This window comes from Streptomyces sp. NPDC055287, assembly GCF_053646035.1.
The window spans coordinates 56,031-98,389 of sequence record NZ_JBSHNE010000021.1; the positions used below are offsets into that span (position 1 = coordinate 56,031).

The 42,359-nt window shown below is 70.8% G+C and carries 42 protein-coding genes and 2 pseudogenes (1 of these 44 only partly in view); 13 read left to right on the top strand and 31 right to left on the bottom strand.

Annotation, left to right across the window (positions count from 1 at the left end; genetic code table 11):
• Positions 1-499, top strand: the 3' portion of a protein-coding gene (locus ACWIHY_RS27110; RefSeq protein ID WP_454378286.1) for an SDR family oxidoreductase. The gene continues 362 nt to the left of window position 1, outside the view; only the last 499 of its 861 coding nucleotides appear in the window; its start codon lies beyond the left edge, outside the window; the stop codon is at positions 497-499.
• 175 nt (positions 500-674) lie between these two features.
• A complete protein-coding gene (locus tag ACWIHY_RS27115; RefSeq protein ID WP_454378287.1) occupies positions 675-2,756 on the top strand; it encodes a SpoIIE family protein phosphatase in 2,082 nt (693 codons plus the stop codon).
• A gap of 358 nt (positions 2,757-3,114) precedes the next feature.
• Here ACWIHY_RS27115 and ACWIHY_RS27120 read toward each other — a convergent pair whose 3' ends face one another.
• Both ACWIHY_RS27120 and ACWIHY_RS27125 read right to left on the bottom strand, forming a co-directional pair.
• Complete coding sequence (locus tag ACWIHY_RS27120) at positions 3,115-4,287, bottom strand: PP2C family protein-serine/threonine phosphatase (protein WP_454378288.1); 1,173 nt, start codon at positions 4,285-4,287, stop codon at positions 3,115-3,117.
• A 99-nt stretch (positions 4,288-4,386) separates the two neighbouring features.
• Entirely contained in the window at positions 4,387-5,145 is a 759-nt protein-coding gene (locus tag ACWIHY_RS27125) for an IclR family transcriptional regulator (RefSeq protein ID WP_454378289.1), read from the bottom strand.
• Positions 5,146-5,451: 306 nt separating this feature from the next.
• On the opposite strand from ACWIHY_RS27125, the gene ppk2 reads away from it, so the two are divergent.
• A complete protein-coding gene (gene ppk2, locus ACWIHY_RS27130) occupies positions 5,452-6,462 on the top strand; it encodes a polyphosphate kinase 2 (RefSeq protein ID WP_454378290.1) in 1,011 nt (336 codons plus the stop codon).
• Positions 6,463-6,523: 61 nt separating this feature from the next.
• On the opposite strand, the gene ACWIHY_RS27135 is transcribed toward ppk2, so the two are convergent.
• Together ACWIHY_RS27135 and ACWIHY_RS27140 are read right to left on the bottom strand one after the other, a co-directional pair.
• Positions 6,524-6,961 (bottom strand): hypothetical protein, encoded by a 438-nt coding sequence (locus ACWIHY_RS27135; RefSeq protein WP_454378291.1) that lies wholly within the window; start codon positions 6,959-6,961, stop codon positions 6,524-6,526.
• A gap of 174 nt (positions 6,962-7,135) precedes the next feature.
• The gene (locus tag ACWIHY_RS27140) at positions 7,136-7,831 is read right to left on the bottom strand and encodes an ergot alkaloid biosynthesis protein (protein WP_454378292.1); all 696 of its coding nucleotides are present in this window, start codon (positions 7,829-7,831) and stop codon (positions 7,136-7,138) included.
• Here ACWIHY_RS27140 and ACWIHY_RS27145 point away from each other — a divergent pair.
• Both ACWIHY_RS27145 and ACWIHY_RS27150 read left to right on the top strand, forming a co-directional pair.
• Positions 7,830-8,429 (top strand): TetR/AcrR family transcriptional regulator, encoded by a 600-nt coding sequence (locus ACWIHY_RS27145; protein ID WP_454378293.1) that lies wholly within the window; start codon positions 7,830-7,832, stop codon positions 8,427-8,429. The genes ACWIHY_RS27140 and ACWIHY_RS27145 overlap by 2 nt on opposite strands.
• 252 nt (positions 8,430-8,681) lie before the next feature.
• Entirely contained in the window at positions 8,682-9,881 is a 1,200-nt protein-coding gene (locus ACWIHY_RS27150) for a serine hydrolase domain-containing protein (protein ID WP_454378294.1), read from the top strand.
• A gap of 73 nt (positions 9,882-9,954) precedes the next feature.
• Here ACWIHY_RS27150 and ACWIHY_RS27155 read toward each other — a convergent pair whose 3' ends face one another.
• The 7 genes from ACWIHY_RS27155 to ACWIHY_RS27185 form a co-directional block, all read right to left on the bottom strand.
• Positions 9,955-10,605, bottom strand: a complete 651-nt coding sequence (locus ACWIHY_RS27155) for a DUF7691 family protein (protein ID WP_454378295.1) — start codon at positions 10,603-10,605, stop codon at positions 9,955-9,957.
• A 235-nt stretch (positions 10,606-10,840) separates the two neighbouring features.
• Positions 10,841-11,662 (bottom strand): SDR family NAD(P)-dependent oxidoreductase, encoded by an 822-nt coding sequence (locus ACWIHY_RS27160; RefSeq protein WP_454378296.1) that lies wholly within the window; start codon positions 11,660-11,662, stop codon positions 10,841-10,843.
• Positions 11,659-12,666, bottom strand: a complete 1,008-nt coding sequence (locus tag ACWIHY_RS27165) for an NADP-dependent oxidoreductase (protein ID WP_454378297.1) — start codon at positions 12,664-12,666, stop codon at positions 11,659-11,661. Before ACWIHY_RS27165 ends, ACWIHY_RS27160 begins: the two co-directional genes overlap by 4 nt.
• A 289-nt stretch (positions 12,667-12,955) precedes the next feature.
• Positions 12,956-14,386 carry a chondroitinase-B domain-containing protein gene (locus tag ACWIHY_RS27170; protein ID WP_454378298.1) on the bottom strand — a complete coding sequence of 477 codons (1,431 nt, stop codon included), beginning with the start codon at positions 14,384-14,386 and terminating at the stop codon, positions 12,956-12,958.
• Positions 14,387-14,504: 118 nt separating this feature from the next.
• Positions 14,505-15,209: a DUF4232 domain-containing protein gene (locus ACWIHY_RS27175; protein WP_454378299.1), complete on the bottom strand. Its 705-nt coding sequence runs from the start codon at positions 15,207-15,209 to the stop codon at positions 14,505-14,507.
• 273 nt (positions 15,210-15,482) lie between these two features.
• A complete protein-coding gene (locus ACWIHY_RS27180) occupies positions 15,483-16,556 on the bottom strand; it encodes a CU044_5270 family protein (protein ID WP_454378300.1) in 1,074 nt (357 codons plus the stop codon).
• A complete protein-coding gene (locus ACWIHY_RS27185; RefSeq protein ID WP_454378301.1) occupies positions 16,553-17,215 on the bottom strand; it encodes an RNA polymerase sigma factor in 663 nt (220 codons plus the stop codon). Before ACWIHY_RS27185 ends, ACWIHY_RS27180 begins: the two co-directional genes overlap by 4 nt.
• Before the next feature lie 306 nt (positions 17,216-17,521).
• Between ACWIHY_RS27185 and ACWIHY_RS27190 the strand changes: the two genes are divergently transcribed.
• A complete protein-coding gene (locus tag ACWIHY_RS27190) occupies positions 17,522-18,901 on the top strand; it encodes a S1 family peptidase (RefSeq protein ID WP_454378302.1) in 1,380 nt (459 codons plus the stop codon).
• Positions 18,902-19,071: 170 nt separating this feature from the next.
• On the opposite strand, the gene ACWIHY_RS27195 is transcribed toward ACWIHY_RS27190, so the two are convergent.
• A complete protein-coding gene (locus ACWIHY_RS27195; protein ID WP_454378303.1) occupies positions 19,072-19,569 on the bottom strand; it encodes a MarR family winged helix-turn-helix transcriptional regulator in 498 nt (165 codons plus the stop codon).
• Between the two features lie 97 nt (positions 19,570-19,666).
• Between ACWIHY_RS27195 and ACWIHY_RS27200 the strand changes: the two genes are divergently transcribed.
• Entirely contained in the window at positions 19,667-20,080 is a 414-nt protein-coding gene (locus tag ACWIHY_RS27200; protein ID WP_454378304.1) for an organic hydroperoxide resistance protein, read from the top strand.
• An 81-nt stretch (positions 20,081-20,161) separates the two neighbouring features.
• Here ACWIHY_RS27200 and ACWIHY_RS27205 read toward each other — a convergent pair whose 3' ends face one another.
• Positions 20,162-20,503, bottom strand: coding sequence for a hypothetical protein (locus ACWIHY_RS27205; protein ID WP_454378305.1), 342 nt, complete (start codon positions 20,501-20,503; stop codon positions 20,162-20,164).
• Between the two features lie 592 nt (positions 20,504-21,095).
• Positions 21,096-21,650 (bottom strand): HPP family protein, encoded by a 555-nt coding sequence (locus ACWIHY_RS27210; protein ID WP_454378306.1) that lies wholly within the window; start codon positions 21,648-21,650, stop codon positions 21,096-21,098.
• A gap of 280 nt (positions 21,651-21,930) precedes the next feature.
• On the opposite strand from ACWIHY_RS27210, the gene ACWIHY_RS27215 reads away from it, so the two are divergent.
• The 3 genes from ACWIHY_RS27215 (at position 21,931) to ACWIHY_RS27225 (ending at position 23,829) form a co-directional block, all read left to right on the top strand.
• Complete coding sequence (locus ACWIHY_RS27215; RefSeq protein ID WP_454378307.1) at positions 21,931-22,422, top strand: hypothetical protein; 492 nt, start codon at positions 21,931-21,933, stop codon at positions 22,420-22,422.
• 131 nt (positions 22,423-22,553) lie between these two features.
• Entirely contained in the window at positions 22,554-22,685 is a 132-nt protein-coding gene (locus ACWIHY_RS27220; protein WP_454378308.1) for a hypothetical protein, read from the top strand.
• 757 nt (positions 22,686-23,442) lie between these two features.
• Positions 23,443-23,829, top strand: a complete 387-nt coding sequence (locus ACWIHY_RS27225; RefSeq protein WP_454378309.1) for a hypothetical protein — start codon at positions 23,443-23,445, stop codon at positions 23,827-23,829.
• A gap of 90 nt (positions 23,830-23,919) precedes the next feature.
• Here ACWIHY_RS27225 and hypE read toward each other — a convergent pair whose 3' ends face one another.
• From hypE to ACWIHY_RS27310, 17 genes are all read right to left on the bottom strand, one after another.
• The gene (hypE, locus tag ACWIHY_RS27230) at positions 23,920-24,999 is read right to left on the bottom strand and encodes a hydrogenase expression/formation protein HypE (protein WP_454378310.1); all 1,080 of its coding nucleotides are present in this window, start codon (positions 24,997-24,999) and stop codon (positions 23,920-23,922) included.
• Positions 24,992-26,206, bottom strand: coding sequence for a hydrogenase formation protein HypD (gene hypD, locus ACWIHY_RS27235; RefSeq protein ID WP_454378311.1), 1,215 nt, complete (start codon positions 26,204-26,206; stop codon positions 24,992-24,994). The genes hypE and hypD overlap by 8 nt, the downstream gene beginning before the upstream one ends.
• Positions 26,203-26,523 carry a HypC/HybG/HupF family hydrogenase formation chaperone gene (locus tag ACWIHY_RS27240; RefSeq protein WP_454378312.1) on the bottom strand — a complete coding sequence of 107 codons (321 nt, stop codon included), beginning with the start codon at positions 26,521-26,523 and terminating at the stop codon, positions 26,203-26,205. Before ACWIHY_RS27240 ends, hypD begins: the two co-directional genes overlap by 4 nt.
• A gap of 54 nt (positions 26,524-26,577) precedes the next feature.
• Positions 26,578-28,989, bottom strand: coding sequence for a carbamoyltransferase HypF (hypF, locus tag ACWIHY_RS27245; RefSeq protein ID WP_454378313.1), 2,412 nt, complete (start codon positions 28,987-28,989; stop codon positions 26,578-26,580).
• Positions 28,986-29,780: a hydrogenase nickel incorporation protein HypB gene (gene hypB, locus ACWIHY_RS27250; protein ID WP_454378314.1), complete on the bottom strand. Its 795-nt coding sequence runs from the start codon at positions 29,778-29,780 to the stop codon at positions 28,986-28,988. The genes hypF and hypB overlap by 4 nt, the downstream gene beginning before the upstream one ends.
• Positions 29,781-29,783: 3 nt before the next feature.
• Entirely contained in the window at positions 29,784-30,179 is a 396-nt protein-coding gene (locus ACWIHY_RS27255) for a hydrogenase maturation nickel metallochaperone HypA/HybF (protein ID WP_454378315.1), read from the bottom strand.
• Between the two features lie 204 nt (positions 30,180-30,383).
• Positions 30,384-30,491, bottom strand: a complete 108-nt coding sequence (locus ACWIHY_RS27260; protein WP_454378316.1) for a DUF6893 family small protein — start codon at positions 30,489-30,491, stop codon at positions 30,384-30,386.
• A 10-nt stretch (positions 30,492-30,501) separates the two neighbouring features.
• Positions 30,502-31,050, bottom strand: a complete 549-nt coding sequence (locus tag ACWIHY_RS27265; RefSeq protein WP_454378317.1) for a hydrogenase maturation protease — start codon at positions 31,048-31,050, stop codon at positions 30,502-30,504.
• Positions 31,047-32,495, bottom strand: coding sequence for a hypothetical protein (locus ACWIHY_RS27270; RefSeq protein WP_454378318.1), 1,449 nt, complete (start codon positions 32,493-32,495; stop codon positions 31,047-31,049). The genes ACWIHY_RS27265 and ACWIHY_RS27270 overlap by 4 nt, the downstream gene beginning before the upstream one ends.
• Positions 32,492-33,193: a DUF6084 family protein gene (locus ACWIHY_RS27275; protein WP_454378319.1), complete on the bottom strand. Its 702-nt coding sequence runs from the start codon at positions 33,191-33,193 to the stop codon at positions 32,492-32,494. The genes ACWIHY_RS27270 and ACWIHY_RS27275 overlap by 4 nt, the downstream gene beginning before the upstream one ends.
• Entirely contained in the window at positions 33,190-33,858 is a 669-nt protein-coding gene (locus tag ACWIHY_RS27280; RefSeq protein ID WP_454378320.1) for a DUF5947 family protein, read from the bottom strand. Before ACWIHY_RS27280 ends, ACWIHY_RS27275 begins: the two co-directional genes overlap by 4 nt.
• Entirely contained in the window at positions 33,855-34,505 is a 651-nt protein-coding gene (locus tag ACWIHY_RS27285) for a hypothetical protein (RefSeq protein WP_454378321.1), read from the bottom strand. The genes ACWIHY_RS27280 and ACWIHY_RS27285 overlap by 4 nt, the downstream gene beginning before the upstream one ends.
• The gene (locus ACWIHY_RS27290; protein ID WP_454378338.1) at positions 34,502-36,286 is read right to left on the bottom strand and encodes a nickel-dependent hydrogenase large subunit; all 1,785 of its coding nucleotides are present in this window, start codon (positions 36,284-36,286) and stop codon (positions 34,502-34,504) included. Before ACWIHY_RS27290 ends, ACWIHY_RS27285 begins: the two co-directional genes overlap by 4 nt.
• A gap of 141 nt (positions 36,287-36,427) precedes the next feature.
• A complete protein-coding gene (locus ACWIHY_RS27295; RefSeq protein ID WP_454378322.1) occupies positions 36,428-37,516 on the bottom strand; it encodes an NADH-quinone oxidoreductase subunit B family protein in 1,089 nt (362 codons plus the stop codon).
• Between the two features lie 49 nt (positions 37,517-37,565).
• Positions 37,566-39,368 (bottom strand): hydrogenase maturation protein, encoded by a 1,803-nt coding sequence (locus ACWIHY_RS27300; protein ID WP_454378323.1) that lies wholly within the window; start codon positions 39,366-39,368, stop codon positions 37,566-37,568.
• Positions 39,369-39,661: 293 nt separating this feature from the next.
• Positions 39,662-40,024 (bottom strand): DUF952 domain-containing protein, encoded by a 363-nt coding sequence (locus ACWIHY_RS27305; protein ID WP_454378324.1) that lies wholly within the window; start codon positions 40,022-40,024, stop codon positions 39,662-39,664.
• Between the two features lie 70 nt (positions 40,025-40,094).
• Positions 40,095-40,589, bottom strand: coding sequence for a cupin domain-containing protein (locus ACWIHY_RS27310; RefSeq protein WP_454378325.1), 495 nt, complete (start codon positions 40,587-40,589; stop codon positions 40,095-40,097).
• 292 nt (positions 40,590-40,881) lie between these two features.
• Here ACWIHY_RS27310 and ACWIHY_RS27315 point away from each other — a divergent pair.
• The 3 genes and pseudogenes from ACWIHY_RS27315 to ACWIHY_RS27325 form a co-directional block, all read left to right on the top strand.
• Positions 40,882-41,088, top strand: a pseudogene (locus ACWIHY_RS27315) (sigma factor); the annotation flags it as partial.
• Positions 41,086-41,701: pseudogene (locus tag ACWIHY_RS27320) on the top strand (pectate lyase); the annotation flags it as partial. The pseudogenes ACWIHY_RS27315 and ACWIHY_RS27320, both read left to right, overlap by 3 nt.
• Before the next feature lie 127 nt (positions 41,702-41,828).
• Positions 41,829-42,188, top strand: a complete 360-nt coding sequence (locus ACWIHY_RS27325; protein WP_454378326.1) for a phage holin family protein — start codon at positions 41,829-41,831, stop codon at positions 42,186-42,188.
• Positions 42,189-42,359 lie beyond the last annotated feature (171 nt).

Below are 42,359 nucleotides of genomic sequence, written 5' to 3' on the forward strand. Positions count from 1 at the left end.
GGTGACCGAGCAGGCGATCCTCGGCTCCGGGCTGCCGTCCGTGCTCCTGCGCAACGGCTGGTACCACGAGAACTACACGGAGCACCTTGCTCCCGTCCTGGAGCACGGGTCCGTTGTCGCCTCGGCGGGTGAGGGCCGCGTCGCCTCCGCCTCGCGCGCCGACTACGCGGCGGCCGCCGTCACCGTCCTGACCGGCGAGGGCCATGAGGGCATGGCATACGAGCTGAGCGGCGACACGGCATGGTCCTTCGCCGACTACGCCGCCGAACTCACCAGGCAGTCCGGCCGGGACATCGCGTACGCGAACGTCCCCGCCGCACAGCATCTCGCGATCCTGACCGGTGCGGGCGTGCCCGCGCCCCTGGCCGCGATTCTCGTCGACGTGAACACGGCGGTGGAGCGCGGAATGCTGGCCAGGACCACCGGCGACCTGGCGCGACTCATAGGCCGTCCGACAACGCCGATCGCGGACGCGATCGCGGTGGCCCTCAAGAACTGAACTCGCCATCGCGTCTCCAGCTCCCCCGTCCCGGCGCCCTTCCTCGCAGCCGGCAGGCCGCGCCGCCGCGCAGGGCTGCGAGCGGCACTGGTGTGGGGCGACGATGGAAGAGACCATGTCGCCCCTGAAGGAGTGGGGTCGCCGCCGCGCCAGTGGGCGGAAGGAGCAGTTGGCCATGGGTACTCATGGGTTCCAGGCCGATCTCGGGCGCGCCGGGCGGGCGGAGCTGAGTCCTTCGCCGCCGGGCGGGCTGGTGGATGTGCTGGGTGTGGCGGCGGTCGTGCTGGATGCGGACGGGCGGATCGTTTTCTGGAGCCCGCAGGCAGAGGCACTGCTGGGTTACAGCGCCGAGGACGCGCTCGGCCGGTTCGCGGCGCAACTGCTGGTGGCGGATGAGCACGTCGATCTCGTGTTGCGGCTGTTCGCCCAGGTGATGTCGGGTGAGGGGGGCTGGGCAGGCGTTTTCCCCGTACGGCACAAGGACGGTGGCACGCGGGTACTGCAGTTCCGCAACATGCGGTTGCTGGACGACCGCGGCAACGCGTACGCCTTGGGGCTGGCCACCGATCAGGCGACGTTGCAGCGGGTGGAGCGGGACCTGGCCCTGTCGGTGCGGCTGGTGGACCAGTCTCCGATCGGACTGGCCGTTCTGGACACCGATCTGCGGTACGTGATGGTCAACCCGGCGCTGGAGCGGATCAATGGCCTGCCCGCCGAGGAGCACCTCGGGCGTACTGTGCGAGAGGCGCTGCCCTTCCTGGACACCGACAGCATCGAATCCGCCATGCGGCAGGTCCTGGCCGTCGGCGTCCCGCTGCTCGACCAGTACACCGTCGGCCGCACCCAGGCCGACCCCGGCACCGAGCACGCCTGGTCCGTCTCCTATTACCGGCTGGAAGACAGAGGGGGCAAGGTGCTGGGCGTGGGCACGTCGGCGGTGGACATCACCGACCGGCACCGCGCGTCCCTCAATGCCGACCGGGCCCAGCACCGGCTGGCGGTGGTCGCCGAGGCCTCCGTACGTATCGGCACCACGCTGGATCTGGAGCAGACCTGCCGCGAGCTGGCGGATGTCGCCGTGCCCGAACTGGCCGACATGGCGGCCGTGGACGTTCTCGACGCCGCACTGGCGGGCCACCAGACCACCGTTCCCGCCGGCGGACCCGCGCTGTTTCGCGCCCTGGCCGTTGCCGTCGCGTACCCCACCGAGGCCGCCGCGGCGGCGGCCGACCCTCCCGGAGAAGTAACCCGTTACGACGCCGACCGCCTGGTCACCCGTGCCGTCAACACCAGCCGGCCCGTCATGGTGCCGCACGTGGACGAGGCCGATCTGTCCCTCATCGCTCGCGACCCGCGAGCCGCGGCACTGATGGCCCGGGCCGGCGTCCACTCCTACCTGGCCGTGCCGTTGATCGCGCGGGGCGAGGTCATCGGCGCCCTCGACCTCGTACGTGCCCGCAACCCGCAGCCCTTCACCGAGGACGACGCCACCCTGGCCTCCGAGCTGGCCGCCCGCGCGGCCGTCTGCATCGACAACGCCCGGTGGTACCAGCAGCAGCGGGACACCGCCCTCACTCTCCAGCGCAGCCTCCTGCCCGCCCCACCGCCGCAGCTCTTCGGCCTGGAAGTCGCCTCGCGCTACCAGCCCGCCGGCGCTGCCGACGAGGTCGGTGGCGACTGGTACGACATCCTCCCCCTGCCCGACAACAAGACCGCGCTCGTCGTCGGCGACGTCATGGGCAGCGGCATCAAAGCCGCCACCACCATGGGACGGCTTCGCACCGCCACCCAGACCCTCGCCGGACTCGGCCTGGAGCCCACCCAGGTCCTCCGCAACCTGGACCGGATCACCGCCGGGCTGGACCCGTACTTCGCCACCTGCACCTACGCGCTCTACGATCCCCACGCCGCGCAGTGCCGCATCTCCACCGCCGGCCACCTGCCACCCGTCCGCATGCGGCCCGGACTCCCGCCCGAACTCCTCGACCTGCCCACCGGCGCACCCCTGGGCGTCGGTGGCGTGCCCTTCCGCACCACGGCCGTCGATCTGGACCCCGGCGACCAGCTGGTCCTCTACACCGACGGCCTCGTCGAGACCCGTGACCAGGACATCGACACCCGCCTGGACGCCCTCCTCGTCCTCCTCGACGGCCCGCACCGCACCCTCGAATACACCTGTGACCACCTCCTGGCGGCGCTGCGTCATCCGGACGACCACGACGACGTCGCCCTGCTCATCGCCCGCGTCCGGCGCTGAACCGGGGCCCAGCGGGCACAGGTCGCGGTCGGCTCAAGCCCTCACGACGTACGGGCGCCACGATGTACGGGCGCGAGCCGGGGCCCGGTCGGGCCTCATTGCGGGCCCGGGGAGGGCGGTCGGCCCCACTGCGCTTCCAGCGCCGTCCGCAGGGCGTCGGCAGTCTCCCGGCCGATCCTCTCGGCCAGCTGCTCCTCCAGCCGCTCAAGGACGACGTGGGCCTGGCGGTGCGCGCGTTCGCCCTCCTGAGTACGCCGGATCAGCCGCTGCCGGGCGTTAGGCGGGGTCGGGAACCTTTGGGGTGGTGGGAGTCCGTTGGCGGACACCTCGTCTCGCCCCTCGCCCTCACCCCGCCGCGTCAGCGCACTTCGGCCGGGCAGGAAGTCAGCTCGTCGGCCGCAGGCCGGCTCGCAGCAGGGGACGCCGAGCCGACAGCGGCCGGTTTCCGGAGCAGGAGCAGCGCCGCGTCGTCGTGGAGCCGGCCGCCGACGTGCGCCAGCAGCTCCTCGTGGAGTGCGGCGAGGGTGCCGGACGGCTGATCCGAGATGTGCCGCGCCACACCCTCGACCAGGGGGTAGAACTCGCCGTCGTGGTCGCGGGCCTCGGTGACACCGTCGGTGTAGAGGAGCAACTGGTCACCGTCCGCGAAGGGCAGGATCTGAAGGCTCGGGGTTTCGCCGGTGAGCGCGCGCAGCCCTAGCGGTGGAGCCGGATGGGTCGGCTCGACGGGCAGTACGCGCGAGTCGCGGACCATCAGCGGCGGGGCGTGGCCACAGTTGACCACCTCCATGCACCCGTCCCCGGGGTACCCGGCGACCACGGCGGTGACGAAGTCGTCGGAGCCCAGATTTCGCGCCAGGCTTCGCTCGATCCTGGCCACGACGTCGAGCAGGTCGGGCTCGTCGTAGGCCGCCTCCCGGAAGACGCCCAGCACCAGAGCGGCGGTGCCCACCGCGGGCAGACCCTTGCCTCGTACGTCGCCGACGATGAACCTCACCCCGTACGGAGTCGGCACGAGCGCGTAGAGATCCCCGCCGATCCTGGCTTCCGCCGTGGCGGCGCTGTAGCGGACGGCCACTTGAAACTCGCCGACCGTCGCGGGAACGGGCTTCAGGAGGGCGTGCTGGGCGGCTTCTGCGACGGAGCGCACGGCCGCCAGAACCCGCTCGCGGCGCACGCGCAGCCCACTGGCCAGGCCACTCGCCAGCGTGACGGCCACCAGAGCAGAGAGCACGATGGCCAGCTCGCGACCCAGTACGCCGTAACGAACCCCCAGCAGAGCGCCCACAACGGCGGCGAGGAGGCCGACACAGAGGACACCCCCCGGCCGACTGGTGGTGGCGGCCAGCGCGGGTCCGGCGGCGAGCAGGGGCAGCCAGGTCCCGCCTCCGCTGACGAGGGCGAGGAGTACAACGACGGAAAGGATCAGTACGGGCGTGCCGGCGGCGAGCTGCGCGGCGGCGCCGGTCCGGGTCTTCGTGATCGGCCGTGTCGGCCACCAGCCGCGTTCATGGTCCCGCGCTCGACTCATATCGTGGTCCGCAGCCCTCTCCTCGCGTCAGCGAATACGCCAAAATGTCCCTTTCATTCAGAGAACAGGTTCCGCGCGGGTGCCACAAGGACAGGAATTTCAGATAGTGAGCGAAAGGCCCCTGGTCACGCGGCCGGCTGTCGGGACGAGGCGCGCGCGCACCTCATCGATGCGGGAGAGCCGGTCCGCCCGCATCGAGACACCGAGCGAACCGAGCACGTCGCCGCTGTACACGGGCACCGCGAGGCAGACCGTACCGAGGGCGTACTCCTCCAGATCCATGACGGCCGGGGCGGTGGCCGAGGATTCGAGTCGCCGGATCAGTTCGGAACGGTGGGTGATGGTGCGGGGCGTGAGGTCGGCGAGGGTGTGCCGGGAGAGGTAGTCGTTGCGGGCCTCGTCGTCCAGCTCGCGCAGCACGCACTTTCCCAGCGCGGTGGCGTGCCCGGCGTCCTCGAATCCCACCCAGAGGTCGACCCGCTGCGCCCGGGGGCCGTCGACGATCTCGGCGACCCGGATCTCGCCCTCCTCGTAGAAGGTCAGGTATGCGGCGGCCGACAGTTCGTCCCGCAGAGCGGCGAGTGTGGGGCGGATCCGGCTGAGCAATGCTTGCGCCCGGCTTCCGGTCTGCAGCACGTCCAGCTGGTCCCCGATGACGAACCCGCCGTCGTCGAGCTTCCTTATGTAGCCGTCGTGGGCCAGCGTCCGCAGCAGGTGATAGGTGGTGGCCAGAGGCAGGCCCGTCTCGCGTGCCAACTGCTTCGCCGGCGCGCCGCTCACGTGCGCGCCCACCGCTTCGAGCAGGCGGAAGGCTCTCTGTACGGAAGTGATGAGCGTGGGGCCATCGTGCGCAGCCATAGGACCAGCGTGCGCCCGACGCATCACCCGGGCAAGAGCTCCTGCCCGGGGCCGCGAGGCCGGAGGCGCCATGCGCCGGGCCCCGCACCCGAGCAGCGGCGTTCGCGCGCATGGTCAGATGCGACCGCCGTCAGCACGCTGTGGTGCGGCCGGCCGGTATCAGCGGGCGCACGCGCCCCTACACATGAAGGCTGAGGCTGACAGAATGGGACACGTTGCGTCCGATGTGGCGGAGCCGTCGTAACCGGCCCCGATCGGGGCACACGGAGCCGTGACCTTCAGCGATGACGGGGCGGTGGTAACGCGATGGAACGGGACGAGGGCACCAGGGACGGCGCCGACGGGCTGCTGGACGGCCTGACGGTGGACGAGAGCAGGCCGGAACAACCGGTGCTGCTCGACGCGGCCGGGCAGACGATCAAGACGTGGCAGGAGAACTATCCGTACGACCTGAAGGTCGGGCGGCGGGACTACGAGCGCCGCAAGCGGGTGCTCCAGATCGAGATGCTGAAGCTGCAGCGCTGGGTCAAGGAGACCGGGCAGCGACTGATCGTCATCTGCGAGGGCCGGGACGCGGCGGGCAAGGGCGGCACGATCCAGCGCTTCACCGAGCGGCTCAATCCCCGTGGCGCCCGGGTGGTGGCCCTGGAGAAGCCGACGGAGCGGGAGGCCACCCAGTGGTACTTCCAGCGGTACGCCGCGCATCTGCCCGCGGCAGGCGAGATCGTCTTCTTCGACCGCTCCTGGTACAACCGGGCCGGTGTGGAGCGGGTCATGGACTTCTGCACACGTGAGCAGTACGAGCTGTTCCTCCGTCAGTGCCCGGCCTTCGAGCGGATGCTGGTCGACGACGGGATCCTGCTGGTCAAGTTCTGGTTCTCGGTGTCCAGGGCGGAGCAGCGCACCCGGTTCGCCATCAGGCAGGTCGACCCCGTGCGGCAGTGGAAGCTCTCGCCGACCGACGTCGCTTCGCTGGACCGCTGGGACGACTACACAGCCGCCAAGATCGACATGTTCCGGGCGACCGACACCTCGTTCGCGCCGTGGACGGTGGTCAAGAGCAATGACAAGCGACGCGGTCGCCTGGAAGCGATGAGCAGCCTGCTGTCCCGGGTCGACTACGCCAGCAAGGATGCCGAGGCGGTGGGGAAGCCCGATCCGCTGATCGTGGGCGCGGCCGACACCTTGCTGGAGCCCGGCGAGGAGAACGTCAGCCTCTCCCCCACCCCGCTCGTCCCCGACAGCACCGGGCCGGGGGCGCATCCGCCCGCGACCGCCTTCCGAGCGGCGAAGGCGGCACGTCGTACGAGTGACTGAGCGCCCGCCGCGTCCCTACGAGCACGGTACGTGCCGGGCCGGTGGACGCCCGGGCAAGTCGTTATCGGCCACTGCAGGAAGGTGCTGTGAGCGGGGGTGTGCCGTCCAGGTACCAGCGGCCGTCCTCGTGGGTGACTGCCCAGGGAACGCAGACGGGGCCGGCCACGCTCGTGCCCTTGAGGACCAGAAACGGCTTCTGGTCCCTTTCCCGCAGCACCGGGGCGATGTCCCTGCTTTCTGCTTCTTCGATGCGGTTCAGAAGGCTCTTGGCGTAATCGCCGGCCACAGTGTTCTTGCGGAACAGGTTCTGCAGCCGGTCGACGTCCTGGTCCCGCACGGCCTGGGCGACGTCGCCCATCAAACCCTTGGCGGAAGCTGAGCCCTCGGGCGGCTCGTCGGCGATGGACACACACACCACGGTCATCCACGCGACGAAGCCGGCGATGAGGACGGCGGGCAGCAGACGGGTCTTCCAGCGCTTACCAGTCATGGTGGGCACGTCGATGTCTCCTTAAGCCGGGAGTAGCTGTCACAGTGGGTTGAGGCCGCCCCGACGGTGGCATCCGGGCCGATGCCTGACCTGCCGCGCGATGAACTCGTTCGCCCCAGGTGCCTTGTTCCACAGCTCTGCGCCGCCCATGCACGCGAAAGGCACGCGAAGGAATCGGGTGTGTCAGCTCCCGATTCGGTCCATCTCCCGTTCTGCGAAAGCACGGAAGCTGCGCGGTGGGCGGCCGGTGAGGCGCTGGACGGTGTCGGTGGTGCGGTCCTCGGCGCCTTCGGCGATGGCGTGGTCCATGCCGGCCAGCATCGCGGCGAACTCGGCGGGCATGTCGGCGGTCAGGCGGTCGCGCATCTGCTCGTAGGCCAGTTGGCGGTGGGTGACGGTCCGGTCGGTGACCTGGGTGAGGACCGCGGCGATGTCTCCATAGCTCAGGGCTTGTGGCCCGGTGATGAGCAGGTCGGTGTTCGGGGCCCGTGGCCCGGTCAGTGAGTGCACGGCGACGGTGGCGATGTCGTCGGCGTCGACGTATCCGACGCGGCCCTCGCCCGCTGCCGTTCGGATGGTCCCGTCCGCTCTGATGGTTCGGGCGTGCGCGTGGTTGCCGGTGAAGTTCTGCATGAACCACGAGGGCCGCAGGACCGCCCACTGGGAGAACAGAGCGGGCAGGGCCTGATGCACCTGGCCCACGGCAGGGCCGCCGGCGGGGATGGCCGACGAGCTGAGCAGGACCGCGCGGCGGACTCCTGCGGTGCGGGCCTGTTGAAGGAAGGGCAGCATGACGGCTGCCGGATCCGGAGAGCCGAGCGGCGGGATGAGATAGACCCGGTCCACGCCTTCGAGGGCCCCGTAAAGGAGGAGCCGCATGCCCGAACGCAAGCCCCGCGCGGACGCAACTCGCAATCGGGACGCTGTACTTGCGGCCGCCGACTCACTCTTCGCCCGGTGCGAGAGCCCCGAGTCGGTCACCATGGCCGACATCGCGGCAGCAGCCGGCGTCGGCAAGGCAACGCTCTTCCGCGGCTTCGGCGACCGCACCGGCCTGATCCACGCGCTGTACGAGATGCGGCTCGCACCGATCAGGCTGGCCGCCGAAGAGGGGGCGCCGCCACTGAGGCCCGCCACACCGCCACTCCAGCGCGTACCCGCCCTCCTCGACGCCGTCCTGTGCTTCAAGATCGACAACCGTCACCTCGCCCTTGCACTCGAGGGAAGCGGCGGCGGCAGCCCTTATGCGGCAGAACACTACGAGCGGTGGCACAGCACACTCCAGGCCGCACTGGAGCAGATTCCCGGACTCACTGACAGCGACTTCACCGCGCATGCGCTGCTTGCTGCCACCCGCGCCGACCTCGTCGAACACCTCGTCGGCCAACGGCGGACGACTCGTGATGAGATGCGGGCTCACCTGGCGGCCTTCACCGCCAGAGTCCTGGACTCCCCTGCGCCGCCGGACGTTCGCTGACCTTGGCCCCCGGGGGTGTCCTGTCGACCATCAGCCTCGCCGGCACACTCGCCCCACTCGCCACAGGGTGGGTGTTGGCCCGGTCCGTCCGCCCCTCGAATCCCGCAAAGGCCCGGGCCAGGGTCGCATCAGTGACCCGCGTGGCTCCGAACGAGTGGACTCGCCGGAACCCGTACCGGACGGGGACCTCCGCCAAGGGTCCGGATGGTGATGTTGCCGTCCGAGCCCCTGACCCGGAAGAGGCGCCCCGACATGCGACGTACCCCCTACCGCCGTCTGTTCGCCGCAGGGCTGCTCGTGGCGTCCGTGCTGGCCCCGATGGCAGCGACTCCAGCTACGGCCGTCCACGCCGGGTGCGCCGGCCGGCACGACACGGACGAGTGCCCGCCCGACGGTCTCGGTCCCGGGCTGACCGCCCATCTGGACCAGACCATCGAGCACGTCCGCCGGCAGGCCGGCATCCCCGGTGTCGTCGTCGGACTGTGGATGCCGGGCAAGGGGAGCTACGTCCGCGCGACCGGCGTGGCCGACACCACCACCGGCAGGCCGATGACCACCGACGTTTTCACGCGGATCGGCAGCGAGACCAAGACCTTCACGGTCACCGCGCTGCTCAAGCTTGTCGACGACCGCCGGATCCGGCTGGACGACCCGATCTCCGCCTACATCGGCGGCGTGCCCAACGGTAGGCGGATCACGCTGCGTCATCTGGCCGAGATGCGCAGCGGCCTGTTCCCGTACACCGCCGACCCGGGCTTCGTGCGGGACCTGGAGGGCGACCCGAGTCGCACGTTCAACCCGAGGGAGCTGCTCGCTTACGGCTTCAAGCACCGCAACACCTTCGCGCCGGGCGCGAAGTTCCAGTACTCCAACAGCAACCTCATCCTGCTCGGGCTGGTGATCGAGAAGGTCAGCGGCCTCAGGTTCGCCGACTTCTTGCACCAGCGTGTGCTCCGCCCTGCCCGCCTGAGCCACACGCTGGTCCCGGACAGCCCCGCGTTCCCCGAGCCGCACGCGCGCGGCTACACCAAGCAGACGCTGAGCGGCGAGAGGGCGAACGCCACGGACTGGAACCCCAGTTGGGCCTGGTCGGCCGGGGCGATGATCTCGGACCTGCACGACCTGCGCCGCTGGGCCAAGATCGTCGCCACCGGAACGCTGCTGCGCCCGGAGACCCAGAGGGAGCGGCTCAAGCTGCTGCCGACCGGCTTCCCCGGCACGAGCTACGGCCTCGGCATCCTGAAGACCGGCGGATGGATCGGCCACAACGGCTCCCTGCCGGGCTACGAGAGCGTGACGGTCTACCTCCCTTCGCAGAAGGCCACCTTGGTACTCATGCTCAACACCGACGCTTCTTACGAGGGCCAGGAGCCCTCCACGCTTCTCGCCCGGGCGATCACCGAAGTCGTGACCCCCAACAATGTCTACGACCGTCCGGTCCCCCCGCGCTAGGGAGGGGTCCCCGCAGTGACGAGGAGGGCCGCCGGGCCGGCCCGGCGGCCCTCCTCGTGGCCCCACCGGCCGGTCAGGTGAGCGTGAAGAAGAGCGTGTCCTGGGTGTACCAGTCGACGTTCTTCGTTGCGCTCTCCCATTCGTCGTGCTCGAAGTCGAGCTTGACGATGAGTTCCTGGACGTCGTACCGGAAGGCGGGGTCCATCCGGTCCAGGACGGCGCGGTAGGCGTCGGCGGCGGGTTTGGTCCTGGCCAGCGGCAGGTGGCCGATGGCCGGGTAGCCGTCTACCGAGTGCGGGATGTGAGGGAAGTCGAGGGGCAGCCCGCCGTAGAGGTAGCCGTGGGGCAGCAGGTCGGCGGGCACGCCGAGGCCGCGCATCTCGTCGTCCACCAGGCCGAAGAACGTCGAGGGCTTGGAGTAGGTGCCAAGGTGGTACGGGTCGCAGGCGTTGCGGTCGATGATGTGCTGCACAGCGGAGTTGTAGGCATTGCCCGCGCACTCCGCCTCCGAGTCGGTGCGCCCGGCGATGAGGTGATCGAGGGCGTCGGGGATGGACAGCCCCCAGTCGACGCCCTGGCGGTCGAGATCGTCCTGGTGGGCCTGGGCGGCCTTGCGTATGCCGTCGAGGCAGCGCAGCTGGTCCGGCGTGAGGTTGCCGTTACTGCCCAGGTAGGCCAGGACGTCGGCCTGGTCGGCGGTGGAGTACGCGATGTTGTGACTCATGACCGCAATGGTGCCAAGAGGCACTGACATCCGGCCGTCGGAGGGTGGGAGTGCAGCGCGGGCGCCGGGCGATTGTGTCGGCGCCCCGACCGCGGTTCACTCCAGCGGGCGTTTGCCGACGGTTGTCGGGCAGCCGGGCCGGATCACGCGCGTCCTCGCGGATCCGGCCCCTTTCCCGGTGCGACTCCCGTGCCGCAGGCGGCGGCAGGGGCGCTTCCGGCAGTCCGAAGCGGACTCAGGAGTACGCGGGCCGCCCCGGAGCCGGGACGTTGCGGAAGCGGAACGGCTCCGGGGCCCGGCCTGCCTGGACGAGCCAGCATTCCCCGGCACCGTCGCCGGTCACGATGCGCAGCACCGTGTCCGCTACGACCTCCGCCGGGATAACCGGCGTGCCCTGCTCGGAGAGCATGCCGCGCAGCGGGTCGATGATCCGCGACTCGGCGAAGCCCGGGCAGATCGCGTTGAACCGGATGCCGTCGGGCGCGAGCGCCGGTCCCAGTGAACGCGCGAGACCGACCACGGCATGCTTGTTGGCCCCGTACAGGGCGTCGAGCGGCACCGAGGCCAGGCCGGCCAGGGACGCGGTCGCCACGATCGCCCCTCCGCCGCGTGCCCGCAGCGCCGGCAGGACCGCGTGGGTGCCGAAGACAACGCCGTCAAGGTTGGCGCCCATGGCGCGGCGATACCGCGCCAGGTCGAAGTCGTCGCCGACGCCGCAGCCCGTCGCCACCCCCGCGTTCAGGAAGGCGATGTCGACACCGCCGCAGCGCTCAACGACGAAGTCCACCAGAGCGCGGTTCGCATCGAGGTCGGAGACATCGCACGCCCGGAAGTGACCGCCGACGGTGTCGGCCACTTCCCGGCCGCCCTCCGCGTCGAGGTCGGCGACAACCACCTCGGCGCCCGCCTCAGCCAGCGCCAGCGCCGTGGCCCTGCCCAGCCCGCCGGCACCGCCCGTGACGATCGCGACCTTGCCGCACAGCGGTGCCGGGCCGTGCGCGCTCGAGGCGGCCCGGCCCGCCGACGGGGCCTTCCTTCCGGTCACCTCGTCGGTCATGCCAGTTCCAGCACGAGCTTGCCGACGTTCTCGCCGCGGAAGAGCATGTGCAGCGTCTCGGGGAAATCGTCCACCGTCCCCTTGACCACGTGCTCCTTGACCTTGAGCCGGCCCTCGCCGATCCACCCGGCGATCTCCTGTGTGGCCTGCGCGTAGCGCTTGGCGTAGTCGAAGACCACGAAGCCCTCCATGCGGGCGCGGCGCACGAGCAGGGACATGTAGTTCGACGGGCCCTTGACGGGCGTCGCGTTGTTGTACTGGCTGATCGCCCCGCAGACCACCACGCGAGCGTGCATGGCCAGCCGGGTGAGCGCAGCGTCGAGGATGTCCCCGCCGACGTTGTCGAAGTAGACGTCGATGCCGTCAGGAGTCTGCTCGCGCAGCGCTCGCTTGACGTCGTCGGCCCGGTAGTCGATCGCCGCGTCGAAACCCAGCTCGTCGGTCAGCAGCGCGCACTTCTCGGGCCCCCCGGCGATGCCGATGACGCGGCAGCCCTTCACCTTCGCGATCTGGCCGACCATGGTGCCGACCGCACCCGCCGCGCCGGAGACGACCACGGTCTCACCGTCCTTGAGGGCACCGACGTCCAGCAGGCCGAAGTACGCCGTCATGCCGGGCATGCCAAGTGCGCCGAGGTAGGTCGAAGGCGGCGCGAGCGAAGTGTCGATCTTCAGGGCGCCCCTGCCGTCGGACACGACGTGCTCCTGGACTCCGAACGTCCCCACAACGTGATCGCCGGGCTCGAAGCCGGGGTGGTTGGAGGCGGTCACCTCGATGACCGATCCCGCACGCATCACCTCGCCGAGCCCGACGGGCGGGAGATAGGAGGGGCGGTCGTCGAGCCAGCCGCGCATCGCGGGGTCGAGCGATATGACGCGCGTCCTGCCCGCGAACTGGCCGGGGCCGGGTGCCTCGGCGGGTGCGGAGACGTGTTCCCAGTCCTCGGACTTGACGTCACCCACGGGGCGGGCTGCCAAACGGATCTGGCGGTTGGTCGCAGACATGAAGCCTCCTGTTGTCCATGAACCCCTCGACCATACCGACTGGTAGGTACGTCTGCGACTGTGAGGTGCGCCACGTCCTGGTGCGCGTCACCCCCGTACTGATGCCGGGCCGTCGAGGATTCCGCCTTGAGCGCACCCAGCATCTCGCCTCCTCGGCACGTGCTGCCATCAAGGACGGGCGCCCGGACCGTAGCGCCCCCACAAGCACGACTCGGCCAGGGCCCGGGCGGCGTCCTCCTTCGACGGGCGTGTGGGCGTAAGCGCCCCTCGACTCACGCTGAACGGCCGCTCACGACGCGTGGGGACCCACGTCCGCCGCCGAGAGGGGACCGCGGACCGGGGCGAGTGCCGCGTACTCGTCCGCGCCGATGTCACGGGTGGTGCCGCGCGAGTGGCCGTCGATGTCGTCGGCCACGGACGGGCTCGCCAGCGTCGCCGCGTTGATCGCCGGGCTGCCGGCCGTCAGCCGGAACACCCCGTCGGACTCCTGCCGGAGGAGCGGGTCGGCCCGGCGGTAGCCGCCGGAGGGGATGTTGCCGTTGGACGCGGCGCCCCACAGGAGGTTGCTCTGCCAAGTGAAGCCGGTGGTCTTGCCCATCGCAACCAGGCTGCCAACCCCGGCGACCAGAAGGTTGTCGGCGATGACCACGTCCCCGGGCTCGTACTCGCGGGTCTCCCCAGAGAGCGTTCCGGCGTTGCCGACCAGGGTGTTGTGCACGATCACCGCACGGTCGCACGCGTCGTTGCCGCGCCTTTCCCCGGTCGTCTCACCGGCGTGGTGGTCGCGGGTGGTGCCGCTGCCGATCACCAGGGCGCGGCCCGACAGACCGCCGAGGTAATTGTTGACGATCAGCTGGTCGTTGCCGTAGACGCGCAGCCCTTCAGCACCGCCGATCAGGTAGTTGCCCTCCACTCTGGAGCGGTTGCCATGGCGCAGCACGATCCCGCCGCGGCTGTCGCGGATGGTGTTGTACTGGACGGTGTTGTCCGAGGACTTCACCGAGACGGTCTCCGGGTCTCCGTCGCACCCCTCGAACAGGTTGTACTCCACAACCGCGTGGGCACTGGACAGCGCCCGGCCGCTGACGCCGAGCCGGATCGGCTCGCCGCCGTTGGCGCCGGCGAAGCTGTGGCCGGAGAAGTGGTTCTTGTAGATGTGGAGGCGCTGGGCCATGGCGGTCGAGCCCGGGCCGTCGACGACCACGAAGATGCCCTCGGTCGACTTGTCGTGGAAGCGGTTCCGGTCGATCTTGACGTCGTCGGCCCGCACGACGACCCAGTCCAGTCCGCTGATGTCGGCGAACCGGAAGTCGTTGCGGGTCAGTCGGATGCGGGGGCAGCTCGCCGGTATCTCCAGCGTGGTGCTCTGGCGGAAGGCGAAGCCGCTGATGGTGACGTTGCTCGAGTTACTGAAGACGAAGCTGCGCTCGCCCTGGAGCACCGCGCCGCCGCGAGATTCCGAGACGATGGTGATCGGTGCGCTGCTCGTGCCGTTCTTGCCCGTGACGCTGATGGCGCCACGGGGCGGGACGGTGTACGTGCCGTCGGCCAGGACGATCCGATCGCCGGGGACCGCGCGGACGATCGCGTTCTGGAGTTCGTCCAGGGAACCGACCAGCGTCGTGGCTGCCGACGCGCTGGTCGCCATCAGAGTGTTGAGCGGCACAGCGGCGATGGCGGCGCCCAGCAAGGTGCCGGTGAGAAACGTGCGTCGTTGCATAGTGCCTCCTGTAGGACGAGGAACGGGAAGGTGCTGAGTCGGCACCTTCCCGTGGGGGCGCGGCGCGACGGGGCGCGGCGCGACGGGGACCGTCGCCCGCCCGGACGACCGGATGCCTTTAGAAGTCGTCGGCGCCGTTGCGCAGCTCGTAGGTCCAGTAGCCGGTCTTGGCGGCGGCGTCGTCGACCGCGATGCCGCCCTTGGGCGCGGGCACGGCCTTGCTGCCCTCGGCGGGGCCGTCGGTGGCGAAGAGGTTCACGTAGAAGGAGCTGACGACGTGGTTCTTGTCGTCGACGCCGCCCTGGTTGATGCGGACGGCGGCGTAGGCCGGGGTGCCGGCGTTCAGCACGATGGGCGTCGCGGGCTTGCTCTTGGCGACGGGCGGGACGTCCTTGGCGGTCTGCGGTACGTCGCTGAACGAGATCAGCGGGTATTGCAGCAGCGTGCAGGCGTGACCTGAGACGTTCGTCGCGGTCAGAGTGATGTGCGTGGTGGGGACGCCGTCCTGCTTGGCCGCGGAGATCCTCACGTCGTCGACCCTGCAGGCCGGGGCCTTGGCACTGGGCTTCTTGTGGGAACCGGCCTGGGCGGCAGCGCCGGAAGTACCCGAACCGCTGGTGCCCGTGCCCGCCTCGCTGCCTGCTGCCGTGTCCTTCTTCCCGGCGCTGTCGCCGACGGTCTTCGAGACCGAGGCGGACCCTGCGGACCCGGCGGCCCCCTCGTCCTTCACGCCGCCGTCGCCGCCACAAGCGGTGAGCGTCAGGCCGAGGGCGGCAACGGCGGTCGCGGCGAGTACGGCAGGGCGGTCGATGAACGTACGCATGTGGGGCTCCCCGTGTGTGATGCGGTGTCAGTACGGTCGATGCCATGTGCAGGCACCTGGTCTGCTCACAGCTTCGGCCCCCGCCCTGCCGTTGTGCTGACGTACCGCTGACGTACGGCTGACGCCACCCGCCCGCGACAGCAGCGTCCGGGTCCGGGAACAGCGGCACAGCCGCCCCTGACACGTTCAGGAGCGGCTGTACACAGTGCAGCGGACGGCGCCGGGCGCCCCGGCGAAGTTCGCCGACGGGGACGGTGCAGCGCCGCGGGCCGGTCAGTTCTCGGTCTTGGCGGGTTCCATGCCGTGCTGGTCGACCACCGCCCGCTGCATGATCGCCTCGATGCCGTACAGCGTGTCGGCCCTGCCGCCCCTCTTCTTGTCCTTGGTCATGTAGGAACGCGAGCCGAGGTAGGCGAGGCTGCGCTTGTCGAAGATCCATTCGTCGCGTGTCGCGGAGGCGTCGTCCTCGCGTGTGATGCCGATGCCGTGACGGCCGGCGGCGTCCACAGCGTCCGGAATCTCGGTCACGCCGGGAATCTTGCCCGCGGCCTTGTAGAGCGCGGAGGCGTTGGCCGGCGGCATGATCGTCTCGCGCAGCAGTTCGCCTATCGTCCCGAAGACCGCCTCGTCCTTCGACACGTCCTCCCCCACCGTGGTCTCGGCGTAGAGCAGTTCGAGGAGGGCGTCGGGTTCGGTGGGCAGCGAGGCCAGCCACGTGTACGTAGGCCGACTGATGCCTGCCGGGACGGCGCCGGTGTCGTCCGTACCGTCCGGGCCGGCGGACTCGACGGGGAGGTCCTGACCCGACATCGGGACGCCCTTGCCCGTTTCGCGGGCCCAGCCGATGTTGGTGACCGGGGTGGGGTCCTGCGACATCCAGACTTCCCGCTTGTACGGGGCCCCCAGCCGCACGGTGCCGCCGAAGGTGCCTACGTTGGAGCGGTTCAGGCTCCTGACGTAGACGAACTGGCCGTCCTTCACCGGCCTCGCGTCGGTCTTCAGGGATGCGGCAGCGATGCGGTCGAGCGTGAGAGACGCGCTGTTGACTCTCGTGGCTCCGGCACCGCCTGCCGGGGCGGAGGTGTCCGCGCCGCCGGAAAGTGTGACGACCAGCGCCCCTGCCAGTGCCATCGACGCCATGGGCACCAGCACCGCCGGTCGCAGCCGGCGACGCGACGGCCGTGGCGTCCGGGCGGAGGGGGCGAGGTCGCGGTCGATCTGATGCATCAGGGTGTCCTTGTGGTGGAGGTGACGGCAAGGCGGGAGGTCCCATTCGACCGGATCCGACAGCGACTCCAGGGTTTCGCTCCGGGCCGATGCGGTGCGGTGCGGTTTGTCAGCGTTCATTGGGTTTCCTCCTGCAGAAACAGGGCCGCGAGAGCGGCCTCACTCTCTATCTCTCCGCAAGCACCCGCCGGTTCCGTTCCACCCTGGTCGAGTCCGGCCCGGTCGAGCGGGCCGGTGCTGAGCCGGGCCAGTCGGGCGCGAGCCCGGGACAGCCGCGACCGCACGGTGCCCACGGGAACTCCGAGGGCCTCGGCGGCCTGGCGGTAGTCCAGCCCCGACGAGACACACAGGGTGAACACCTCGCGGTCCGCGCGGCGCAGCTGCCCGAGTGCCGTGTGCACCGACGCGAGGCGGCGCCTGTCGTCGATCCGGCCGGCTGCCTCGTCCGCGAAATCCCCGACCGGAGGCGGTGCGGGGTGGCGGCCCAGGAAGGCGAGCCGTCGGCGCAGGCCGCGATTGGCGTTGCGCGCCTTGTGCGTGGCGATGCCGAGCAGCCAGGGTCTGAGGGATCCGCCGTCCGGTTCTACCGCTTCCCGGGTACGCCAGGCCGCGAGGAAGGTCTCGGACATGACCTCCTCGGCCTCCGACCAGTCGCCCGTCAGCCGCAGGGCATGGTTGTAGACCGCCCGCGCGTATTGGTCGTACAGGCCGGCGAACGCCTCACGGTCCCCTGCCCGAATGCGCGCACGCGGTGGCTGTTCTTGTTCTGTTTGCCTCACACCAGTTACTCCCCGCGGCCCGGACGAGGTTCCTGTGCCGCTCGTCACACCGCCATGGGAGGAGTTCATCCGCACTGTTGTACGCCGGGCAGTCCCGCCCGGCGGCCACGGGGTTGCCCCACACAGGCGGCCGTACCGGGCGATGAGACGCCCCCACCAGCTTCCAGCAACCTTTTTGACGAGCCGTCAGTAAATAATTTCGCAATCGCGATGAGAACAACACGCGCCTCATGCGTATCCAAGGGCGGACGCGTCCCCCGGTGCCCATCAGCAACCGGCTCCGTACCCCCTATAGGAGGCGACGAGTTGAGTCACAGGCGAATAACCAAGCGAAAGGCCGTTCTGGCGGGAGCCGGGGCAGTCGGCATTGCCGCGGCCGCCATCCTGCTTCCACAGGCCTACGCCGGGCAGGACGGATCGCAGTCCGCTGCGTCGGCTCCCAGAACGATGAGCGCGGCCTCCGCCTCGGAGCTGCTCCAACAACTCGGCAAGCAGCTCGGCGCGTCCTACGGCGGCGCGTACTACGACGCCGACAAGCAACAGCTCGTCGTCAATGTCGTGGGCAACGACAACAAGGTCAACGTGCAGGTCAAGAAGGCCGGCGCGGTGCCGAGGAACGTGCAGAACAGCGCGAGCAAGCTGGCAGCGGCCAAGAGCACGCTGTCCCAGAAGGCCACCGTCCCGGGCACGTCCTGGGCGCTCGACCCCCGAAACAACCAGGTTCTCGTCACGGCCGATCGTACGGTCGCCGGCGAGCGCTGGGACAAGCTCGAGTCGGCGGTACGGGACCTCGGCCCGGGCGTGGCCCGGATCCAGAAGTCCGCGGGCGAGTTCAAGACCTTCCTCGAAGGCGGCGACGCCATCTTCGGCGGCGGCGCGCGCTGCTCACTCGGCTTCAACGTGACCACTCAGGACGGCAGTCCCGGCTTCCTGACCGCCGGTCACTGCGGGGTCGCGGCCGAGCAGTGGTCCGAGCAGGCGGGCGGCCAGGCGGTCGGCACGGTCCAGGAAGCGGTCTTCCCCGGCGAGGGCGACTTCGCACTCGTGACGTACGACGACCCCGCGACCGAGGCCCCGAGCGAGGTCGACACCGGCAGCGGGCAGACGGTCGCGATCAACCGGGCGGCCGACGCGGCGGTGGGCCAGGACGTCATCCGGATGGGCAGCACGACCGGCCTCAACGACGGCCAGGTCACCGGCCTGGACGCGACCGTGAACTACCCCGAGGGCACGGTCACGGGCCTCATCCAGACCAACGTGTGCGCCGAGCCGGGCGACAGTGGCGGCGCGCTCTTCACCGCGGACGGCAGCGCGGTCGGCCTGACCTCGGGCGGCAGCGGGGACTGCACCGCGGGCGGCGAGACGTTCTTCCAGCCGGTCACCACGGCTCTCGCAGCGGTCGGGGCGCAGATCGGCAACGGCGCGGGCGGCGGTGCGGGTGACGACAACGGCGCGGGTGAAGCCGAGGGCAACGCCGACGCCGGCGCCGAGGACAACGCGGGCGCCGACGCCGGCGCCGAGGACAACGGCGGCGCGGAGGCGAACGCCGGCGCGGACGGTGGCGCCCAGGACGACGGCCAGGAAGGCGGCGGCGCGAACGACAACGGCGTCGGCGGAACCGACCAGGTCGGCGGCAACGACGCCGCGGGTGACGCGGCCGGCGACGGCAGCGGCCTGAACAACTGAGGCAGCCCTCTGCGGCAGCATCGAACACGGGCGAACCCCGGGCATCGGCGGATGCCCGGGGTTCGCCCGTGTCCCCCGCCTGCCCCGTCTGCCCAGCCCGTCTCGCCTGCCCCGCCTGACTCGCCTGCCCCGCCTGCCCCGCCTGCCTCTTCAGCCTGCCCCGACCGCGCTCAGTCGTCCTCGGCGAGGCAGGCCGCGGCCTCGGCGCCCGTCGTGTCGAGCGTGCTGGTCAGCGCCTCCAGCTCGCCGCGCAGCGCGCGGATCCGCTCCAACGACAGGCCCGTGGCCTCGGCGATCTTCCGGGGCACGCCCAGCGCTTTCTCCCGCAGCTGCTCCCCCGCCGCGGTGGGCCGCGCGGTGACGGAGCGCTCGTCCTCGCGGCTGCGCCTGCGCTCCACGTAACCCGCCGACTCCAGCCGCTTGAGCAGCGGCGACAGGGTCCCGGAGTCCAGGCGCACGTACTCGCCGATCTGCTTGACCGGCAGCTCGCCGCGCTCCCACAGCACCAGCATCACCAGGTACTGCGGGTACGTGAGCCCCAGGTCCTTGAGCGCGATGCGGTAGATGCTGTTGAACGCCCGCGAGGCGGCGTGCAGCGAGAAGCAGATCTGGTGGTCGAGACGGAGGAAGTCCTCGTCCGGCACCTCGGTCAGCGTCGTCTTCTCCATGGCTACAGCATACCTGCGCATGATTGAGTTGTGTGCAATTGAATTGCGTGCTCTACTTATGTCATCGGTTCTCAACGGACGAAGAGGGATGCAACTCATGGACGCGCTCTACACCGCTGTCGCCACCGCCAACGGTCGCGAAGGCCGCGCCGTCAGCTCCGACGGTCACATCGACCTGCCGCTCGCCTTCCCGGCCGCCCTTGGCGGCAACGGACAGGGAACCAACCCCGAGCAGCTCTTCGCCGCCGGGTACGCGGCCTGCTTCGCCAGCGCGATGGGCGCCATAGGCCGCCAGGAGAAGATCGATGTCAAGGACGCCTCCGTGACCGCGGAGGTCAGCATCGGCAAGGACACCGACGGTGGCTTCGGCCTCTCCGTGGTGATGCGTGTCGAGCTCCCGGACCACCTCCAGGGCGAGGCCGGCCGTGACCTGCTGGAGAAGACCCACGCGTACTGCCCCTACTCCAAGGCGACCCGCGGCAACCTGCCGATCGAGCTCGTCATCGAGTAGTCACCGCGCCGGGGACACCTGGGGCCGGACGGTCATCACGACCGTCCGGCCCTCGGTGTTCGCCCACCCCGGCCCACCCTGTCAGCGAAGCCGGTCCACCGCCCCGACCGCCTTGACGGCGGCGCGGCAGACCGTCGGATTGCCGCGGACCGCCGCACGAGCGGTACGACTCGACGCCATCCCCAGCCGGCACAGCGCCGCCCTGGGCGTGTGCCGGTCGACGTAACCTTCGGTGACGTTCAGTTCCGCCGTCTTGAGAGCGTCCGCGGGTCCGGCGAACGAGGTGGCGACGGCGGCGACGACGCTGCCGACGACGAGCCCGCCTCCGGTGCTCGCGATGATCGCGAAACGGCCCGCGTCGCCTCGCTCGGCGTCCGAGCGGGCGCGGGCCAGCGCCTGCGCCAGCACCCAGGGGACCGTCACCGTCGCCACGGTCGCCGCGCTCAGCAACAGCCCCTGTCCGGCGGCGAACCGCGCGTACGAGCGACGTCCAGCAGCCTGGTCAGGAGCAGGGCGTACGCGTAGTTTACTTCCGGTGCTGCGGCGCTGAGTGGGGACGGGTGACGCGGCGGCCGCGCCGCCTGCGGGCCCCCATCAGGATCATCACTGCGCTGCCCTCCTGCCGGTGGGGCCATGGCGTGGGTGCGCTGTCGCCTGGGAGCTGCGACCCGGCGCGGGGCGCGGTGGCAGCGATGAAAAGCGGTCGCGATCCGTCCGAAGCCCGCCGCGCACGACAAGCCCGGCCCCGCTCGGGGAACGTACGCGCAGCGGAACCTCGCGAACTCCGGGAGCCGGGGGCGGGCCAGTCGGCCGCGCGCCGCAACGGGTGCGGAGCAGGCTTTGACGCCCAGCTGGATTCGGCAGCGAACCGAGATCCCCTTCGGTGCCGTTGGTTCCGGATGGGGGTTCGACCTGTTCTCAATCTTCAAGGGCTCCGCGGAAGCCAGTCAAGATCATATTTAGTATTTTGCGGTAGTTCGGGAGTTTCATCCCCTGCCTGCGGAACGCACGACGGTCACCACCAGTAGGCGGGGTATCGCGGTGCTGTACGGCGGATGCGGGAGGCGGCGTACTCCATCAGCACCAGAAGGACGGTGGCCCCGAGCAGCAGGGGAATGAACCGGGCGGGCGCGGGGGTCTGGAGCACGATGACGACGGCCGTGGCGCAGGCGGGCGAGTGCGGTGTGCGTGCGGCCATCATCAGGGCCAGCGTGACGCCGGCCGCCACGGCAGCTGCCCATGGGCTGCTGCCCGCTGCCGCCAGCACGCCGTAACCGACGGCGGCGCCGAGCAAGTGGCCGATGACCACGCTGCGGGGCTGGGCCAGCGGCAGGGTCGGGGCGCTGTGCACGAGCGCCGCGCTCGCGGCCAGCGGCGGTATCAGCACGGGTTCGTGGATCATCGTGCCGATCGCGACCAGTCCCAGCAGGACGGCTGTCGCAGCACTGATGCTGTGGAAAGCGGCCGCGGGGGTGGGCCGGGCGGGAGCCCGGCCGGTCACCTTGCGTCTACGGGACGCCTCAGGGGCAGCTTGGACCGACTCGGGACGCGGGGCGGCGTCGATGCTCATGTGAGGTGTTTCCGGGGCAGGCGGCCGTCGGCCGGTGTGGGCAGAGCGAAAGGTGGGCGAACACTGTGATCGACAGTCGGGCCCGCCTTGCGCCCGCTTCCTGGTTCGGCCGACGCAATCGCACAAGACCCTATCGCTCAGATTTGCGACGGAATGGTTCGGGGTCGGACAGGCCCGTCGCCGATCGGCCGGCCGGAATGGTTTCGCAGACCGCCGTGGTGGTGACGAGGTGGCGTAGGGCCACGCCCAATACCAGAGGTGAGACGAGGACGCGCGAAGCATGGACATGGCGAAGCACTCCCCCCTCGCCGGGGCAGTGAGCGATCTTGCCGCAGTGATGGCCGAGGCTCCTCCCGGAGCAGCCGACACACTATGGCGACTGACCGGGGCCAAGCGCGGCCTGGACGCGGCCCTCGTCCGCCTCCGGCCGGGCGCTGTCAGCACGCGGCACGGCGACCCGGCACGCGATGCCCTGGTCGTCGTCGTCCACGGCAGCGGCCGGCTCGGCACCGGCGCCGGGGCCCTCCCTCTGGCGCTGCACGCGGCCGTCTGGCTGGCGGGAGGCTCGCGGGAGTCACTGACCGCCGGACCGGACGGGATGACGTACCTGACGGTCCGCACCCGGCGGCCCGGCCCCGGGGTGGCGCCACCCGCGGCTGAAGGCGGCGAAACGGCCTGCCTCCTCTCCCAGGTGTGCCCCGACTGCGGGCGGCTCGCCGCCGAACAGGGGGCCCGGTACTGCTCACGCTGTGGCAGCCCACTGCCGGACTGAGCCGCGCAGGCCCGAGGTGACGCGGCCCGATTCCCCGTCGCTGTGGCCGGTCCGGCCCACATCTGTGTCGCCGTCTTGGGGTCTCCGGGTGCCGACTCCGTCGTTCATGTCAGGTCCTATGCTGGTCCGCCATGGGAGACGCTCCGCACGAGGTCGGCACATGGCACCAGGGGCGCAACCCGCAGCGCCGGAAGACCGGGGCGCTCGGCTGGGCACTGCTGGTCCTGCTCGTCGTCGCGCTGTTCACCCTGTGGCCGGGCTGACCCAGGCCCCCCGCATACGGAATCCGGCCCTATGCAGGTCGCAGTACGAGCTGAGTCACTTCCCCGGACCTCGACGACCACCACCGCCACGAATGCTCTCGCCACGCATCCCCGTCGTCGCGAACCGCGCCGTGTCCAGCCGCAGCTCCGCCGACCGCTGAAGCCCGCACCGGCACCCGTCCCGCGACTCATGCCACGAACTCTCCAGCCAGTACGCCCCCGACAACTCGCCATGGACAATCTCAGGCTCCGCTACGCGATCCACACCCACAACAACGACCCCTCACGACGTCGGCAACGCCACTTCTCTCCACCGCGAGCCGATCGAGGCCCCGCAAATGTGTCGCGCGCGGGCGCGTACGCCTTGGCCTCAAGCTCCCTCGAGGCGTGTACGTACGTGAAGGCGAGGCGCCCGCATGCGAATGTGACGGGGCGGCCCGTGGGCGCGGCCTGGGCACGCGAGGCGCTGCCGCGCCAAGCAGCGGTGGGCGCGAAGGTCGCCAGCGCGCTTATCAGCCAGTAGAACGTCGGGGCGCACGTTCACGCCCGCCGATACCGACAGCCACTTCTGCGTGCGGTCATGGTTGCCGTTTTCGTGCGTGGTGCGCCCGGGGCCGTCTCGCCTCGTCGCCTCTGTCTGGCGGCGTACGTTCCACTCGGCAACGTGCCTATTTCGCCACCAAGTGGAAGGATTCGATTACACAGGAAGGTACGCAGTCGAGCGCGCCTTCCGCACGTACCGGAGGCAGGTCGGCTCATGCCCAAGCAATCGAAGCCATCCGAGCCCTCGCACGGCGAGGGCCCGAGCCGTCACAAGGGGACCGAGCAGCACGGCTGGGCCCCCGATGTGGACGACACCCGTCAGCAGGAGAACCCCAGCGCCCGCCGCTCCTTCCACACGGATGAGCACGCCCCGGGCAAGGGGCCTGGCCGCAAGCCTTCCCGGGAAGAGAAGAAGCCCGTTCCGGGCGACAAGGTCGAAAGCGACAGTGCGCGCGGCGAGGAGTACGGCGACACGTCCGAGAAGGGCATGCGGGACACCGGCCGCAAGGGCCGCTCGCAGCGCCCGAGCGGCGCCAAGGACGCTTCCGCGTTCACGGGGGTGGACCCCCAGGAGCCGCCCTCGAAGCGTCGGCCGGGTTAGTCCGCGGTTCTCGGTTCCCGGCCGGCACCCGTCAGGCGGCGGCGCACCGCTGAGGTCCCGGGGGTGCGCAGGACGCGTGGGGGGCGGACCTCAGCAGATGCGGGGCAGCTGCTCCCCGATCGGCAGGTCCACCACGCGGGTGCCGCCAAGGCCGGTGCGGGCCACGACCATGCCGGGGTGCGCGTCCACCGCCTCTCCGATCACCTGGGAGTCCGCGCCCAGTGGGTGTGCGCGCATCGCGTCCAGCACCGCGTCGGCGTGCTCGCGCGGGACGAACGCCACGAGCTTGCCCTCGTTGGCGACGTACAGGGGGTCCAGCCCCAAGATGGCGCAGGCGTTGGCGACGGCCGGCGGAACCGGGACGTTCCGCTCCTGGACGACCACTCCGACGCCCGAGGCCGCCGCGATCTCGTTCAGCGCGGCGGCCAGTCCCCCACGGGTGGGGTCGCGCAGTACGTGCAGGTCCGGGGTGACGGCGAGCATCGCGTCGACCAGGCCGCCGAGCGCCGCGCAGTCACTCTCGATCTCCACCCCGAACTCCAGGCCTTCGCGGACACTCATGATCGCCACGCCGTGGACGCCGATGGCGCCGCTGACGATCACGACATCCCCGGGGACGACCCGCTGGGGGCGCAGATCTACGCCCGCCGGGATGAGCCCGATGCCCGCCGTGTTGATGAAAATCCCGTCGCCGTGCCCGGCTTCCACGACCTTGGTGTCACCCGTCGCCACTTCGACCCCGGCCTCGCGCGCCGCCGCACCCAGCGCCTCGGCGACGCGGGAGACCACCGACAGCTCGACACCTTCCTCCAGGATGAATCCGCAGGAGAGGTAGGCAGCGCGGGCGCCGCTCATGGCGAGGTCGTTGACGGTGCCGTTGACGGCGAGGTCCCCGATGCTGCCGCCGGGGAAGAACAGGGGCCGCACCACGAAGGAGTCGGTGGAGAAGGCCAGCCGGACACCGCCCAGCGAGAGCGCCGCGGCGTCCCCCATCTGCGCGAGTACCTCTCCCCCGAAGGCGGGAGCGAAGATGTGCTGGACCAGTTCGGCGGAGAGCGCGCCGCCGCCGCCGTGGCCCATCACCACCCGGCTCTGGCCACGCAGAGGAGCCGGGCAGGTCCAGGCTGTCAGGTCCGGTACCGGCGTGTTGAGCTCGGTGGTCTCAGACAACGGGGCTCGCCTCCCGAGGCGCGGTCGTGGCGGTCGTACCGGCCGTGTCGGTCGTGACCTCCGTGTCGGTCGTAACGGCCGCGACGGCCGTCGCGGGTGTCGCGGTCGTGGCGGCCGGAAGGTCCAGCCGCCGGTAGAGGTAGTACGCGGCGCAGGCGCCCTCGCTGGAGACCATGGTGGCTCCGAGCGGCGTACGGGGCGTGCAGAGGGTGCCGAACGCCTCGCACTCGTGGGGCTTCAGCAGGCCCTGAAGCACCTCACCGCTCCGGCACTCCGCCGGCTCGCGCGTCTGGATGCCGCTGACCGAGAAACGGTGCTCGGCGTCGTACTCCCGGTAGCGCGGCGACAGCCGCCAGCCACTTTGCGGGATCACGCCGATGCCGCGCCAGGCACGGTCGGTCACCTCGAAGACATCCGCCAGCATGGCCCGCGCGGCGGGGTTGCCCTCCGGGCGGACGGCGCGTGCGTAGGCGTTGTCGACGGTGTGCTCGCCGCGCTCCAGCTGCAGCACGGTCCGGCGTACGCCTTCGAGGATGTCCAGCGGCTCGAATCCGGTCACCACGATGGGGACCCGGAACCGTTCGGCCAGCTCCGGGTACTCCCCCGTGCCCATCACGCTGCACACGTGACCGGCCGCGAGGAATGCCTGGACCCGGCAGTTCGGCGACCGCATGATCGCCTCGATCGCCGGAGGCACCAGCACATGGGACACCAGCAGACTGAAGTTGCGGATGCCGAGCTTGCGCGCCTGGTAGACCGTCATGGCGTTGGGCGGCGCGGTCGTCTCGAAGCCGATGCCGAAGAACACCACCTCACGGTCCGGGTTCTGCTGGGCGATCTTGAGGGCGTCCAGTGGTGAGTAGACCACCCGCACGTCACCGCCCTCGCTGCGGACCTGGAACAGGTCGCGGCCCGTACCGGGCACGCGCAGCATGTCTCCGAAGGAGCAGAAGATCACACCCGGGCGGGAGGCGATCTCCAGCGCCTTGTCGATGACCTCCAGCGGGGTGACGCAGACGGGACAGCCCGGGCCGTGGATGAGCTCCACCTCGTCCGGGAGAAGCTGGTCGATGCCGTGCCGGATGATGGTGTGCGTCTGCCCGCCGCAGACCTCCATCAGCGCCCACGGTCTCGTCACGGCCGCGTGGATGTCGTCCAGCAGACGACGGGCCAGGTCCGGGTCCTGGAACTCGTCGATGTACTTCACTTCTGTGCCTCCACAGGTGCGCCGTCGCCGCTCGGCAACGGGGATCCGCCGGCCTCCGCGGCCAGTTCCCAGGGGTCGCCGAACTCCTCCTGGAGCATCCCGAGGGTGGCGAACAGCTCCAGCGTCTGTTTGGCCGACTCCTCGTCCAGGCGCTGCAGGGCGAATCCGACGTGGACGATGGCGTACTCGCCGACCTGGAGGTCGGGCAGGTACTCCAGGCACACCTCCTTGACCACACCGCCGAAGTCGACGGTGGCCATCCGTGTGCCGTCACGCTCCTCGATGTCCAGCACTCTGCCGGGTACCGCCAGGCACATGGCCTTCTCCTCGCTGTGGGTGATGTGTTGTCCGGCTCCGACGGGACACGGCCGTCACCCGGTGGTGCCGGGCCCGGCCGTGACGCGGGCCGCCACCAGGAGCTGGCCGAGTGCCAGCCCACCGTCGTTCGGGGGCACCTGGTGATGGCGCAGGACCCTGAAGCCGTCTTCGCGCAGGGCCCGCGCACAGGCCGACGAGAGCAGTGCGTTGGCGAACACGCCCCCGGTCAGGGCGACGGTGTCCAGGCCGTGCCGCTCCCGCGCCATGACGCAGATGTGGTGGACGAGGCCGGCGACCGCCCGGTGGAAACGTGCCGCGACGAGGGCGGGCGCCGCACCGGCCCGTACGTCGTCGGCCGCAGCGGCCAGGACGGGCCCGGGGTCGGCGCGCACCGTGACCGCGTCGCCCGGGCCGCCGGGCCGCAGGGCGAAGGCGTAACCGGCGCCGTCCGGAACCGGATCGGACAGCGCGGCGGCCTCCAGCTCGATGGCTGCCTGGGCTTCGTATCCGGCCCGGTGACAGATGCCCGCGAGCGAGGAGACGGCGTCGAAGAGACGGCCCATGCTGGAGGTGTCGACGCAGTTCAGACCGCGCTCCAACTGCCGCTCCAGCACGCGTCGCTCGTCGGGAGGACAAGCGGCCACGCAGGGAAGGTCGTCCGACCAGTCGACGCCGGCCGCCCGCAGGTGCGCGAGGGCCATGCGGTACGGGCGGTGCACGGCGGCATCGCTGCCGGGCAGCGGGACGTACGCGAGGTGCCCGAACCGGTCGGCGCTGTCGTAGTCGGCAAGCAGGAACTCGCCGCCCCACACCGCCCCGTCGTCGCCGTAGCCTGTGCCGTCGAACGCGACGCCGATCACGGGCCGGCTGCCGTCCAGTCCGTGCTCGGCCATGGCCGCCGCGACGTGGGCGTGATGATGCTGTACGCGTACGACGGGCCGGGCCGCCGCGTGCCGGGCCGCCCACTGCCCGGAGCGGTATCCCGGATGGCGATCGGCAGCCAGGAGTTCCGGCTTCACCCCTGTGATCGACTCCAGTTGGTGTTCCGCCCGCTCGAACGCCTGCTGTGTGGCGAGATCGTCCATGTCGCCGATGTGGGCGGACAGCCAGGCCGTGCGCCCCTCCGCGAGGCAGAACGCGTTCTTCAGGTCGCCCCCCACGGCAAGGGCGGGCCGTACGGGAACCGGAAGCCGCACGGGCAGAGGGGCGTAGCCGCGGGCGCGGCGCACGGTCAGCGGTTGTCCGTCGCAGACGCGCACGACCGAGTCGTCGCAAGGGACGTGGATGCGCCGGTCGTGCGTGAGCCAGGCGTCGGCCAGGTGCGCCAGCCGGTCCAGTGCCTCGTCGTCGTCCGTGACGATCGGCTCACCCGCCACGTTCCCGCTGGTCATGACCAGCAGGCGGGGGCCGTGGGTGCCTGCGTCGCCCGGGAGGCCGAGCAGCAGGTGGTGCAGCGGGGTGTACGGAAGCATCACGCCCAGGTCGGGGCTGCCCGGAGCGACCGCGTCCGCGAGGCGCGGAGCCTCCGGATCCCGTGCGGCGTCCTCGCGGCGGCGCAGCAGCACGATGGGTCTGACGCCGCCCGTGAGCAGGAGGCGTTCCTCGGGGCCCAGTCGCACGAGGTGCTCGACGTCGGCTGCGCTCCTGGCCATCACGGCGAACGGCTTGTCACCGCGGGCCTTGCGGCGCCGCAGGAGGCACACGGCCGCGGAGTCCGACGCGTCGCAGGCCAGGTGGTAGCCGCCGAGACCCTTCACGGCGAGAACCGCACCCCGGGACAGGAGTTCGCGTGCCTCGGCGACCGGGTCCTTCCCCGTCACGGGCCGCGGCCGCGGGCCGTGACCCGGCCCTGGAGCGAGCAGGCGCAGGCGGGGGCCGCAGCTGTGGCAGGCGACCGGCTGGGCGTGGAAGCGCCGGTCGGCCGGGTCGGCGTACTCGCGGGCGCAGTCAGGGCACATCGGGAAGTCGGCCATGGCCGTTTGGGCCCGGTCGTACGGCAGGCCCGTGACGATGGTGAAGCGCGGGCCGCAGTGCGTGCAGTTGATGAACGGGTGGCGGTACCGCCGGTCGGCAGGATCGGCCAGTTCGGTGAGACAGTCGGCGCAGGTGGCCGTGTCGGGTGGGACGAGGGTGCGCGCCACGCCGTCCGTACGGGAAGCGATGATGGTGAACCCCGCGCCACCGGTGGCCGGTACCTCGTGGTGCTCGACGGATTCGACCCGGGCCAGGGGCGGGGCCTGCGGGGAGATGAGGGCGCAGAACCGGGCCACGGCCGAGGGGGCGCCCTGGACCTCCGCGACGACGCCCTCCCGCGTGTTGGTCACGTGCCCGGTCAGGCTGAGTTCGGTGGCGAGTGCGTAGAGGAACGGCCGGAAGCCGACGCCCTGCACCACTCCGCGTACGGTGACCCGTCGGCGCAGTACCGCCTCGCCGACGACGGCGGTCGAGGGCTGCCGATCACTCACGAGCGGGACGGCGTCATGGCGCCGGGACCGGCGTGCAGGTGGTGATCCGTGTGGTCGTGGTGGTCCGCACCGGTATGCGTGTGCGCCCGCGTGACGTCGTCCTGACGGCGGGCCATGACGGGCTCGTGGACGCGCGCGCCGTCCGCGACCGCCAGCGCCCGGTCGAGCAGTTCCCCGGCCCCCCGGCCCCGGCGGGCCGAGGTCAGGAGCACTTCCACTCCGGGGTTGACCTGTTCGACGTGCGCGCGGAACGCCACCTCGTCGAATTCGACGGCGTCCGCGATGTCAATCTTGGTGACCACCACAAGGTGGGCCAGCCCGAAGGCCGTCGGGTACTTGAGAGGCTTGTCCTCGCCCTCCGTCACGGAGGCGAGCACGACTCTGAGCGATTCGCCCAGGTCGTAGGAAGCCGGACAGACGAGGTTGCCGACGTTCTCCACGAACAGCAGCCGGGTGTCGTCGGGCAGCCATCCCTCCAGGTGCCGGTCGAGCATCGCGGCCTCGAGGTGGCACAGCCCGTCGGTGAGGACCTGCTTGACCGGGACGCCCGAACGGGCCAGCCGTACGGCGTCGTTCTCGGTGGCGAGGTCGGCGGTCAGGGCCGCGACGGATACCGCCCTCTCACGCGCCAGCAGCAGTTCGCGTTCCAGCAGGGCGGTCTTCCCGCTGCCGGGGCTGGACAGCAGGTTGACGACTGTGGTGCCGCGGGCGGCGAGTCCGGCGCGCAGGGTGTGTGCGCTCGCGTCGTTCTTGGCGAGTACGGCTTGGTGCAGATCGACGGCACGGCACATGGTTCAGCGCTCCTCGAGGATCGGTTCGCGGGTGTGTTCGTGCGGCGGGCCGTCTTCCCAGTGCACGCTGACGATCTGCAGTTCACGGCCCGAGACGAGTCCGTCGGTCGCGGCACCGCACACCGGGCAGCACAGCTGCGGCGGCATTCCGACGGCCCATTCGTCGGCGCAGGGGGCGCATCGGGCGCGGCCCGGCACCGGTTCCGTGACCAGTTCGGCGCCTTCCAGCAGGGTTCCGGCGCAGGCGAGTTCGAAGCAGAAGGAGAGCGCGTCGGGGACCACGCCCGCCAGCTCGCCCACCTGGAGTTCGACTCTCCGCACCGTGGTCACGCTGCCGGACCGCGCGGCCGCCTCTTCCACCTGGCCTACGACGGCCAGCGCGATGGACATCTCGTGCATCGGACTCCGTCCTGGCGAGGGCCGGTCTCCGTCGGCCGCCACGGGCGGGCGGCACGCCTACGCCGTGCGGGGCGGAGTGCGCGAGGGGTGGCCCGCTCCGCCCCATTACAGGTCGCGCCCCGGGCGGCCGGCGGACCGGCACGCCGACGCGGCGCTCCGCGTACACCGTTCGACGCAACGGACAGGTTCTGCCCGGCCGCCGCATCACATCTTGCGGATGCGCAGGTAGCGCCTGAGGTCGGGCAGGGCCAGCCTGAGGAGCGTGGCCAGAGCGGAGGCGCCGACCGCCCCAAGGATGATGTTCTTCTTCATGCTCGTCTCCTCATGTCGCGGCCTCGCCGGCCGTGGCCCGCGGTGCGGGCGCTTCCTGATCCCCGTCCCTCAGCAGCTCTTCGATCAGCCGTACGGCCTCCGGCACGGCGGCGGCCACCGGCGGGCTGAGACCGATGCCCTCCTCGACCGAGGCGGGTTCGCACCCCACCACCAGCGTGCGCCGCGGTGGACTCGCGCCGGTCCCCGCGCAGAGTGTCCCCAGCAGGGCCAGTACCGCGTCGGGTGACATCCGGTGGCCGTCGAGCACGGCGCTGGGCTGCTCGCCACCGCCCGGGCCGGAGGGCTCGATCAGATACACCGTGCCCGGCTCGCCGCCGCGTTGGGTCGCGTCCACCAGGACGAGTGTGTCGTAACCGTCGAGGAGCTGGTATGCGAGGTGCACGCCGCGTACGCCGATGTCCACGGCTTCGACGTGGTCGGGCAGTCGCAGCGCGGCGATCCGGCGGACCGTTTCGACGCCGAAACCGTCGTCGCTCAGGAAGATGTTTCCGACACCGGCCACCAGAATCCGGCCTCTGTCCGGGGCGGGCGGGCTCACGCGTCCTCCAGCGGGCTGACCTCGTCGGGCTGGAAGTACAGGAAGCGGCCCTGCTCCCGGCGGATGTCCGCACCCGGGTCGCCGTCGACGGTCACGGCCAGGTGCACCTGGCCGTCCACGTCGTGCAGCACCGCTTCGACGCGCGCGCTGCGGCCCTGCAGGAACAGGTCCTGCGCGTCGGTGCGCCGCAGGCCCGGCCGCAGCAGCACCCGGCTTCCGGCGCCCAGCGACCGGCCGTCGACCACGACCCGGTCGTGTGCCGGGTCGAAGCCGGCGTCGCTCGCCGGGTCCCACCACGGAGTTTCCGGCGGCTCCACGCCGTACGCGTCGGGCATTGCCGGGGCGGCCTGCAAGGGGGCGGACAGGGCCGGGGAGGGTTCGGGGCCGGTCACGTCCCGAAGGCTGCGTACGGCGCCGTGCAGGCGCTCCAGTACCTCGGGCGGCATCGAGTCGGCCAGGTCGATGACGGCGGCCGCCCGCTCGTCGGTGCCGCGCGCCTCGCGCTTCTCCTCGTCCGTGAGGGCCGCTGTGCGCAGGGCGAGGATCTCGTCGATCTCCGTGGCGTCGTACAGCGCTCCCGGGCTCTCCGGCGCGATCGCGGGGTGGTCCTCCAGGATGATCGGCGAGGACAGCACGAGATCCGCACGCCCGGGTTCGCCGGCGAGTACCGGCCAGGTGTGCAGGTTGCGGCAGGAAGCGACCGCGCCCTTGGCCCACTCGGGAGGGTCCGTCATCGACAGGAACGATCCGGCGCTGAGGCACATCAGGACGTGCGCGGCGACCAGCGAGCGCGGCAGCGCCGCGTCGCGGCCGGCCGATCCGTCCTCCGGCGGGGACCAGGGGGTGGTGTTCTCCACGACCGCGGTGAGCCGCATCACCCGGTAGGGGCCGTCGAGTTCCCGCACGGACAGCCGCACGACACCGCTGATCTCCTCGCACCTGCGGACCAGGCGGCCGAGCGGCCGGCCGACCGCGTCGAGAACGGGCTCGGTCTCCTCGCGGGCAGGGCGGGTGAAGGGAACCGTGACGCCGTCCCCGGCCAGCTCGGCCACCGGGACGACCACCTCGACGCGTTCCTCCGTACCCTCGTCCCAAGGGACCAGGACACGGTCCTCCAGGCGGAGTTCGGGTACTTCCTCGAAGCCGCCTTCGGGGCGGGACCGCTGGACGGTCCGCCGCTGGGCGTGCAGGAAGCGCACTTCGAGGGCCAGCGTGGCGCCCGCCTTCGGCTCCATGAGGCATTCGGTGTGCTGGAAGTCGTGCTCCTCGGACTCGGCGCCCCAGCCCGGCGGTACGAGGACCCCGAACTGCCAGCGCAGCCGGTTCTTGGCCGCCGAGGCCCGGTAGGGGTACAGCACGTACCCCTCGAAGAGCACGGCGTCGGCCACCTGTCGGGCGACGGAGAACCGGGCCTCGGTCTCGCCGGAGAACGTGGTCACGCTCACGGAACCGTCCTTCCCGTGGCCGCGGGCGACACCGCGCCGGTCAGGGCGCGCTCGGGCCGCGACGGGTCCGGTACGCCCGCCTCGGCGAGCAGGGCCCGGAGGGTCGCCTCCCAGGAGGCGAGACCTCGCCGGGAGCGGAAGCCGAGCAGGGTGTCCATAGTGTCGCGGGGCAGCCGGATCCAGCCGCAGCCAGGGAAGTGCTGCTCGACCATTTCCCGCCAGGCCGCGACAGGCATCCGGAAGTCCGCCTCCCTGTCCCAGGGCACGGGCTCGACGTGGAAACCGCCCGCGCCGGTGAACGCCGTGCCCGAGAAGAGCATCAGCAGGGGGACCTCGCCGCCCGTGAGCGCGCCGAAGTACCGCGTGGAGGCGATATCGGTGTCGTACGTGCAGGGCACGACGAGGTCGGTCTCCGTCTCACCGGTGAAGCCGGGGACCATGAGGGAGACCTGCGCGAACTGCACCGGCTGCAGGGTGCTGCCCCAACGCGAGCGCTCGCCGAAGAGGTCCTTCAGCCCGTCGGCCTCGGCGGGTTCGTAGCCGCGCCGGGCCGGTTCGATCCGGATCTGGCAGCGCAGAGCCAGAGCGTGCACCCGGGCGTTCCCGGAGGCGGTGATGCGCAGCCGGAAGACCAGGGTCGGTCCGGCGGCGTACTGGTCGGCGCGTACGCCGGTGCAGGTGAACGCGAACTCCGTCATGGCCGGTCCTCCTCGCGGACCGTGCGCGCGCGTTGCGCGACGGTTTCGAAGAACGCGTCCAGGTCGGCGCGGGCCTCTGCCCCGCCGTCGAAGCCCTGCCACAACAGGCGCATGCGGCCCACCAGTTCATAACAGATGTCGATGGGCACGAGGTAGCACGCGGACTGTCCGTCCGACCGGCGCACGAGCAGCGCCTCCACGTCGGGTTCGAGCAGCGCGGCCAGTCGGCTGCTGTCGAGAACCGCCGGCCACACGGAGGGATCGAGTTCACTCTCGGTGGCGCCGGCCGGGCTCGGGTAGAACGCGGCCAGCCGGTCGAGCGCCGCGTTGCGGAAGAAGAAGGCGACACCGACCGGGATCTGCAGGAGTTCCCAGGCGCCGTCGTCCAGGCGGTGGTCCGGGTCGGCCAGATAGCGGGAGGGAACCGCACGGAAGCGGCCGCCGGCGGCGCCCGGACGCTCGAACAGGAACGCGCACGGAGCGCAGGCGCAGGCCAGCGACCGCTGCTCGGTGTCCACGAGGTGGCGGTGGCTGTCTTCGGCCACCGCCACACCGCAGAGCTCGCAGCGCTCCTGCTGGGGCGTACGTTCGCTCACGAACCGGCGCAGGCCGCGCAGGTCCGAGGACCGTCCGGAAGGCTGAGGCCGGGCCGGGGGCGCGCTCACGGTGCCTTCGCCGGGGCCGGTTGCGCGACCGCGTCAACCCGCGTCCCCGGGCGTGTTGTCCCGGGGCCGGGCCCCGAACCGATCTGGAGCAGAGCCGGCTCGCGCGTGTCCGCGGGCGGCTGCATCTCCACGGCCTTCACCTCGGGCGCGAAGCAGGCGAGAGCGTCCTCGACAGCCTGCTGAGCCGTCGCCCCGGTGGCGGCGCAGCCGCAGCCCGAGCCGCCGGACGAACGCAGGCGCAGGGTCCCCGTGCCTGCGTCGAAGCCGACCACTTCCACCGCGTGTTCCGGAACGGTCGCGAGCGCCCGCGTGATCCGGGTGTCGGTGTCCTCCGGGTGCAGGTCGTGCAGGACCAGCAGGCTCGCGACGAGTTCGTCGCCGAGGAGCCCGGCCAGGCCGACGGGCGCGCTGTCGCCGGCTGCCCCGGCGGTCCCGCCGCTCTTGACGGCTTGGCTGCCGAGGAGAGCGACGATCCGGGCCAGGCCCGCGCCGTAGAAGTCCATCAGAGACCGGACCAGTTCCTCGGCCGCCGCACTCGCCGCCCGGTCCCCGGTGGCGGCCAGACGGTCGATCACCTCTTCGACACGGCGCCCGGCCTGCTCGGCGTTCACCGCGGGCGCCGTCCCGGCCCTCTTCTCGCCGCTCATCCGCCCAGCCCGCTCAGGCCGGTGGGCATGTGCATCTTCTGCACCGTCTTGCCCTCGCCGACGTACATATGAACACCGCACGGCAGGCAGGGGTCGAAGCTGCGCACGGCGCGCATGATGTCGATGCCCTTGAAGTTCTCCGGAGTGTTCTCTTCGAAGATCGGCGTGTTCTGTACGGCGTCCTCGTAGGGGCCGGGGGTGCCGTAGGTGTCCCGGGTGCTCGCGTTCCACGGCGTGGGCGGGTACGGGTGGTAGTTGGCGATCTTGCCGTCGCGGATCACCATGTGGTGGGAGAGGACGCCGCGTACGGCCTCCGTGAATCCCACGCCGACGGCCTGGTCCGGAACCTCGAACTTCTCCCAGGTCTGGGTGCGTCCGGCGCGTACCTCCTCCAGCCCCTTCTCGGCGAAGTGCAGCGCGATCGCGGCGGTGTAGGCCTGGAAGTAGGTACGGGCGCGGTTGCGTTCCAGCGCGTTGCTCCAGCGCGGGATGTTCCACTCGAAGGTGGTCTCGGGCTTGGTCATCGTGCGCGGCAGGTTGATGACCACGCTGTGGCCGGTGGACTTCACGTAGCCGGTGTCGACGAGCCCCGAGAGCGCGGTGGACCACAGGCGGGCGATGGGGCCGCCGCCGGTGTCCAGGGCGAGGTAGTCCTTGCCGTCGAACCACCGGGGCGACATCACCCAGCTGTAGTTGCCGTTGAAGTCCCGCTTCTGCGGCGCGGGGATCGTGTGCTGGTTCCACGGGTGGCGCGGGTCCACCGGGTTGCCCAGCGGGTCGTGGGTGACGAACTGCTCCTGGCCCTGCCAGTCCTCGTAGTACGAGCTGCCGAGCAGGATCCGGATACCGAGGTTGATCTCGGTGAGGTCGTTGGTGACCAGTTTGCCGTCGACGATGATGCCGGGGGTGACGAACATCCGCCGGCCCCAGTCGCTCATGTTGGCGTACGTGAAGTCGCAGTACTCGGGGTCGTTGAGCGCGCCCCAGCAGCCCAGCAGGACGCGGCGCCTGCCCACCTCCTCGTAGCCGGGCAGGGCCTCGTAGAAGAAGTCGAACAGGTCGTCGTGCAGGGGTACGACGCGCTTCATGAACTCGACGTAGCGCATCAGGCGGCTCAGGTAGTCCGTGAAGAGCTGCACGGAGGCGATGGTGCCGACGCCGCCCGGGTACAGCGTGGAGGGGTGCACGTGGCGTCCCTCCATCAGGCAGAACATCTCCCGCGTGTAGCGGCTCACCTGGAGGGCTTCGCGGTAGAACTCCCCCTCGAGGGGGTTCAGCGACCGCATGATGTCGGCGATCGTGCGGTAGCCGTGGTCACCGGCGTGCGGCGCCTCGGTGCGTTCGGCCAGCTCCAGGACGCCGGGGTTCGTCTCGCGGACCATCTTCTCGCAGTAGTCGACCCCCACCAGGTTCTCCTGGAAGATGTTGTGGTCGAACATGTACTCTGCGGACTCACCGAGGTTGATGATCCACTCGGCGAGGTGCGGGGGCTTCACGCCGTACGCCATGTTCTGGGCGTACACCGAACAGGTCGCGTGGTTGTCGCCGCAGATGCCGCAGATCCGGCTGGTGATGAAGTGCGCGTCCCGGGGATCCTTTCCGCGCATGAAGACGCTGTAGCCCCGGAAGACCGACGAGGTGCTGTAGCACTCGGCGACCCGCTTCTGCTTGAAGTCGATCTTCGTGTGGATGCCGAGGCTGCCCACGATCCGGGTGATCGGATCCCAGGCCATCTCCACCAGGCCGCTGCCGTCGCCGGCCGCCTTCGTCGTCGGTGCCATCGTGTCTGCCGTGCCCTTCTGCAAGCGGGGAGTCTGATCGCGCGGTGAGGTCGGAGGTGGGGGCAGGCCTGCCGGTACGGGCAGGCCTGCGCAGGCGGGCGGAGGTGAGCGGGCCGGGAAGGCCCGCGGCCCGGGCGGGGTTCACCAGGGCGGCCGGTATCCGGTGGTCAGCTGCTCTCCGGTGTGGCGCCACTTGGGTTCCTTGTCGACCGTCCTGGCCGTGATGGACCGCAGCTTGCGGACCACCGCGCCGTAGGCGCCGCTCGCGGCGCTCGACACCTTCCCGCCGGGCGGTTCGTCCATGAACGGCATGAACTTGTCGGGGAAGCCCGGCATGGTGCAGGCGATGCAGATGCCACCGACGTTCGGACAGCCGCCGATGCCGTTCATCCAGCCGCGCTTGGGGACGTTGCACTTGACGACCGGGCCCCAGCAGCCCAGCTTGACCAGGCACTTGGGCGAGTCGTACGTGAGGGCGAACTGTCCCTGCTCGTAATAGCCCGCGCGGTCGCACCCCTCGTGCACGGTGGCGCCGAACAGCCAGGTCGGACGCAGTTTGTCGTCCAGCGGGATCATCGGAGCGGAACCGGCCGCCTGGTAGAGGAGGTAGGTCAGCGTCTCCGAGAAGTTGTCGGGCTGGATGGGGCAGCCGGGCACGCACACGATGGGGATGCCGGCCTTGGACTTCCAGTCCCACCCGAGGTAGTCGGGCACACCCATGGCTCCGGTGGGGTTGCCCGCCATGGCGTGGATACCGCCGTAGGTGGCGCAGGTGCCGATGGCCACGACCGCCAGTGCCTTGGGCGCCAGCCGGTCGATCCATTCGCTGGTGGTGATCGGCTGGCCGGTCTCCGGGTTGTCCCCGAAGCCGCACCAGTACCCCTCCTGTTTGATCCCCTCGTTGGGGATGGACCCTTCGATGACGAGCACGAAGGGGTCGATCTCACCGCGCTCGCCCTTGAAGAACCATTCGATGAACGTGTCCGATCCTCCGACCGGACCGCATTCGAAGTCGATCAGGGGCCAGTGGACGGCGATTTTGGGCAGGCCCGGCAGCACGCCGAGGACGATCTCCTCGATGCTCGGCTGCATAGCCGCTGTCAGGGCGACCGAGTCACCGTCACAGCTCAGGCCGGCGTTGATCCAGAGGATGTGGATCGGGGGCGCCTCGTCGGCGGGCGCACCCGGGGCGTCCGCGGCCTCGGCTGTGTTCGGCGTCGCTGCACTCATGGGGAGCGCCTCCTTGGGGAGGTGTGGACGAAAGCCGGCATTCCGACCGTCAGCTTTCTTGGTAGCAGGCATCCGGGGCCGGTGCGCCGCCATCGGGGGCCGTTCCGGTGACATCGGCCTCCGCGCGGGTCGCGGGCGCCACTCGACTTGCGGAAGCGGGCGGATCGAGGTGGAGCGGGGTCCGCGGTGGTGTCTCCTTGCGGACGAATGCGCGGCGCAGTGCGTGGTACGGGGCGTCCGGGTCGGAGAAGGTGCGCAGCATGTGCGTCAGCTCCTCCTCGCGGAACGCCGCCAGCGGCCTGACGCTCTCCTGACGGTCCAGCTCCGCCTTCTTGCCGCGTACGCGTGCCTGGGTCGCGGGCAGCGAAGCCAGCTGCGCCGCGAGCCGGGCGGCCTCTCCCGTGAACGCGTGCGGGGCGCACTCGATCACCCGGTCGACGAGACCCATCCGCTGTGCCGCCGTCGCGCTCACCGGCAGGGCCTCACGCGTCAGCCGACCGGCGACCTCGGAGCCCACTCTGCGGGGCAGTGTGTACGTCCAGTACTCCGAGCCGTACAGGCCCATGAGGCGGTAGTGCGGATTCAGTACGGTCCCGGCCCTGCACCACACCTCGTCCGCCGCCAGGGCGAGCATCACCCCGCCCGCGGCCGCGTTCCCGCCCACTGCGGACACCACCAGCCGGTCGGTGGTGGTCAGTACGGCTTCGACCAGGTCGTCGATGGCGTTGATGTTGGCCCAGGACTCGCCGGCGGGGTCGTCGGCCGCCTCGATGACGTTCAGGTGGATGCCGTTGGAGAAGAAGTCCCGGCCACCGCCCAGCACGAGTACGGACGTGGGACGCGCACACGCCTCCCGGTAGGCGTCCAGCAGGCGCCAGCACTGAGCCGTGCTCATGGCGCCACCCGGGAAGGAGAACGAGAGGATGCCGACCTGCCCGTTCTCCCGGTAGCGGATGTCGGTCCAGGTGCGGCGGGACGGGTCCGCCGGCAGCGGCGCGGGATGTTCCGGCAAGGGGGGCAGCCGGTCGGCGAGGGCCTGGACCGCGGGCAGTTTGAACGTGGCGGGCTGCCCCGGGCCGCGACGCGGGCGCAGTTCGGGAATCCACACGGCGCCGTCCGTCGTCGCCCGGCACACCGCACCGGCCCTGGTGGCCAGCAGTGCGCCCGGACGGCCGCGCAGCGCGTCCTCGGGGTGGCCCCCGTGGAGGTACCACTCGCCGCCGAGCAGTTCGTCCAGTACACCGGGCTGCGAGTCGGCAGCGCGCAGCTTGCGCAGTACGGTCTCCGTGGAATCCGACGCCCAGTCGATCCGCCGGTCGTCCTGTCTCAGGTACGGGCGGGTGCGGACGGCGGTACCTGCCTCGCTTCCCCGGGGCTGTCTCCAGGGGATGTACGATCCGCCCGCGAAGCGCTCCACCGCCAGCAGGACGGCCGCAAGTGCGGCATCGGCCACCTCGTTGCGGTAGAGGTCGCTCTTGGCCACCGGTGGTACGGGACAGGCGACCGATGCCCACACGTCACCGGCGTCCATCTCCGCGTCGGCCTGAAGGACGGTCACACCCCACTCGGTGGCGTTCTCGTGAATCGCCCAGTCGAGCGACGAGGGCCCGCGGTCACCGACGGGCCCCGGGTGGACGACGAGACAGGTGTACGCGGACCACACGTCCGAGGGGATAGCCGTTTTCAGCATCGGTGCCACGACGAGCTGCGGCTCGTGCCGCCGGACGGCTTCGCGCAGGGACTCGGCGTGCGGGGTGAGTTCCACCGCCACGCTGTGGCCGTGGTCCCTCAGTTCGGCATGCACGCGCTGGGTGAGGCTGTTGAACGCGCTGGCCACGAGCAGGATGTGCATGGCAACCTTCCCCGGCACGGACGCCGGCGGTCGTCGTCGCGGCTGGGACTTCCCCGGCCGCTGCGATCGTCGGGCACGCCATACGAACGGGGACGGCGACAGGCTGCGGGGTCACCCGAAAGCGCACCGCCCGACGCCCACCCGGCGGGGGGCCGTCGGCCCGGTGGGACAGGTTCCGGGCCGGCGGGCGGGCGCGACGGCGCTTCCGGCGCGGCCGTTCGCCGACCGTGCGGAGGCTGAGCCGACACGGGTCCTCACCCCGCCGTCATCGTCGGCCTGTGCGCGTCGCGTCGTCAGTTCGCGTCCGTCAGCCCTCTCGCCCGGCCCGCCTCGTCCCACTGGATCTCCAGGATTCGCTCGACGGCGTCACGGTTGACGGGCCCGAAGACGTGGGGGAACAAGGTGCCCCCGGCGACTCCGGGCGGCGGGGCGGGAACCGCCGCCTCCCGTTCCACCGTGGCGGTGAGGCGGTCCTCGTCGAGGCACAGCACCAGCAACGGCCTCGGCGCGGTCCGGTAGAACGCGTTGACGACGGCCAGAGTGGTCTCGTCGTCCGGGGAACAGTGGACGAAGCCGTCCTCCGCGAGGGAAGCGGGTGCATAAGGGTGGTCGGGAAGGGCGCTCCAATCATCGAGCGTCACCACGTGATAGATCATGCCGCGGTTATACAGCAGCCACTACGACGAACCACCGCCCGCTTCCCGAGCAGCCACGGGAGCCGCCGATTCAGTGTGCGGCTTCCAGCGCGGCCCGCCATACCGGGCTGTCGACGTAGTGGTTGTCGAAGTGCTCGGAGGACTCGGCGATTTCCCGCGGGCTCGCCTCGCCCCGCATCACCCGGCCGAGCAGCCGGAGGTAGTCGAAGCGCGGCATGCCGGGCGTGAAGACGAACAGCACGTCGGCCTCGGCACCCGGAGCCGCAGCGAAGGCGTGCGGCGTGTGCGGCGGTACGAGCAGGAGGTCGCCCTCGTCCAGGATTTTCACCTCGTCGTCGACGAGTACCTGAAGAGAGCCGCCGATGACGAAGAAGAGCTCCGAGGCCCGGGTGTGGAAGTGGGCCGGGGCGCCCACGGCCCCCTCGGCGAACTGCGAGCGGTAACTGGTGAGCGAGCTGCCGTCGGTGCCGCAGTCGGCGAGCAGAGTCATGACGCTGCTCGGGTCGCTCGTGGTCTCGGCAGTGGCGGCGCGGGTCAGAAGCGGCGTGAGTGCGGGGGCGTTCATCGTCGTACTCCCTGGGCTGAGCTGCGGCTCCGGGCGTCTCCCGTGGCCTTGTGCATACGACTTTATGCAACTGGGAGACCCACTGAGGGGTGCATTTTCCTGCCGGAATCACGGGTCAATTCTGTCCGGCTCGACGGCGCACCGCCCGTCCGCGCCGCGTGCAGGAGCGGCGTGGCGTGCCATGGAGCGGCTCGTTGCCCCTTCCCGTCTGGCACGTTCGGACGGCGTGATTGGTATGCTCGCCGCCTTGTCCGGACGGGCATGAGCACATCATTTGGAGCAACCCTCGGGCATGGTCGCCGACGACGTATCCGCGGAGTTTCACGACTACTTCGAACGCCACTACGCCGAACTCGCCCGCTTCGCATACCTCTTGACCGGTGAGGCGGACGCCGCCGACGACATCGCCGCGGATGCGCTGCTCGCGCTCTGGCACCGCTGGGACCGGGTACGTGCCGCCGATCATCCGGCGGCCTACGCACGCGGTGTCGTTGCCAACGGCAAGCTGCAGAAGTTCTACGGCACCGGCGAGCTGGGCGGCGACGGCCAGGACGAGGGCCAGGACCCGATGTTCAAGCTCAAGGACGGTGCCGTCCTGAAGAATGTCGTCCTCGGCTCCCCCGCCGCCGACGGAGTGCACTGCGCGGGCAGCTGCACACTGGAGAACGCGTGGTGGCAGGAGGTCGGCGAGGACGCCGCCACGTTCAAGAGCACGTCGTCCTCGGCCACTTACACGGTCAAGGGCGGCGGCGCGCGGAAGGCCTCCGACAAGGTTTTCCAGTTCAACGGCGCCGGAAAGCTCACGGTGACCGGTTTCCAGGCCTCCGACTTCGGCAAGCTGATGCGCAACTGCGGCAAGCAGTACAAGCGGACGATGGTCATCAGTGACGTCGACATCACCGCGCCCGGCAAGTCGATCGTCGGTATCAACCAGAACTACGGCGACACCGCGACGCTGAGCAAGGTGCGGATCACCCGGCGACAGCGGCAAGAAGATCAAGGTCTGCACCCGCTTCCAGGGCAACAGCACCGGCAAGGAGCCGAAGGAGCTGGGCAGCGGCCCCGACGGCACGTACTGCGTCTACAAGGCCTCCGACGTCACCTACAAGTAGCCCGTCTCCAGAGCGTTGCCGGGGTGCCCCGCGGGCCCCAGCCCACGGGGCACCCCCTCTTCCCGGCCGGCCGACGCGCGGGCGGGGTCCGGCGCGTGCCGGGCTGCGTCAGGGGTACCTGGGAAGCATGCAGGCACTGTCTCAGGATGTGATCGAGTTGGTACGTGAGGAAGTTGACCAGGTCAAGGCGGAGCTGGTGGCTGCCGTGAGCGAAGGCCGACGGGGCTCGGCGGCGCTGGGCGCGGGCGGAGTACTGGGGTTGCTGGCCTTGTTGGCGGCACAGGAATCGGCGGTACGCACGCTGGAGCGTGTGTGGCCGGCGCAGCGCGTGGCGGGGGTGTTCGCGGTCGCGTACGGTGTCGGGGCGGTGGCGTTCGCGGGGTACGGGCGGGCGAGACTGCGCGAGGCCCGGGCCGCGTCACGCGAGGCGCTGACGTGTTCGCTGGATGCGGTGGAGCAGGTCGCGGGCGAGCTGAGCGGTGGCTGACGGGGCCGACGGTCCCGGACCGTCTCGGAGTGTGCCGCTTCCGGCAGCGGGAGGCGACGTACGGGCGCGGGGCCCCCCCCCCCGGGGGGGGGCCGCCCCCCCCCCACGACCCCAAAACGGCCGGGCGGGGGGGGGGGGGGCCCCCACACGGGGGCCGGGGGGGGCCCCGGG

What these genes read in the sequence shown, in the direction of transcription:
- ACWIHY_RS27325 (WP_454378326.1), top strand. Translation starts at nt 41,829, where the DNA reads ATGCAGGCACTGTCTCAGGATGTGATCGAGTTGGTACGTGAGGAAGTT.
- ACWIHY_RS27275 (WP_454378319.1), bottom strand. Translation starts at nt 33,193, where the DNA reads ATGACGGAGTTCGCGTTCACCTGCACCGGCGTACGCGCCGACCAGTAC.
- ACWIHY_RS27260 (WP_454378316.1), bottom strand. Translation starts at nt 30,491, where the DNA reads ATGAAGAAGAACATCATCCTTGGGGCGGTCGGCGCCTCCGCTCTGGCC.
- ACWIHY_RS27240 (WP_454378312.1), bottom strand. Translation starts at nt 26,523, where the DNA reads ATGTGCCTGGCGGTACCCGGCAGAGTGCTGGACATCGAGGAGCGTGAC.
- ACWIHY_RS27215 (WP_454378307.1), top strand. Translation starts at nt 21,931, where the DNA reads ATGGACATGGCGAAGCACTCCCCCCTCGCCGGGGCAGTGAGCGATCTT.
- ACWIHY_RS27310 (WP_454378325.1), bottom strand. Translation starts at nt 40,589, where the DNA reads ATGAACGCCCCCGCACTCACGCCGCTTCTGACCCGCGCCGCCACTGCC.
- ACWIHY_RS27140 (WP_454378292.1), bottom strand. Translation starts at nt 7,831, where the DNA reads ATGCGGCTCCTCCTTTACGGGGCCCTCGAAGGCGTGGACCGGGTCTAT.
- ACWIHY_RS27300 (WP_454378323.1), bottom strand. Translation starts at nt 39,368, where the DNA reads ATGCACATCCTGCTCGTGGCCAGCGCGTTCAACAGCCTCACCCAGCGC.
- ACWIHY_RS27120 (WP_454378288.1), bottom strand. Translation starts at nt 4,287, where the DNA reads ATGAGTCGAGCGCGGGACCATGAACGCGGCTGGTGGCCGACACGGCCG.
- ACWIHY_RS27200 (WP_454378304.1), top strand. Translation starts at nt 19,667, where the DNA reads ATGGACGCGCTCTACACCGCTGTCGCCACCGCCAACGGTCGCGAAGGC.
- ACWIHY_RS27165 (WP_454378297.1), bottom strand. Translation starts at nt 12,666, where the DNA reads ATGTCTGCGACCAACCGCCAGATCCGTTTGGCAGCCCGCCCCGTGGGT.
- ACWIHY_RS27150 (WP_454378294.1), top strand. Translation starts at nt 8,682, where the DNA reads ATGCGACGTACCCCCTACCGCCGTCTGTTCGCCGCAGGGCTGCTCGTG.
- ACWIHY_RS27115 (WP_454378287.1), top strand. Translation starts at nt 675, where the DNA reads ATGGGTACTCATGGGTTCCAGGCCGATCTCGGGCGCGCCGGGCGGGCG.
- ACWIHY_RS27175 (WP_454378299.1), bottom strand. Translation starts at nt 15,209, where the DNA reads ATGCGTACGTTCATCGACCGCCCTGCCGTACTCGCCGCGACCGCCGTT.
- ACWIHY_RS27170 (WP_454378298.1), bottom strand. Translation starts at nt 14,386, where the DNA reads ATGCAACGACGCACGTTTCTCACCGGCACCTTGCTGGGCGCCGCCATC.
- ACWIHY_RS27295 (WP_454378322.1), bottom strand. Translation starts at nt 37,516, where the DNA reads ATGAGTGCAGCGACGCCGAACACAGCCGAGGCCGCGGACGCCCCGGGT.
- ACWIHY_RS27305 (WP_454378324.1), bottom strand. Translation starts at nt 40,024, where the DNA reads ATGATCTATCACGTGGTGACGCTCGATGATTGGAGCGCCCTTCCCGAC.
- ACWIHY_RS27255 (WP_454378315.1), bottom strand. Translation starts at nt 30,179, where the DNA reads ATGCACGAGATGTCCATCGCGCTGGCCGTCGTAGGCCAGGTGGAAGAG.
- ACWIHY_RS27125 (WP_454378289.1), bottom strand. Translation starts at nt 5,145, where the DNA reads ATGGCTGCGCACGATGGCCCCACGCTCATCACTTCCGTACAGAGAGCC.
- hypB (WP_454378314.1), bottom strand. Translation starts at nt 29,780, where the DNA reads ATGTGCCGTGCCGTCGATCTGCACCAAGCCGTACTCGCCAAGAACGAC.
- ACWIHY_RS27290 (WP_454378338.1), bottom strand. Translation starts at nt 36,286, where the DNA reads ATGGCACCGACGACGAAGGCGGCCGGCGACGGCAGCGGCCTGGTGGAG.
- ppk2 (WP_454378290.1), top strand. Translation starts at nt 5,452, where the DNA reads ATGGAACGGGACGAGGGCACCAGGGACGGCGCCGACGGGCTGCTGGAC.
- ACWIHY_RS27220 (WP_454378308.1), top strand. Translation starts at nt 22,554, where the DNA reads ATGGGAGACGCTCCGCACGAGGTCGGCACATGGCACCAGGGGCGCAAC.
- ACWIHY_RS27195 (WP_454378303.1), bottom strand. Translation starts at nt 19,569, where the DNA reads ATGGAGAAGACGACGCTGACCGAGGTGCCGGACGAGGACTTCCTCCGT.
- ACWIHY_RS27180 (WP_454378300.1), bottom strand. Translation starts at nt 16,556, where the DNA reads ATGAACGCTGACAAACCGCACCGCACCGCATCGGCCCGGAGCGAAACC.
- ACWIHY_RS27160 (WP_454378296.1), bottom strand. Translation starts at nt 11,662, where the DNA reads ATGACCGACGAGGTGACCGGAAGGAAGGCCCCGTCGGCGGGCCGGGCC.
- ACWIHY_RS27210 (WP_454378306.1), bottom strand. Translation starts at nt 21,650, where the DNA reads ATGAGCATCGACGCCGCCCCGCGTCCCGAGTCGGTCCAAGCTGCCCCT.
- ACWIHY_RS27155 (WP_454378295.1), bottom strand. Translation starts at nt 10,605, where the DNA reads ATGAGTCACAACATCGCGTACTCCACCGCCGACCAGGCCGACGTCCTG.
- ACWIHY_RS27225 (WP_454378309.1), top strand. Translation starts at nt 23,443, where the DNA reads ATGCCCAAGCAATCGAAGCCATCCGAGCCCTCGCACGGCGAGGGCCCG.
- ACWIHY_RS27145 (WP_454378293.1), top strand. Translation starts at nt 7,830, where the DNA reads ATGCCCGAACGCAAGCCCCGCGCGGACGCAACTCGCAATCGGGACGCT.
- ACWIHY_RS27285 (WP_454378321.1), bottom strand. Translation starts at nt 34,505, where the DNA reads ATGAGCGGCGAGAAGAGGGCCGGGACGGCGCCCGCGGTGAACGCCGAG.